The 54,354-nt window shown below is 64.9% G+C and carries 58 protein-coding genes and 4 tRNA genes (1 of these 62 only partly in view); 26 read left to right on the top strand and 36 right to left on the bottom strand.

Going from position 1 to position 54,354, the window contains the following annotated elements; genetic code table 11:
• The 3 genes in view from L7H23_RS00870 to L7H23_RS00860 are tightly spaced (at most 17 nt apart) and all read right to left on the bottom strand, a layout consistent with a single transcriptional unit that may run on beyond the window.
• Positions 1 to 553 carry the 5' portion of an NADH-quinone oxidoreductase subunit C gene (locus tag L7H23_RS00870; RefSeq protein WP_237837480.1) on the bottom strand. The gene continues 368 nt to the left of window position 1, outside the view, so only the first 553 of its 921 coding nucleotides appear in the window; the start codon lies at positions 551 to 553; its stop codon lies off the left edge, out of view.
• On the bottom strand, positions 553 to 1,086 hold the full coding sequence (locus tag L7H23_RS00865; RefSeq protein WP_152998595.1) for an NADH-quinone oxidoreductase subunit B: 534 nt from the start codon (positions 1,084 to 1,086) through the stop codon (positions 553 to 555). The genes L7H23_RS00870 and L7H23_RS00865 overlap by 1 nt, the downstream gene beginning before the upstream one ends.
• 17 nt (positions 1,087 to 1,103) lie before the next feature.
• The gene (locus tag L7H23_RS00860) at positions 1,104 to 1,478 is read right to left on the bottom strand and encodes an NADH-quinone oxidoreductase subunit A (protein WP_058456716.1); all 375 of its coding nucleotides are present in this window, start codon (positions 1,476 to 1,478) and stop codon (positions 1,104 to 1,106) included.
• A 217-nt stretch (positions 1,479 to 1,695) separates the two neighbouring features.
• On the opposite strand from L7H23_RS00860, the gene L7H23_RS00855 reads away from it, so the two are divergent.
• A complete protein-coding gene (locus tag L7H23_RS00855) occupies positions 1,696 to 2,178 on the top strand; it encodes a YbjN domain-containing protein (protein ID WP_237837479.1) in 483 nt (160 codons plus the stop codon).
• Positions 2,179 to 2,245: 67 nt separating this feature from the next.
• Positions 2,246 to 3,235 (top strand): acyl-CoA thioester hydrolase/BAAT C-terminal domain-containing protein, encoded by a 990-nt coding sequence (locus tag L7H23_RS00850; protein ID WP_237837478.1) that lies wholly within the window; start codon positions 2,246 to 2,248, stop codon positions 3,233 to 3,235.
• Positions 3,236 to 3,242: 7 nt separating this feature from the next.
• On the opposite strand, the gene L7H23_RS00845 is transcribed toward L7H23_RS00850, so the two are convergent.
• The 3 genes from L7H23_RS00845 to L7H23_RS00835 form a co-directional block, all read right to left on the bottom strand.
• Entirely contained in the window at positions 3,243 to 4,061 is an 819-nt protein-coding gene (locus L7H23_RS00845) for an inositol monophosphatase family protein (protein WP_237837477.1), read from the bottom strand.
• A gap of 43 nt (positions 4,062 to 4,104) precedes the next feature.
• Entirely contained in the window at positions 4,105 to 4,668 is a 564-nt protein-coding gene (efp, locus tag L7H23_RS00840) for an elongation factor P (protein ID WP_237837476.1), read from the bottom strand.
• A gap of 111 nt (positions 4,669 to 4,779) precedes the next feature.
• Positions 4,780 to 6,732, bottom strand: a complete 1,953-nt coding sequence (locus L7H23_RS00835) for an oligopeptide transporter, OPT family (protein WP_237837475.1) — start codon at positions 6,730 to 6,732, stop codon at positions 4,780 to 4,782.
• A 134-nt stretch (positions 6,733 to 6,866) separates the two neighbouring features.
• Between L7H23_RS00835 and L7H23_RS00830 the strand changes: the two genes are divergently transcribed.
• Positions 6,867 to 7,037 carry a hypothetical protein gene (locus L7H23_RS00830; RefSeq protein WP_237837474.1) on the top strand — a complete coding sequence of 57 codons (171 nt, stop codon included), beginning with the start codon at positions 6,867 to 6,869 and terminating at the stop codon, positions 7,035 to 7,037.
• On the opposite strand, the gene L7H23_RS00825 is transcribed toward L7H23_RS00830, so the two are convergent.
• Together L7H23_RS00825 and thiE are read right to left on the bottom strand one after the other, a co-directional pair.
• Positions 7,034 to 7,546: a M23 family metallopeptidase gene (locus tag L7H23_RS00825; RefSeq protein ID WP_237837473.1), complete on the bottom strand. Its 513-nt coding sequence runs from the start codon at positions 7,544 to 7,546 to the stop codon at positions 7,034 to 7,036. The two genes, L7H23_RS00830 and L7H23_RS00825, sit on opposite strands and share 4 nt — an antisense overlap.
• Positions 7,543 to 8,169: a thiamine phosphate synthase gene (gene thiE, locus L7H23_RS00820; protein WP_237837472.1), complete on the bottom strand. Its 627-nt coding sequence runs from the start codon at positions 8,167 to 8,169 to the stop codon at positions 7,543 to 7,545. Before thiE ends, L7H23_RS00825 begins: the two co-directional genes overlap by 4 nt.
• A gap of 35 nt (positions 8,170 to 8,204) precedes the next feature.
• Here thiE and L7H23_RS00815 point away from each other — a divergent pair, with 35 nt between their 5' ends.
• Together L7H23_RS00815 and L7H23_RS00810 are read left to right on the top strand one after the other, a co-directional pair.
• On the top strand, positions 8,205 to 8,606 hold the full coding sequence (locus L7H23_RS00815; protein WP_237837471.1) for a hypothetical protein: 402 nt from the start codon (positions 8,205 to 8,207) through the stop codon (positions 8,604 to 8,606).
• 42 nt (positions 8,607 to 8,648) lie between these two features.
• Complete coding sequence (locus tag L7H23_RS00810; RefSeq protein WP_237837470.1) at positions 8,649 to 9,053, top strand: hypothetical protein; 405 nt, start codon at positions 8,649 to 8,651, stop codon at positions 9,051 to 9,053.
• Between the two features lie 15 nt (positions 9,054 to 9,068).
• On the opposite strand, the gene L7H23_RS00805 is transcribed toward L7H23_RS00810, so the two are convergent.
• The 5 genes from L7H23_RS00805 to tkt form a co-directional block, all read right to left on the bottom strand.
• A complete protein-coding gene (locus L7H23_RS00805; RefSeq protein WP_237839303.1) occupies positions 9,069 to 9,725 on the bottom strand; it encodes an O-methyltransferase in 657 nt (218 codons plus the stop codon).
• A 4-nt stretch (positions 9,726 to 9,729) separates the two neighbouring features.
• Positions 9,730 to 10,599 carry a fructose bisphosphate aldolase gene (locus tag L7H23_RS00800; RefSeq protein WP_237839302.1) on the bottom strand — a complete coding sequence of 290 codons (870 nt, stop codon included), beginning with the start codon at positions 10,597 to 10,599 and terminating at the stop codon, positions 9,730 to 9,732.
• Between the two features lie 100 nt (positions 10,600 to 10,699).
• Entirely contained in the window at positions 10,700 to 11,896 is a 1,197-nt protein-coding gene (locus L7H23_RS00795; RefSeq protein ID WP_237837469.1) for a phosphoglycerate kinase, read from the bottom strand.
• A 17-nt stretch (positions 11,897 to 11,913) separates the two neighbouring features.
• On the bottom strand, positions 11,914 to 12,921 hold the full coding sequence (gap, locus tag L7H23_RS00790; protein ID WP_237837468.1) for a type I glyceraldehyde-3-phosphate dehydrogenase: 1,008 nt from the start codon (positions 12,919 to 12,921) through the stop codon (positions 11,914 to 11,916).
• A 36-nt stretch (positions 12,922 to 12,957) separates the two neighbouring features.
• Complete coding sequence (gene tkt, locus L7H23_RS00785; protein WP_237837467.1) at positions 12,958 to 14,925, bottom strand: transketolase; 1,968 nt, start codon at positions 14,923 to 14,925, stop codon at positions 12,958 to 12,960.
• 159 nt (positions 14,926 to 15,084) lie between these two features.
• Between tkt and L7H23_RS00780 the strand changes: the two genes are divergently transcribed.
• The 4 genes from L7H23_RS00780 to L7H23_RS00765 all read left to right on the top strand — a co-directional run bounded on the left by L7H23_RS00780 (position 15,085) and on the right by L7H23_RS00765 (position 16,736).
• Positions 15,085 to 15,288 carry a hypothetical protein gene (locus tag L7H23_RS00780; RefSeq protein ID WP_237837466.1) on the top strand — a complete coding sequence of 68 codons (204 nt, stop codon included), beginning with the start codon at positions 15,085 to 15,087 and terminating at the stop codon, positions 15,286 to 15,288.
• Positions 15,281 to 15,706 carry a cell division protein ZapA gene (locus tag L7H23_RS00775; RefSeq protein ID WP_237837465.1) on the top strand — a complete coding sequence of 142 codons (426 nt, stop codon included), beginning with the start codon at positions 15,281 to 15,283 and terminating at the stop codon, positions 15,704 to 15,706. Before L7H23_RS00780 ends, L7H23_RS00775 begins: the two co-directional genes overlap by 8 nt.
• A gap of 224 nt (positions 15,707 to 15,930) precedes the next feature.
• A complete protein-coding gene (locus L7H23_RS00770; RefSeq protein ID WP_237837464.1) occupies positions 15,931 to 16,509 on the top strand; it encodes a 5-formyltetrahydrofolate cyclo-ligase in 579 nt (192 codons plus the stop codon).
• Positions 16,506 to 16,736, top strand: coding sequence for a DUF2842 domain-containing protein (locus tag L7H23_RS00765; protein WP_237837463.1), 231 nt, complete (start codon positions 16,506 to 16,508; stop codon positions 16,734 to 16,736). Before L7H23_RS00770 ends, L7H23_RS00765 begins: the two co-directional genes overlap by 4 nt.
• A gap of 81 nt (positions 16,737 to 16,817) precedes the next feature.
• Here L7H23_RS00765 and L7H23_RS00760 read toward each other — a convergent pair.
• Both L7H23_RS00760 and L7H23_RS00755 read right to left on the bottom strand, forming a co-directional pair.
• A tRNA-Asp gene (locus L7H23_RS00760) sits at positions 16,818 to 16,894 on the bottom strand.
• Positions 16,895 to 16,937: 43 nt separating this feature from the next.
• Complete coding sequence (locus L7H23_RS00755; protein ID WP_237837462.1) at positions 16,938 to 18,137, bottom strand: AI-2E family transporter; 1,200 nt, start codon at positions 18,135 to 18,137, stop codon at positions 16,938 to 16,940.
• 198 nt (positions 18,138 to 18,335) lie between these two features.
• On the opposite strand from L7H23_RS00755, the gene L7H23_RS00750 reads away from it, so the two are divergent.
• The 4 genes from L7H23_RS00750 to L7H23_RS00735 all read left to right on the top strand — a co-directional run bounded on the left by L7H23_RS00750 (position 18,336) and on the right by L7H23_RS00735 (position 26,148).
• The gene (locus L7H23_RS00750) at positions 18,336 to 19,343 is read left to right on the top strand and encodes a hypothetical protein (RefSeq protein ID WP_237837461.1); all 1,008 of its coding nucleotides are present in this window, start codon (positions 18,336 to 18,338) and stop codon (positions 19,341 to 19,343) included.
• On the top strand, positions 19,343 to 19,810 hold the full coding sequence (locus L7H23_RS00745; RefSeq protein ID WP_237837460.1) for a hypothetical protein: 468 nt from the start codon (positions 19,343 to 19,345) through the stop codon (positions 19,808 to 19,810). Before L7H23_RS00750 ends, L7H23_RS00745 begins: the two co-directional genes overlap by 1 nt.
• Before the next feature lie 74 nt (positions 19,811 to 19,884).
• Positions 19,885 to 20,952, top strand: coding sequence for a DUF11 domain-containing protein (locus L7H23_RS00740; RefSeq protein WP_237837459.1), 1,068 nt, complete (start codon positions 19,885 to 19,887; stop codon positions 20,950 to 20,952).
• Between the two features lie 102 nt (positions 20,953 to 21,054).
• Positions 21,055 to 26,148, top strand: a complete 5,094-nt coding sequence (locus L7H23_RS00735) for a hypothetical protein (RefSeq protein WP_237837458.1) — start codon at positions 21,055 to 21,057, stop codon at positions 26,146 to 26,148.
• On the opposite strand, the gene L7H23_RS00730 is transcribed toward L7H23_RS00735, so the two are convergent.
• The 4 genes from L7H23_RS00730 to thyA all read right to left on the bottom strand — a co-directional run bounded on the left by L7H23_RS00730 (position 26,145) and on the right by thyA (position 30,777).
• Positions 26,145 to 27,422, bottom strand: coding sequence for a dihydrolipoamide acetyltransferase family protein (locus L7H23_RS00730; RefSeq protein ID WP_237837457.1), 1,278 nt, complete (start codon positions 27,420 to 27,422; stop codon positions 26,145 to 26,147). The genes L7H23_RS00735 and L7H23_RS00730 overlap by 4 nt on opposite strands.
• A gap of 5 nt (positions 27,423 to 27,427) precedes the next feature.
• Positions 27,428 to 28,432 (bottom strand): alpha-ketoacid dehydrogenase subunit beta, encoded by a 1,005-nt coding sequence (locus L7H23_RS00725; protein ID WP_237839301.1) that lies wholly within the window; start codon positions 28,430 to 28,432, stop codon positions 27,428 to 27,430.
• Positions 28,433 to 28,452: 20 nt separating this feature from the next.
• Positions 28,453 to 29,748 (bottom strand): thiamine pyrophosphate-dependent enzyme, encoded by a 1,296-nt coding sequence (locus L7H23_RS00720; RefSeq protein ID WP_237837456.1) that lies wholly within the window; start codon positions 29,746 to 29,748, stop codon positions 28,453 to 28,455.
• Positions 29,749 to 29,841: 93 nt separating this feature from the next.
• A complete protein-coding gene (gene thyA, locus L7H23_RS00715; protein ID WP_275671216.1) occupies positions 29,842 to 30,777 on the bottom strand; it encodes a thymidylate synthase in 936 nt (311 codons plus the stop codon).
• A 127-nt stretch (positions 30,778 to 30,904) separates the two neighbouring features.
• On the opposite strand from thyA, the gene L7H23_RS00710 reads away from it, so the two are divergent.
• Positions 30,905 to 31,282 carry a JAB domain-containing protein gene (locus L7H23_RS00710; protein ID WP_237837455.1) on the top strand — a complete coding sequence of 126 codons (378 nt, stop codon included), beginning with the start codon at positions 30,905 to 30,907 and terminating at the stop codon, positions 31,280 to 31,282.
• A gap of 155 nt (positions 31,283 to 31,437) precedes the next feature.
• A tRNA-Pro gene (locus tag L7H23_RS00705) sits at positions 31,438 to 31,514 on the top strand.
• A 167-nt stretch (positions 31,515 to 31,681) separates the two neighbouring features.
• Here L7H23_RS00705 and L7H23_RS00700 read toward each other — a convergent pair.
• Complete coding sequence (locus L7H23_RS00700; protein WP_237837454.1) at positions 31,682 to 32,557, bottom strand: N-formylglutamate amidohydrolase; 876 nt, start codon at positions 32,555 to 32,557, stop codon at positions 31,682 to 31,684.
• A gap of 140 nt (positions 32,558 to 32,697) precedes the next feature.
• Here L7H23_RS00700 and L7H23_RS00695 point away from each other — a divergent pair, with 140 nt between their 5' ends.
• Positions 32,698 to 33,075: a response regulator gene (locus L7H23_RS00695; protein WP_237837453.1), complete on the top strand. Its 378-nt coding sequence runs from the start codon at positions 32,698 to 32,700 to the stop codon at positions 33,073 to 33,075.
• Between the two features lie 71 nt (positions 33,076 to 33,146).
• Positions 33,147 to 33,221 (top strand) — tRNA-Val (locus L7H23_RS00690).
• Positions 33,222 to 33,264: 43 nt separating this feature from the next.
• Here the strand turns inward: L7H23_RS00690 and L7H23_RS00685 are convergent.
• Positions 33,265 to 34,056: an SDR family oxidoreductase gene (locus L7H23_RS00685; protein WP_237837452.1), complete on the bottom strand. Its 792-nt coding sequence runs from the start codon at positions 34,054 to 34,056 to the stop codon at positions 33,265 to 33,267.
• A 91-nt stretch (positions 34,057 to 34,147) separates the two neighbouring features.
• Here L7H23_RS00685 and L7H23_RS00680 point away from each other — a divergent pair, with 91 nt between their 5' ends.
• From L7H23_RS00680 to L7H23_RS00665, 4 genes are all read left to right on the top strand, one after another.
• Positions 34,148 to 35,014 (top strand): alpha/beta hydrolase, encoded by an 867-nt coding sequence (locus tag L7H23_RS00680; protein WP_237837451.1) that lies wholly within the window; start codon positions 34,148 to 34,150, stop codon positions 35,012 to 35,014.
• Positions 35,015 to 35,058: 44 nt separating this feature from the next.
• Positions 35,059 to 35,787: an energy transducer TonB gene (locus tag L7H23_RS00675; RefSeq protein WP_237837450.1), complete on the top strand. Its 729-nt coding sequence runs from the start codon at positions 35,059 to 35,061 to the stop codon at positions 35,785 to 35,787.
• A 130-nt stretch (positions 35,788 to 35,917) separates the two neighbouring features.
• On the top strand, positions 35,918 to 38,305 hold the full coding sequence (locus tag L7H23_RS00670) for a TonB-dependent receptor (protein WP_237837449.1): 2,388 nt from the start codon (positions 35,918 to 35,920) through the stop codon (positions 38,303 to 38,305).
• Positions 38,306 to 38,364: 59 nt separating this feature from the next.
• Positions 38,365 to 39,048, top strand: coding sequence for a Fe2+-dependent dioxygenase (locus tag L7H23_RS00665; RefSeq protein ID WP_237837448.1), 684 nt, complete (start codon positions 38,365 to 38,367; stop codon positions 39,046 to 39,048).
• Here the strand turns inward: L7H23_RS00665 and L7H23_RS00660 are convergent.
• From L7H23_RS00660 to L7H23_RS00635, 6 genes are all read right to left on the bottom strand, one after another.
• Positions 39,045 to 39,974, bottom strand: a complete 930-nt coding sequence (locus tag L7H23_RS00660; protein ID WP_237837447.1) for an FAD:protein FMN transferase — start codon at positions 39,972 to 39,974, stop codon at positions 39,045 to 39,047. The two genes, L7H23_RS00665 and L7H23_RS00660, sit on opposite strands and share 4 nt — an antisense overlap.
• Positions 39,975 to 40,000: 26 nt before the next feature.
• Positions 40,001 to 40,783, bottom strand: coding sequence for a DUF4198 domain-containing protein (locus L7H23_RS00655; RefSeq protein ID WP_237839299.1), 783 nt, complete (start codon positions 40,781 to 40,783; stop codon positions 40,001 to 40,003).
• A gap of 68 nt (positions 40,784 to 40,851) precedes the next feature.
• Complete coding sequence (locus tag L7H23_RS00650) at positions 40,852 to 41,379, bottom strand: DUF2271 domain-containing protein (protein WP_237837446.1); 528 nt, start codon at positions 41,377 to 41,379, stop codon at positions 40,852 to 40,854.
• Positions 41,380 to 41,389: 10 nt separating this feature from the next.
• Entirely contained in the window at positions 41,390 to 42,031 is a 642-nt protein-coding gene (locus L7H23_RS00645; RefSeq protein ID WP_237839298.1) for a PepSY-associated TM helix domain-containing protein, read from the bottom strand.
• A 110-nt stretch (positions 42,032 to 42,141) separates the two neighbouring features.
• Entirely contained in the window at positions 42,142 to 43,443 is a 1,302-nt protein-coding gene (locus tag L7H23_RS00640; RefSeq protein ID WP_237839297.1) for an Hsp70 family protein, read from the bottom strand.
• 81 nt (positions 43,444 to 43,524) lie between these two features.
• Positions 43,525 to 43,617: transfer RNA gene (locus tag L7H23_RS00635), tRNA-Ser, on the bottom strand.
• A 240-nt stretch (positions 43,618 to 43,857) separates the two neighbouring features.
• Between L7H23_RS00635 and L7H23_RS00630 the strand changes: the two genes are divergently transcribed.
• A complete protein-coding gene (locus L7H23_RS00630) occupies positions 43,858 to 44,622 on the top strand; it encodes a DUF1134 domain-containing protein (RefSeq protein ID WP_237837445.1) in 765 nt (254 codons plus the stop codon).
• Between the two features lie 65 nt (positions 44,623 to 44,687).
• Here L7H23_RS00630 and L7H23_RS00625 read toward each other — a convergent pair whose 3' ends face one another.
• From L7H23_RS00625 to petA, 5 genes are read right to left on the bottom strand one after another with little or no spacing between them, the layout of a single operon-like run.
• Positions 44,688 to 45,260 (bottom strand): nucleotidyltransferase family protein, encoded by a 573-nt coding sequence (locus L7H23_RS00625; RefSeq protein WP_237837444.1) that lies wholly within the window; start codon positions 45,258 to 45,260, stop codon positions 44,688 to 44,690.
• On the bottom strand, positions 45,250 to 45,804 hold the full coding sequence (locus L7H23_RS00620; RefSeq protein WP_237837443.1) for an adenine phosphoribosyltransferase: 555 nt from the start codon (positions 45,802 to 45,804) through the stop codon (positions 45,250 to 45,252). Before L7H23_RS00620 ends, L7H23_RS00625 begins: the two co-directional genes overlap by 11 nt.
• Before the next feature lie 26 nt (positions 45,805 to 45,830).
• Positions 45,831 to 46,640 (bottom strand): cytochrome c1, encoded by an 810-nt coding sequence (locus L7H23_RS00615; RefSeq protein WP_237837442.1) that lies wholly within the window; start codon positions 46,638 to 46,640, stop codon positions 45,831 to 45,833.
• Between the two features lie 31 nt (positions 46,641 to 46,671).
• On the bottom strand, positions 46,672 to 47,952 hold the full coding sequence (locus L7H23_RS00610) for a cytochrome b/b6 (protein WP_237837441.1): 1,281 nt from the start codon (positions 47,950 to 47,952) through the stop codon (positions 46,672 to 46,674).
• 13 nt (positions 47,953 to 47,965) lie between these two features.
• Positions 47,966 to 48,523, bottom strand: a complete 558-nt coding sequence (gene petA, locus L7H23_RS00605) for a ubiquinol-cytochrome c reductase iron-sulfur subunit (RefSeq protein ID WP_237837440.1) — start codon at positions 48,521 to 48,523, stop codon at positions 47,966 to 47,968.
• Between the two features lie 224 nt (positions 48,524 to 48,747).
• Here petA and L7H23_RS00600 point away from each other — a divergent pair, with 224 nt between their 5' ends.
• Positions 48,748 to 49,206, top strand: coding sequence for a tRNA (cytidine(34)-2'-O)-methyltransferase (locus L7H23_RS00600; RefSeq protein ID WP_237837439.1), 459 nt, complete (start codon positions 48,748 to 48,750; stop codon positions 49,204 to 49,206).
• The gene (hemF, locus tag L7H23_RS00595) at positions 49,203 to 50,063 is read left to right on the top strand and encodes an oxygen-dependent coproporphyrinogen oxidase (RefSeq protein WP_237837438.1); all 861 of its coding nucleotides are present in this window, start codon (positions 49,203 to 49,205) and stop codon (positions 50,061 to 50,063) included. The genes L7H23_RS00600 and hemF overlap by 4 nt, the downstream gene beginning before the upstream one ends.
• A 52-nt stretch (positions 50,064 to 50,115) precedes the next feature.
• Here hemF and L7H23_RS00590 read toward each other — a convergent pair whose 3' ends face one another.
• On the bottom strand, positions 50,116 to 50,991 hold the full coding sequence (locus L7H23_RS00590) for a hypothetical protein (protein WP_237837437.1): 876 nt from the start codon (positions 50,989 to 50,991) through the stop codon (positions 50,116 to 50,118).
• A gap of 67 nt (positions 50,992 to 51,058) precedes the next feature.
• Positions 51,059 to 51,877 (bottom strand): hypothetical protein, encoded by an 819-nt coding sequence (locus tag L7H23_RS00585; RefSeq protein WP_237837436.1) that lies wholly within the window; start codon positions 51,875 to 51,877, stop codon positions 51,059 to 51,061.
• Between the two features lie 133 nt (positions 51,878 to 52,010).
• Here L7H23_RS00585 and lipB point away from each other — a divergent pair, with 133 nt between their 5' ends.
• Together lipB and L7H23_RS00575 are read left to right on the top strand one after the other, a co-directional pair.
• Positions 52,011 to 52,664: a lipoyl(octanoyl) transferase LipB gene (gene lipB, locus L7H23_RS00580; RefSeq protein WP_237837435.1), complete on the top strand. Its 654-nt coding sequence runs from the start codon at positions 52,011 to 52,013 to the stop codon at positions 52,662 to 52,664.
• Positions 52,665 to 52,674: 10 nt separating this feature from the next.
• A complete protein-coding gene (locus L7H23_RS00575) occupies positions 52,675 to 53,010 on the top strand; it encodes a hypothetical protein (protein ID WP_237837434.1) in 336 nt (111 codons plus the stop codon).
• A gap of 3 nt (positions 53,011 to 53,013) precedes the next feature.
• Here the strand turns inward: L7H23_RS00575 and queE are convergent, their stop codons facing one another.
• Together queE and queC are read right to left on the bottom strand one after the other, a co-directional pair.
• Complete coding sequence (queE, locus tag L7H23_RS00570) at positions 53,014 to 53,646, bottom strand: 7-carboxy-7-deazaguanine synthase (RefSeq protein WP_237837433.1); 633 nt, start codon at positions 53,644 to 53,646, stop codon at positions 53,014 to 53,016.
• Positions 53,643 to 54,326, bottom strand: coding sequence for a 7-cyano-7-deazaguanine synthase QueC (gene queC, locus L7H23_RS00565; protein ID WP_237837432.1), 684 nt, complete (start codon positions 54,324 to 54,326; stop codon positions 53,643 to 53,645). Before queC ends, queE begins: the two co-directional genes overlap by 4 nt.
• Positions 54,327 to 54,354 lie beyond the last annotated feature (28 nt).

Below are 54,354 nucleotides of genomic sequence, written 5' to 3'. Positions count from 1 at the left end.
AGTCGAAGTTGCGGAAATCCTGCGCCAGCTTCACCGGTTCATAGACGACGCGCTTGTCCTCTTCGCTGTAACGCAGTTCGATATAACCGGTCAGCGGGAAATCCTTGCGCTGCGGATGGCCCTGGAAGCCATAGTCGGTCAGGATGCGGCGCAGGTCCGGATTGCCCGCGAACAGCACGCCGTACATGTCGAACACTTCGCGCTCGAGCCAGCCGGCAACCGGCCAGACGGGCACGATGCTCGGCACCGGGGTCGCCTCGTCGGTGCAGACGCGGACGCGCAGGCGATGGTTCTTCGTCACGCTGAGCAGGTGATAGACGACCTCGAAACGCTCGGCGCGATCGGGATAGTCGACCCCCGCGATTTCCATCAGCTGCTGATAGCCAAGCTCGTCGCGAAGCATGACCATCACGCCGGCAATCGCCTCGCGCCGCACGGTGATGCTGTCCTCGCCGACGGAGAAGACATGGGCGATCAGGTCGCCGCCGAGCAATTTCTCCAGCGCAGCGCCGATGCCCTCGCGAGGCGCGATCAGGGGAGCGGGACTGGCCATCAGCGTTCGATCGTCCCGGTGCGGCGGATCTTCCGCTGCAGCTGCATCACGCCGTACAGCAAGGCTTCGGCAGTCGGCGGACAGCCGGGAACATAGATATCCACTGGCACGATGCGGTCGCAGCCGCGCACCACCGAATAGCTGTAGTGATAATAGCCGCCGCCGTTGGCGCAGCTGCCCATCGAGATCACATATTTCGGGTTCGACATCTGGTCGTACACGCGGCGGAGCGCGGGGGCCATCTTGTTGCAGAGCGTCCCCGCGACGATCATCACGTCGGACTGGCGCGGAGACGCGCGCGGGGCGGCGCCGAAGCGTTCCATGTCATAGCGCGGCATGTTGACGTGGATCATCTCGACAGCGCAGCACGCGAGGCCGAAGGTCATCCACCACAGCGAGCCCGTGCGCGCCCAGTTGAAAAGATCCTCGGTCGAGGTGACGAGGAAGCCCTTGTCGCCGACTTCGCTGTTGAGGTCGTCGAAAAAGCCCTGATCCGGGTTGGTACCCGGGGCGACCGGCATCTGGCCGGGCATGATGATGCTCGAAGTGCTCATTCCCAATCCAACGCGCCTTTTTTCCACGCATACACAAGGCCGATCGCGAGTTCGGCGAGGAAGATCATCATGGTGGCCCAGCCGGCCCAGCCGATCTCCTTCAGGCTGACCGCCCAGGGAAAGAGAAACGCCGCTTCGAGATCGAAGATGATGAAGAGAATCGCGACGAGATAGAAACGGACGTCGAACTGGCTACGGGCGTCCTCGAACGCGGGGAAGCCGCACTCATATTCGGTCAGCTTGGCCGGATCGGGCTTGTGCGCGCCAGTCAGGCGGGCGACGCCCATCGGCAGGAATACGAAGGCCGAGGAAAGGCCAACGGCAATGACCAGAAAGATCAGAATCGGCAGATATTGCGTCAGATCGACCATGGGAGCTCGCAGTCTGTTTTAAGGCGTTACCACCCCTTTGTTGCGCGCGCTTTAGGCCAGTGTGCCGCACCTCGCAAGCGCTGCAGGCAGGAAATTCGTTACCGCTGTGACCAAAAGCACAAAGGGACTTGGCACAGACAGCTATCCCCATGATAACCGGCGCTCAAGGGTCGGTTTTTCGGGCCATTGCCTGCCCGTTCTGGACTGGGGAATAATCATGGGACCAATTTCGCTTCGGACCGCACTCGCGATGGGCGCCGCACTCGCATTTGCCGCGACTCCGGCGCAGGCCGAACTCGTCAACGCGAAGAGTCCGGCGACGATCAAGGCGATCGTCGAGTCGCAGGGCTGGCCCGCGACGATCGTCAGCAAGCCGGGCGAGGACCCCTATATCGAAAGCAATCGCAACGATCTGAAATTCCTGGTCCTGTTCATGAACTGCACCGACAACAAGAATTGCAAGACGCTGCAATATTATATGGGGTTCACCGACGCGAAGAATGTTTCGCTGGAGCGGCTCAACGAATGGAACAAGACAAAGCGCTTCGCCCGCGCCTATCGCGACAAGGAAGGCGACCCGGTCCTCGAAATGGACGTCGACATCGATTTCGCGGGCATCCCGCGCGAAAATCTGGGCGAGACGTTCAACACCTGGGCCTCGCTGATGGACAGCTATCGCGATTTCATCTTCGCGAAGTGATCGCCATTTCGCTATTGCCTTACTGTATTATATCACTAAATCGGTAAGGCAATAGCGGGAGATTTCGATGTTCGCGTCGCTGATGGCCGGGTCGCTGATGATCCTCGCGCCGCAAGGTGCCGAAGCGCCCATGGCGGCAGCACCTGCGAGCCTTTCGCCCACAATCGAGGAAAGCACGGTCGCCGGTTTCCCGCACGCACGCATCTATCGGCTCGCCGGCGAGCAGCGCCGCCCCGTCCTCATCATTCTTCCCGGCGCCGAAGGCGGCGACGGCGCGGGCAAGCGTTTCGGGCCGATCCTCGCGCGCCTCGGATATGCGGCGGTCAGCCTTCCCTATTACTCGCCGAACTGGGGCAGCTATGGCCCGCCGCCGGAATTCACCGACCTGCCGGGCAGCTTCATCGATATCCGCGTCGACCAGCTCGCGGCACTCAGGGCCGAACTTGCAAAGATGCCGGGAGCCGACACCGACCGGATCGGACTGTTCGCCGGATCGAAGGGTTCGGAATTCGCGCTGATCGCCGCAAGCCATTATCCCTGGATCAGCGCCGTGGTCGCCTACGCCCCGTCGGACCTCGTCTGGGAAGGCTGGGGTCTCGAGACGGTCGAGGCGGAGGGGACGCGCTCCTCCTTCTCGTTCGACGGGAAGCCCCTGCCCTTCATGCCCTATCGCGGCTTCGTCGAGGGGCTGCAACTCGGGGACAAGGCCGACCTCCGCGCAATCCACGAGAATGGCCGCGCCGACCATCCCGACCGCGAAAAGGCCGCGAGAATCCCGGTCGAGCAGTATCGCGGCCGACTGATGCTCGTCGCGGGCGATCGCGACCAGCTCTGGAATTCAGGCCGGATGGCGCGGAACATCGCCGCATCGCGCAAGGCTGCCGGGCTCGAAACCGAAGCCTTGCTCTATCCCGATGCAGGCCACGACCTTGGCGGCGCATCGGCCGAACCGCGCGACGATCCGCGCGGCGGCGGCACGCCCGAAGCCAATGCGACAGCGCGCGCCGATGCATGGCCGAAAGTGGTGGCTTTTCTGCAGAACGCCCTGAAGCCGTAAGACGCCGTCAGGCGTTGCGCAGCGCCCCGGCAACCAGCTTTTGCAGCTTAGAATGGACCGCGCCGCTGCCCGCGATGAATTCGCTGCGTTCGATCGCGCGGTCGCCGCCGCGGAAGTCGCTGACGAAACCGCCGGCTTCGCGCACCAGCAGCATACCGGCGGCGACGTCCCAGATGTTGAGCTGGCTTTCCCAGAAGCCGTCGAAGCGGCCCGCCGCGACCCATGCAAGGTCGAGGCTCGCAGCGCCGAAGCGGCGGATGCCGGCGACTTCGGGCGCCACCGCGCCGAAGATGCGGCTCCACTGCGCCATGTCTCCATGACCCATGAACGGGATCCCCGTCGCGACGAGGCATTCGTTGAGGTGGCGCCGCGATGCGACGCGGAGGCGCCGGTCGTGCAGCCACGCGCCGCGGCCACGCTCGGCCCAATAGCTCTCGTCGGTGACCGGCTGATAGATCAGCCCCGCGGTGACTTCACCCCAGCCGCCCCCAAGCTTCGGCTCCTGCACCGCGATCGAGATCGCGAACTGCGGGATCGCGTGGAGGAAGTTCGACGTGCCGTCGAGCGGATCGATGATGAAGCGCGGCTTGCCCGGATCGCCCTCGATCTCGCCGGCCTCTTCCATCAGGAAGCCCCAGCCGGGACGCGCGTGGGTCAGCTCGTCATAGAGCGTGCGCTCGGCGGCCTGATCGGCTTTCGAGACGAAGTCCGCCGGCCCCTTCTGCGAGACCTGCAGATGCTCGATCTCGCCGAAGTCGCGGCGCAGCTTCGTGCCGGCCTTGCGCGCGGCGCGTTCCATGACGGTGATGATGCCGGAAATGGCCATGTCAAAATCTCCACCCGCCCGGATTGCGGGCGGCGATGCTTACTTAGTCGGCGCGGCGGACATATTCGCGGTCGTACACATGCACGACGATCTTCGTTCCGCTGGTGATGTGCGGCGGCACCATGACGCGCACGCCATTGTCGAGGATCGCGGGCTTGTACGACGACGAGGCCGTCTGGCCCTTCACCACGGCATCGGCCTCGACGATCGTCGCTTCGATCGTTTCGGGCAGTTCGACCGAGATCGGGCGTTCTTCCCAAAGCTCGAGCACGACTTCCATACCGTCCTGCAGGAATTCATGCGCGTCGCCGACCACATCCTTCGAGATGTTGATCTGTTCGAACGTGTCCTTGTCCATGAACACCAGATCGTCGCCCTCGGCGTAGAGGAACTGGAAATCCTTGGTGTCGAGGCGGACCTTCTCCACCGTATCCGCGCTGCGGAAACGGTTGTTGAGCTTGCGCCCGTCGATGAGGTTCTTGGCTTCGACCTGCATATAGGCGCCGCCCTTGCCCGGCTGGGTGTGCTGGATCTTGGTGACCTTCCAGATGCCACCTTCATATTCGATAATATTGCCGGGACGGATTTCAACGCCGGTGATTTTCATCGCGCACACTCGCTGTTCAAGGATGGAAAGAGCCGCCGGTGCATCGCAATGCGCCGGTCACAGGAGCGCGCCCTTAGCCGGACGTGCGGCCAAGGGCAAGCGGCGCGTTCGTCAGGCGGTCGTCACGACGGCCTTGCGGGTCCGCGCATAGCTCATCGCAACGAGCACCGCGAACAGGCCGAGGCCGACGAAGATCGACGGCACATGGAACCCGTCGCCGACCACCGCAAGCGGGGCGTCGCTGTCGGTCGCATAGACGAGGCCCGCATAGAAGACCCCGAACAGGCTTTCGCCGACGATCATGCCGGTCGCCGTCAGCACACCCATGCGATGCGCGAATTCGGCGTTGGCGCGGCGTTCCGCCCAGCGGTCGTAGAACCAGCCGCCGATCGCCCCGATCACGACCGGCAGGATGACCGCCATCGGCAGATATATCCCGATCCCGATCGCGAGCGGCGGCAACCGCAGCTTGCGCGCGCGGCCGAGCAATTCGTCGACGATGATGAAGCCGACACCGGCAAGCGCGCCATAACCGAGCATCGTCCAGTTGAGATCGCCGCCGAGCACGCCCTTGGCGAGCGAGGAGATGAGACCCGCCTGCGGAGCTGCGAGCGCATTCGGCCCCGCCCCCGGCACTCCGACGAAGCCGAGCGTCTCGTTGAGGACGTTCAGCACCGGCGGCACGACGAGCGAGCCGAAGAAGACGCCGATGATCAGCGCGACCTGCTGTTTCCACGGCGTTGCGCCGACAAGCTGGCCCGTCTTCAGATCCTGCAGATTGTCGTTCGAGATCGTCGCGATGCCGAACACGACGCCGGTGACGATCAACGCATAGGCGACCATCGCCGCGCTCGCTTCCTCGCCGCCGCCGCGGCCGAGCAGGCCGACGAGCAGCAGCGACGACGCGATGATCGCAAGGATACCGATCCCCGACACCGGCGAGTTCGACGCGCCGATCAGGCCCGCCATATAGCCGGTCACCGACGCGATCATCAACCCGATCACGACGACGAAAACCAGAGCACCGGCGATCAGGATCATCGCCGACCCGGCCAACGGCCCACCCGCGAGCACCGTCCAGAACAACCAGGCGATCGGCACCAGCGTCAGCAACGAACCGCCGAACACCCAGCCGATCGGAATGTCCCGTTCGCCGATCGCGAGCGCTTCGCCGGCGCTGCGCGCCTTGCTGGCCGCCATCGCCGAGCGGATGCCACCGATCACCGGACCGGCGATCTTGAGCAGCGTCCAGATCGCCGCGACCGCGATCACGCCCGCGCCAAAGAAGCGGACATCGGCGCGGAACACGTCGTTCGCGATCGTCTCGACATCGGGACCGGCCGCCCCCTGCGTCAGGATCGGCAGCAAAATCCACCAGCCGGTGACCATGCCGACGAGCTGTGCAAGCCCGACCGACAGGCCGACGAGATGCCCGACGCCGAACAGCGCGAAGCTGAGCCCGCCGGCCACGCCGGTCGCACCGGCCCCGACCTTGAACCAGTGCGCGACCTCCGCGGCCGCAAGCTTCATCTGGGTCAACAGCGTGAAGCCCGCAGCGACAAGGCTGTTCCAAAGCAGCGCCGATAGCCCGGCCTTGTTCTCGGCCGCGCCTTCGGCGCTCGCGGCGCCGACCTGCAGCACTTCGGCCGCGGCGCGGCCTTCGGGATAGGGCAGATCGGCCTCGACCACGAGCGCGCGGCGAAGCGGGACCGAGAAGAGCACGCCGAGGATACCGCCGAGCATCGTGATCGCCGTCGTCTCCAGCATCGGGAAACCCTGCCAGTAACCGACCATGATCAGCCCCGGCAGCACAAAGATGATCGCCGCCAGCGTGCCCGCAGCGCTCGCGATCGTCTGGACGATATTATTCTCGAGGATCGTCGATCCCGACATGAAACGTAGCAGCGCCATCGAAATCACCGCGGCGGGGATCGAGGTCGCAAAGGTCAGTCCGACCTTCAGCCCCAGATAGACGTTCGCGGCGGTGAACATCAAAGTCAGCAACCCGCCGAGCAGGATCGCCCGCAGCGTCAGTTCGCGCATTGCTGTCTCATCGCGGCTCATATTCGTCATCCCTCTTGTCCGAATGCGACCTGTCGCGGGGCTGGCGCGGCTAGGCAAGCAAAAAGGCGATGAACCGAAGCTGATTTGACGTATCGATCCAATCCCTTCGCCCCCGTGTGATTCATAAGACAGGCATGATGAGTATCGATCTTCCCAATCAGGCGCCGCCCTCTCCCGGCGCGCTCAAGCTGCCCAAACGGCCCGCGCCCTGTGCCGGACTGTTCGGCTGGCGCAAGGATGGCGCGTCGACGCGCGCGGACGGAAAACCGGCGCAGCCGGGCGGCAGGGATTTCCCACTGGCCTAGGGGCGTGCGCGTCGGCCGGTCAGCAGCGGATAGGGATTGACCGGTTCTCCGTCTTGCCAACCGCTGCCGGGCACAGTCTCCATGATCTGGAAATGCAGATGCGGGAAGGCGGGGTCGGCGTTGCCACTCGCGCCCACGGTCGCGATCACCTGCCCCCGCTCGACCGCCTGCCCTTCGGCCAGCCCGCGCCGATAGCCCTGAAGATGCGCATAATAGAGGATCAGCCGCCCATCGGCCGAGCGCTGGTAGATGGTGAGCCCGCCGCGCTTCGATGTGAACAGTTTCTCGATCCGCCCGTCCATCGCCGCGAGCACCGGCGTGCCGAGAGGCGCCTGAATGTCGATCGCGCGGTGCAGCCTGCCTTCGGCGCGTGTCTTGCTCCAGCTGTCGACAAGGTCGGAGGCTTTCAGGCCTTCGACCGGAATGATGATAGCCCCAGATTTAGAAGCCGCGACGGTGGCGGCGAAGATCGTCGCCGCGAGAAACAGGCGGACGCCCGCTCCCCTCACCCCGCCATCAGCTTGTCGAACGCGCGCACGGCCGCGGCGGGCCCGTCGGGATGCTCCCACACGCCGTTCGACACCGCAAGGAAATCGGCGCCGGCATCGATCAGCGTCTTCGCATTGTCGACCGTAATCCCGCCGATCGCCACGCAGGGAAGCTCGAACAGCCCCTGCCACCAGGTCAGGATTTCGGGCTCCGGATGATGTTCGACCGCCTTGGTCGACGTGGGAAAGAAGGCGCCGAACGCGACATAGTCGGCCCCCGCCTCACCTGCTTCCATCGCGAGGTGGCGGCTGTCGTGGCAGGTCACGCCGATCTGCGCATTGGCGCCGAGTTCGCGCCGCGCATCCCGCGGATCGCCATCACCTTGGCCCAGATGCACGCCGTCGGCATTCAGCCGCTTCGCGAGCGCAATGTCGTCGTTGACGATGAACGCGGTCTCGTGCGCGGCGCAGATCGCTTGCAGCGGCTCGGCGAGCCGCGCGGCCTCGTGCTGGCCCAGTCCCTTGACGCGAAACTGGAACGCCGCGACCGGCGCGGCGCTCAGCGCCTCCTCGAGTTTCGCGGGAAAATCACCGCCGACGTCGAGCGGCGAGATCAGATAAAGCTGGCAATCGGGTGTGGTCATGGCGGGTTCATAGCGACGGCGGCAATGTCCCGCAAATGCAGAACACAGCCCGCCTCGCCACTTCGGCCCTCGTCGCCACCTTCGCCCTTTCCGCCTGCGCCGCCACCGGCCAGCAGACTCCGATTCGCGACGGCAGCGACGTCGCGCTCGGCCAGCGCGCGATGGTTGACGGCCCGATCGTCCAGCCGGTCAAGGTTCTCGAAGACAGCCGCTGCCCGATGAACGCGCGCTGCATCTGGGCCGGGCGCGTGCGCCTTCAGATGGTCTGGATTCGCGGCAACGGCGAAAAACAGCCGTTCGAGGTGACGCTCGGCGAATCGACGCCGCTGGCGGACGGGGCGATCCGGCTGGAATCGGTGCGGCCCGGGAAGCGGACCGACGTGACGCTGAAGCCGTCGGACTATCGATTCAGCTTTCGGTTCGACGGGGGACTGTAACAAGCTGCTTGCGTTTGGCTGGGATAGTCGGACATTCAGCTGATGAAACCGATCGGACTGGCGCTCGGCGCTCTCCCCATCTTTTGCGCCCAATCGGCCTTCGCGGCGGAAAAGGCCATGGATGCCGCATTGGCGAGACTGAACCAATCGGTTCAGCTCGGTCCGATCAAGGTGACGCCGCTCGCCGTCTTGAAGGACGAGCGGTGCATCGACGACCCGATATCTGGTTGTCCGATCGTGTCCGATGCAATCGTCCGGCTATTGGTCGAGCGGGACGGAGAAGTTGCTTGGCTCGATGTCCACCTGGGTGGAATGAAGCGTTGGGGCGACGATGCCATTGCCGTGGCGGCCATCAAGCCCAAACGGCAAAATGGCGCCGATATCCCGACCGCGGCTTATCAAATTTCGCTTCGCCGTATTCCCGCGGATGTTCACATATCCGAATAGGCTTTTGAGGCTTCTTCAGCGCACCCGTGCCAGCACGAAGCCGTCCCAACCCTTCGATCCGACCGTCTGAACCGCGGTCGCGTCGATCCGCGGGTCGGCGTTCAGCATGTCGAACAAGGCCCGCGTGCCGAGGATGCGCTCGTCGTCGCTCGTCGCGTCGAGTACCCCGCCCTCACGCACGACATTGTCGACGATGATCGTCGTGCCGCTGCGCCCGAGGCGGATCGCTTCGGAGACGTAGAGCGCATTGTTCTGCTTGTCGGCGTCGATGAAGACGAAGTCGAACGGGTCGCCCGCCGCCATCGCGGCGAGGCTTTCGGCGGCAGGGCCGGTGCGGATATCGACCTTGTCGGACAGCCCGGCGCGCTCCAGATTTTCGCGCGCGACCGCCGCGTGATGGGCTTCGAGTTCGAGCGTAACCAGCGAGCCGTCCTCGGGCAGCGCCCGAGCCAGCCAGATCGTCGAATAGCCGCCGAGCGTGCCGACTTCGAGGATGCGCTTCGCCCCCGCCATCCGCGCGAGGAGGAACAGCATCTTGCCCTGAGCCGCCGACACGTCGATCGGCGGCAGGCCAGCGGCAGTGTTGTTAGCGAGGGTGGCGGCAAGCGCGTCGTCGGCGCCGAGAAGCTTCCCGGCGATATAGTCGTCGACGGCTTGCCACCTCTCTCCCATCACTTCAGGCCACGGAGGCCGCGTGAATTTCGTTGATCGCGCCGCCCAGCGAGGCGTCGAATTCCTCGTCGCTCATCTGGTGGCGGAGGTCCTCCAGCAACGCGCGGCTGAAGCTCGCGATGATACCGGGGTTCTTCGCCAGTTCGACGCACGCCTCGGGCCGCGCGAAACCGCCCGACAGCGCGACGACGCGCAGAACCTTCGGATGGTCGACCAGCGGCTGGAACAGGCCGGCCTCTGTCGGCAGCGACAGCTTCAGCATCACCGGCGCGCCGGTCCAGGCGTCGAGCGCTGCAAGCGTTTCCTTGAGCAGCAGGCGGTCGGCCGCGTCGCGCTCGGGGCTCTTGATGTTCACTTCGGGTTCGATGATCGGGACCAGACCATGCGCTGCGATCCGCGCGGCTTCGGTGAACTGCTGCTCGACGATCGCCTTGATCCCGACCGGGTTGGCGAGATTGACGACGCTGCGCATCTTGGTGCCGAAAACGCCCTTCGCGACCGCGCGCTCGCACAGCGCGTCTAGATCGGGGTTCGGCTTCATCAACTGGACGCCATTTTCTTCGGCTTCGAGACCCTTGTCGACCTTCAGGAACGGCACCACGCCGCGTTCCCAGAGCAGCGCCGGCACCGGCTTGCCGCCCGCCTCACCGTCCATCGTGCGCTCGAAGAGGATCGCGCCGATCACCTTGTCGCCGTTGAAGCTCGGCGCGGTGACGATACGGCTGCGCATATCGTGGATCAGCGCGAACATTTCCTCATCGTTCGAAAAAGCGTCCGCCTCGATGCCATAGCCCTTCAATGCCTTCGGCGTCGATCCGCCGCTCTGGTCGAGCGCGGCGATAAAGCCCTGCCCCGATTTGATCTGCTCCAGCATCTCGGCATTGGCGGTCGTCATAAGATCTCCGGTTATTTGCATACGTATGTGGCGGCGCGCATAGCTTCCCCACGCCGGGGATGCAAATGCGCGAGAAAAACTAGGCTTTCAGGGCGTCGACGCCCGGAAGCGGCTTGCCTTCCATCCATTCGAGGAAAGCGCCGCCCGCCGTCGAGACGAAGGTGAAATCGCCGGCAACCCCGGCGTGATTGAGTGCAGCAACGGTATCGCCGCCACCGGCGACCGAGATCAGCGAGCCTTCGCGGGTCAGCGCCGCGGCGGTCTTCGCAAGAGCAACCGTGGCGGTGTCGAACGGCGGCGTCTCGAACGCGCCGAGCGGGCCGTTCCAGACGAGCGTGCGGCAGTTCTTGAGCACATCGGCCAGCGCCTCGACGGCTGCGGGACCGACGTCGAGGATCATCTCGTCGGCGGCGACCTCATGGACGTTGACGGTGCGCGTCGGCGGGTTCGGGGCAAATTCCTTCGACACCACGACGTCGTAGGGCAAATGGATCGTGCAGCCCGCGGCGTCTGCGCTATCGAAGATCGCATTGGCGGTGTCGACCAGATCATGCTCGCAAAGCGACTTGCCGACATCGACGCCGCGCGCGGCGAGGAAGGTGTTCGCCATCCCGCCGCCGATGATCAGATGGTCGACCTTGCCTACGAGGTTGCGCAGCACGTCGATCTTGCTCGACACCTTCGCGCCGCCGACGACCGCCGCGACCGGATGCGCCGGATTGCCGAGCGCGGCGTCGAGCGCCTTCAGTTCAGCCTCCATCGCCCGGCCGGCATAGGCCGGAAGGCGGCGCGCGATGCCCTCGGTCGAACCGTGGGCACGATGCGCCGCCGAAAAGGCATCGTTGACGTACAGATCGCCGATTTCGGCGAGCGCATCGGCAAAGGCCGGATCGTTCTTCTCTTCGCCGGGATAGAAGCGCGTGTTTTCCAGCACCGCGACATCGCCCGGCGCCAGCACCGCGATCCCCGCTTTCGCGCCCTCGCCGACGCATTCCGGGATGAACATCACCGAATGGCCCAGCACATCCTCGACCCCGCCCATGACGAGGCTCAGCGATTGCGTCGGGTTCTTCGCGCCCTTCGGACGCCCGAAATGCGCAAGCAGCAGGACGATCGCGCCCTTGTCCGAAAGCTCGCGGATGGTCGGCATCGCCGCCTGAATCCGCGTCGCATCGCTGACCGCGCCATCGATCATCGGGACGTTCAGGTCGACGCGCACGAGAACGCGCTTGCCGGTCACGTCGCCGATATCGTCGAGGGTTTTGAACGCGGTCATCGACGCTATCCTTTGGGTCAGAGGAACTTGGCGATCACGCCCGCGGTGTCGATCATGCGGTTCGAGAAGCCCCATTCATTGTCGTACCAGCTAAGCACGCGCACCAGCTTGCCGTCGATCACCGCCGTTTCGAGGCTGTCGATCGTCGAGCTGTGCGCATCGTGGTTGAAATCGATCGAAACCAGCGGCTCGTCGGTGAAGCCGAGGACGCCCTTGAGCTCGCCCTCGGCGGCTTCCTTGAGCAACGCGTTAACCTCTTCCTTCGTCGTGTCGCGGCTGGGCGTGAAGGTCAGGTCGACCACCGAAACGTTCGGGGTCGGAACGCGGATCGACGAACCGTCGAGCTTGCCCTTGAGTTCGGGCAGGACGAGGCCGACGGCGACGGCGGCACCGGTGCTGGTCGGAATCATCGACATCGCGGCGGCGCGGGCGCGGCGCGGATCCGAGTGGATCTGGTCGAGGATCTTCTGGTCGTTGGTGTAAGCGTGGATCGTGGTCATCAGGCCGCGCTCGATGCCGATCTTCTCGTGCAGCACCTTGGCCAGCGGCGCGAGGCAGTTGGTGGTGCACGACGCGTTCGAGACGATCACATGCTCGGGGCCGATCTTGTCATGGTTCACGCCATAGACGACGGTCAGGTCGACTTCCTTGGCCGGCGCCGAGATCAGGACGCGCTTGGCGCCGGCGTCGAGATGCGCCTGACCGCCCTTGCGGTCGGTGAAAAAGCCCGTGCATTCCAGTGCGATGTCGACGCCGTTTGCGGCATGCGGCAGCTTGGCGGGATCGCGCTCGGCGGTCACCTGGATGCGCTTGCCGTTTACGATCAGGTCGTTGCCGTCGACTTCGACGGTGCCGTTGAACGGGCCATGGACCGAATCGCGCTGGAACAGGCGGGCGTTCGCCTTGGCGTCGGCCAGATCGTTGATCGACACGAGTTCCAGATCATGGTCGGTCCGCTCCAGAATGGCGCGCGCCACGTTGCGGCCGATGCGTCCGAAACCGTTGATTGCAACCTTCACTGCCATGTCGAAACGTCCTTTCTGCGTGGAAAAAGCCGGTCCTTAGTTGCCGAGCTTTGCCAGGATCTGGGGGGTGATTGCGTCGGCGGTAAGGCCGAAATGCCTGAATAGGTCTTCAATCGGTGCCGAAGCGCCAAAGCTGTCGATGCCGAAGCGCAGGCCGTGGCGGCCGGTGTAGCGCTCCCAGCCGAAGGTCGTGCCCGCTTCGATCGAGACGATCAGCGCATCGTCGGGCAGGATGTCGGCCTGATAGGCTGCAGTCTGTTCGTCGAACAATTCGGTCGAGACCATCGAAACGACGTCGGCGCCCTGCCCCGCAGCTTCGAGCTGGTCGGCAACTTCCATCGCCAGCGAGACTTCGGAGCCGGTAGCGACGAGCACCACTTTCTTGGCTGCCGACGCAGCGCGCAGGCGGTAACCGCCTTTCAGGCAAAGATTTTCCGTGACGTCATGACGCAGCGGCGGGAGGTTCTGACGCGTGAGCGCGAGCAGCGACGGCCGGTCTTCCTGTGCGAGCGCCAACGCCCAGCATTCGGCGGTCTCGACCGCGTCGGCGGGGCGCAGAACCAGCAGATTGGGCATCGCGCGCAGCGACTGGAGATGCTCGATCGGCTGGTGCGTCGGGCCGTCTTCGCCAAGCCCGATGCTGTCGTGCGTCATCACATAGACGACGCGCTGCTTCTGCAGCGCCGACAGGCGGATCGCCGCGCGGCAATAGTCGGCGAACACGAGGAAGGTGCCGCCATAGGGGACGACGCCACCGTGCAGCGCCATGCCGTTCATCGCCGCCGACATGCCGAACTCGCGAATGCCGTAATAGACATAGCGACCCGAATAATCATTCTTCGTCAGTGGTTTGGTCGACGATGTTTTGGTGTTGTTCGAACCCGTCAGGTCGGCGCTGCCGCCGACGAGCGACGCGATGTCCGCCGTCAAAGCGGTCAGCGTATTCTCCGAAGCCTTGCGCGTCGCGACCTTCGGCGGCTCGGCGACAAGCCCGTCGAGATAGGCCTTGAACGCATCGCCCGGAACGACCTTGCCGCTCAAGCGGGTCTCAAAATCGCTTTTCTTTTCGTTATTTGCGAGACGATCATTCCATTCGGAATGAAGTTTTTTGCCCTTCTCGCCGAAGGCGGCCCAGGCAGAAGCGACATCGCCCGGAATGACGAACGGCTCGGAGGTCCAGCCGAGCGCCTCGCGCGCCGCCGCCACCTCATCGGCGCCCAGCGGCGAACCGTGCGTCGCCGAAGTGCCCTGCTTGTTGGGAGCCCCGAAGCCGATCAGCGTCCGGCACGCGATCAGCGACGGCCGGTTATCCGCAAGCGCACCATCGATCGCGCGGCGGATATCGGCTCCGTCATGGCCGTCGCAGCTGTCGACGTGCCAGCCGGTCGCGGCATAACGCGCCTTCACATCCTCGCTCGTCGACAGGTCGGTCGACCCGTCGATCGTGATCTTGTTATCGTCCCACAGCACGATCAGGCGGCCGAGGCCGAGATGGCCGGCGAGGCCGATCGCTTCGTGGTTGATGCCTTCCATCAGGCAACCGTCGCCGGCAATCACCCAGGTGCGGTGATCGACAAGATCGTCGCCATAGATTGCGTTCAGATGCCGCTCGGCGAGCGCCATGCCGACCGCGGTCGCCAGCCCCTGCCCCAGCGGCCCCGTCGTGGTCTCTACGCCGGCAAGCTCGAAATTCTCGGGATGCCCGGCGCACGGGCTGTTGAGCTGACGGAAATTGCGGATTTCCTCCATCGTCGGGTGCGCGTAGCCCGCGAGATGCAGCGTCGCATAGGCGAGCATCGAGCCGTGCCCCGCCGACAGCACGAATCGGTCGCGATCGGCCCATTTCGGCGCCGTCGGATCGAATTTCAGATAGTCCGAATAAAGGACGGTGGCGACGTCGGCCATGCCCATGGGCATCCCGGGATGACCGCTGTTCGCGGCCTGTACGGCATCCATCGCAAGCGCGCGGATCGCGTTGGCAAGCTGACGTTCGGGCAGTGTCATGAGTCCCCCGGAAAAGGATGTGAAGATGACCGGATTCGGTGGGGACAGCCCTTTGCGGGGGCGGGGTCAGGAGTCAACCGTTCGCGGCAGAAAATAGCACGCATTTCGGGATCGAGAGGCGATTGCACGCCCGTCCCGCCGCTGCTACCCCTTTCGGTCATGGAACTCGATCTCGACGAATCCAGCCTGGCCATCGGCCGCATCGAACGCGCGATCAGCCGGATCGAAAAGGCGCTGACCGACCGGGACAGCCGCCCTGCACCCGCCGAAACCGCAGCAAACGACCAGTCGGCGCTGAAAGCCGAGGTCGTCGCGGTTATCGGCGAGCTCGACCGGCTGATCACGGAGGCGAAGCGTGGCTGACGTCAAGCTCAACATCGCCGGGCGCGTCTATGACGTGCATTGCGCCGACGGACAGGAGCCGCAGCTGATCCAGCTTGCGACCCTGGTTGACGAGAAGGTGCGCTCGATGCCCGGCGGCACCGAAATCCGCCAGATGCTCTTCGCGGCGCTGATGCTCGCCGACGAGGCGCAGGAAGCGAAGGGCAAGGCCGACAAGGCCGAGCCGCAGTCCGATTCGCTCCGCGCCGCGGTCGCGCTCGCCGAAAGTCGCGAGGCGCAGGCGCGCGACGAGCTGAAAGCCGCGCTCGCGGAACTGGCCGAGTTGAAAAAGGCGCCACCGACCGAGGCAGTCCAGCCGCGTCCGTCGCACGACCGCGCGCTCTTGCAGATTGCCGACCGTATCGAGGCGCTTGCAACCAAGGTCGAGCAAATCCCTTGAGACTGTCCGTCCGCGCCCCTACATAGGGGGCGGCGGGTACTGCCCGGCACGAGCTGTTGCGAAAATCCCTGAGGCGATACATCATCCAAGGGGGCTGTCCCTGCCCGGACCCTGGTCCGACGTATATGGTCCCCACCTGACGTTACTGGCGTCAGAGGATCTTCCAGCAAACGACCCATGGTGGTCCCGCCACCCGCCCCTTGCGGCCCGAGGAGCCGGAAAACATGCTTTCCGACGACCTTGCGCAGCAAAAACAGCATCTACGCGAGAGACTGCGCTTCCGCCGCAAGCATTTCGTGGCCAATCTCGACGCTCTGGCGCGGCTCGCGGCCTTTCGCGCCCTTCCCGCGCCGCTCGCGGCACCGGTTGCCGGTCACGCGCCGGTGGCGGCCTATATCCCATGGGGCGACGAGCCCGACATACTGCCGATGCTCGCCGATTGTCCGGAACTTGCGTTGCCGCACCACGCAGCCCGCGTCGAGGCCATGGATTTTCGCCGCTGGGCACCCGGCGATCCGCTGGTCAAGGGGCCGTGGAGTACGCGGCAGCCCGCCGACATCGCCGAAATGGTCCGGCCTGCGCTCATTTTCTGCCCGCTCGTCGGCTTTGACCGGAACGGCGGACGGTTGGGCCAGGGGGGCGGCCATTACGACCGCTATTTCGCACGCTTTCCCGATGTTCCGCGGATCGGCGTGGGCTGGTCCGTACAGGAAATCGACGCAGTACCCGCCGAACCCACCGACATCATTCTCGACGCCATTCTGACCGAGCAGGAATATATCGTTACCGGAGACCGTTTGTGAGCCAGCTTCCCGCCGACCCGCAGCCGAGCTGGCGCAAGCCCGCCGGAATTTTCATCATCCTTGCCCTGATCGCGATCTGGGCGGCCGGCATCGTCGCGCTGTCACCATGGGTCGGCACCTGGCCGATCCTGGTTCAGGCGATCTTCTACCTCGTTGCAGGAATCATCTGGGTGCTCCCGCTGAAGCCGTTGCTACGCTGGATGGAGCTCGGGCGGTGGCGCGGCTGAGAAGCCGCGCCAACCCGTGATATTTCCGGTCAGGAAATGGTCCCAAGCTGCGGTGGCCATTTCGCCCGAAAGGGCAGAAAATGGCGCGAGTGACGGGGCTCGAACCCGCGACCTCCGGCGTGACAGGCCGGCACTCTAACCAACTGAGCTACACCCGCGTGTGCTTGGGAGCAGCGCCAATATGCGCCGCGCCCTACCCTGTCAACCGTCGCTTTCGTCCTTTGTGCGATTTAATCTGTCACGCACCTCTTCGGCGGTCGTCAGCGTGCCGTGCTCGAACAGGAAACCCGCCAGATCCGGCGTTCCGGTCGACGCGAGGATCGTCTGCAGGATCAGCAGCAGGGGCACCGCGAGCAGCGCTCCCGGCGTTCCCCAAACCCATCCCCAGAAGCTGAGCGAAACGAGAATCAGCAGCGGATTGATCGTCAGCCGCTTGCCGAGGACCAGCGGCGTAACGAGATTCGCCTCGACCAGATGCACGCCGATGAAGATCAGCGCCGGCAATAGCGCGAATCCGACGGCGTCGAAGGTCATCAGCCCGCCGAGCGCCAGCAGTGTCGCGGCGACGATCGGCCCCAGATAGGGCACGAAATTGCAGATGCTGACGATCCCGCCCCACATGAAGGGCGACGGCATCCCGAGCGCCCACAGCAACAGCGACACCGTAAGCCCGAGGATCGCGTTGATCATGGTGATTGTGGCGAGATAGTCGGCGGTCGCATCGACGACATTCTGGATGACCCGCGCGGTCTGCATCGCCCCGTCGAAACTTCCGCGACGACGGATCGTACCCCGCCGCAGCCGCGTCCAGCCGGCAAGGAAGAAGAAGATCACGAGCACAGCGAAGAAAAGCTGGATCGCTGCCGCGGGCGCCGCCGAGATGAAATAGTCCACCACCGACGCCGGCGCCTGCGCTGCGACCGCCTGCGCCGTAGCTTCGGTGCCGGTCGCGACCGAGGTCAGGGTGCGATCGACGAATTTCTGAAGGCTCGAATAGAAATCGATGAGCGGCGCGAGGTTGCTCTGGATTCGCGGAATCGATTCGGGAATCCTTGCAAACCAGCCGGTTGCGGGCAGCACGATGATCGCGAGCGCGGCATTGATGATCGCGACGAAGCCCGCGAGCGACAGGAATGCGGCCAGCGACGACGGCACGCCGTGCCGCTCGAGCCATTCGAGCAGGGGCACAAGCGCGATCGAGATGACGATCGCAGCGGTCAGCGGCAGGAAGAATTCGGCGCCGGCCTTCAACGCGAAGGGCAGCCCCAGGCAAAAGGCCGCGCCGAGGATCAGCGCCAGCGCCGCCAGCAGGCGATCGCGGCGAAAATCGTCGATTTCGAGCTGGCGCAGGGGGTCTGCGGGCGCGCCGCGTGCGTCCTTCCTGCCCCTGTCTTCAGCCACGCGGCGGTCCTTCCCCGGTTAACCCGTTCGTCTTACGCGACCTTTACCTGTCGCGCCAGCCCGCCCGATTTGCGACGAACCGCGCGCCCCGCCTGTCCCCAAATGGGTCAAAACACCGTTTTCTATCGGTATTTTAACCAGAAATTACCCTTTTTCTCCGATGACGGGCTCCACGGACCAGCATTTGGAGTCAAAATCATGGTGAAAGCGCCTGTGGGGGGCGCGAAGCATCATAAGCTTCTTCTTCCCTCTTCTACCGCCCTTGCGCTCGTCATTGCGCTCACGCTGCCGTCGCAGGCTCATGCCGCGGGCACGCGCGCCGGCACCACGATCAGCAACACCGCAACTGCCAGCTTCGACAACGGCTCGGGAACGACGACGGTCGATTCGAACCGCGTCGACCTGCGCGTAGACGAACTGCTCGACGTGACCGTGGCGTCGGGCAACCCGTCGGATGTGCCGACGACCCCGGGCGCCACGAACCAGGTGCTGACCTATTCGGTGACCAACACCGGCAACGGCCAGGAAGCGTTCCGCCTCAGCACGATCGCCAATGTCGGCGGCGACAATTACGACCCCGTCGTTACCCAGATCTATATCGACAACGGCGACGGCGTCTTCGATGCCAGCACCGACACGCTCTATACGGCGGGGACCAACGATCCGGTTCTCAATCCCGATCAGAGCGTTCGCGTTTTCGTCATTGCGACCACGCCGGGCACCGTCACCGACGGCAATCGCGGCATTGTGACGCTCGTCGCAGCTGCGAAAACCGGCACCGGCACCCCCGGAACCGTGTTTGCGGGCCAAGGCGAAGGCGGCGGCGACGCGATCGTCGGTTCGACCGGCGCCGACGGCCAGGACAATGGCGCATTCCGCGTCTCGGCAGCGACCGTCACCCTCGTCAAATCGGCATCGATCGTCGATCCCTTCGGCGGCAGCGAGCCCGTTCCGGGCGCCACCATCACCTATACGATCACCGCGACCGTCGCGGGTTCGGGATCGGTGAGCGGACTTGCCATCACCGACAATATTCCGGCCGACACCGCCTATGTCGCAGGTTCGATCACGCTCGGCGGCAGCGGCCTGACCGACGCGGTCGACGCCGACGCCGGTGATTACAACGGCACGCGCATTCGCGTCGGCCTTGGCACCGTAGCCGGTGGCCAGACGCGCACCGTCACCTTCCGCACGAGGATCAACTGATGAAGATCAAGGCCTTCTTCCTGTTTCTGGCGGCTCTTGCGCCGGCGCAGGCTTTCGCTGCGAACAATGTCGCGCTCGACAACAGCGTATTCGTCGAACGGGTCACGACCGACGCCGCCGGCAAGGAACGTGTCCTGCTCGAGGAGCCAAAGGTCGTCGTTCCCGGCGACAAGCTCGTCTTCGTCCTGAACTATCGCAATGCGGGAAATCAGCCCGCCGACAAGTTCGTGGTCACCAATCCGATGCCGTCCGCCGTGCGCTTCGCTGGTGCCGGCAATGCCGGAACGCTCGTCTCGGTCGACGGCGGCAAGGCCTGGGGTGCGCTCGAGACCCTCACCGTCATTCAGCCCGACGGCACCCGCCGTGCGGCGCAGCCCGCCGATGTGACCCACATCCGGTGGGCGTTTCAGAAACCCATTCCCGCTGGGGGCACCGGGAAGCTCATGTTCCGGGGAGTAGTAAAATAATCCTTTGAAAAAAGCCGCTTAACGGTTGCCAGCGGTGGGGAATTCGGCAGCCAACCAAGCCTAGGAGCTCAGCTATGACCAGCAAGCTGACTTACTGGGGTGTCATCGGTCTGGCAGCGACGTCCGTCGTTGCTGCCAGCCCGGCTTATGCAGCCGGGACCGCCGCAGGCGCCTCGATTACGAATACCGCCACCGTCGACTATCAGGTCGGGGGCGTCTCTCAGGGCCAGCAGACGGCGTCGAACACTTTCGTCGTCGACCGCGTGGTCAACCTGACCGTCATCGACCTCGACGGGGCCACGACGACCGTGGTTCCGGGACAGGCCAATGCCGTCACGACCTTTCGCCTGACGAACAACTCGAACGAAACGCTCGACTTCGCACTCGCGGCCACCCAGGCAGCGGGCGGAGCAGGCGCGCACGCGGGTCCGGCGGACAATTTCGACCTTCCCGCGCTTTCGATCTATCGCGATACCAATGGCAACAACACCTATGATGCCGGTACCGATACGCTCGTGACCTTTGCCGACGAACTGCCGGCGGACTCGAGCGTCGTGCTGTTCGTGGTTGGCAATATTCCGGCCACCCGCGTGAACAACGACCGTGCGGTCGTCCAGCTGCGTGCCACGGCACGCGAGGGCGGCACGGCCGGTTCGATGGGCGCCGCTATCACCCAGACGACGGGTGCCAACACTGCGGCCAAGGACACCGTCTTTGCCGACACCGCCGGTGTGAACGATGCGGCACGCGACGGCGCGCACAGCGCCGCCGACGACTATACGGTGCAGACGGCCACGCTGGCTGTGTCGAAAAGCAGCCGCGTCATCTCGGATCCGATCAACGGTACGACGAATCCGAAACTGATTCCGGGCGCTGTGGTCGAATATTGCATCGCGGTCGGCAACTCCGGCGGCGCTCCCGCGACGTCGGTGCTCGTCAATGACCCGGTTCCGGCGCAGCTGACCTTCAACGCAGGTTCGATCCTGCTTGGCGGCACCTACACCGGCACCGTGCCCAGCGGCACCTGCGACTTCAACGGGACCGCAGGTGGCAGCTACACGGGCACGACCGTGAGCGGCACGATCGCATCGATCGCGGCGGGTGCTTCGAGCACCCTCGTGTTCCGCGCGACGGTCAACTGACCTGACGGAATGACGGGGCAGCGGGGATAAGCGTCACAGACGCGCCCCCCGCTGCCCTCTTCGGGACCAGCGATGAACTTCCGCCAGACATACAAGTCTTTCGTGACCGCCCTGGTCGCGGCAGCCATGCTGCCCGCGGCGAACCCGGCGCTCGCGCAGGTGATTTCCAATACCGCTTCGGCGAACTGGACCGACAACGGCCAGAATGGCGCGACGCTGTCGAACCGCGTCGATGTGACGGTGACGTCGCGTCCGCCCGAACAGCCCGTCATCAAGACCTATCGCATCGTCGACGATGGCGGCAACAAGACGGCACCGCTCGTCCCGACGCGCTGCGCGGGTTCGGGTGGCGGCATCGCCGCGCTTTCGACCGCATCGAATGGCGGTCAGCTCATCCAGCTCGCCGGCGTCTATGCCGGCATGCCGACCAGCCCGGCTTCCCTCCAGAGCAGCGATGCGTTTCGCGCCGGAGAAGTGCTGGTGGTCGGCGTCACGCTCGCCTCGGCGAACGTCAACCCGAACGCGATCGATACGCTTCCGGTCGTCCTCGACCTCGCCAATGGCGACAGCGAGCGCATCACGCTGACCGAAACCGCCGCGAACAGCGGTGAATTCGTCGGCTTTATCAATACGATCGGCGTTCCGCCCGCGGTCGTCGCGGGCGACTGCCGCCTGTCGGTCAATCCGGGAACCCCGATCCAGCTGCGCGTGACCGATGCCGCCAACGCCAGCCTCGTCGCGATCGCGACGATCGACTTCCTCGTCGATCCCTTCGGCATCGTTTTCGACAGCGGCGACGGTTCGGCCGTTCCGGGCAGCCGCGTCACGCTGATCAACACCGCGACCGGCCAGCCCGCGCAGGTGTTCGGCGATGACGGCGTGAGCGCCTATCCCGCAACGGTCATTACCGGGCAGAATGTCACCGACGGCAGCGGCAAGGTCTATACCTTCCCTCCCGGCGACTACCGCTTCCCGTTCGTGGCGCCCGGCTCCTACCGTCTGGTGGTCGAGCCCCCCGCGCCCTATACCGCACCCTCGAAGACGAGCGCCGCGGATCTCTCGGGCCTCCGTCGTCCCGACGACGGCCTGCCCTTCACCATCACCGACGCAAGCTACAGCCGCGACTTCACGCTCGACAGCCCTGCGCCCGTGCGCGTCGACATTCCGGTCGACCAGCCCGGCCTGCCGCTGATCCTGCGCAAGACGACGTCCACGCAAACCGCGGTTCCCGGCGATGTCGTGCAGTACCGGATCGAGGTCGCAAATCGCGACGCGCGGCGCTCGACGGGCTCGGTAACGGTGAGCGACGAACTTCCCGTCGGGATGCGCCTGCGCGCCGACACGGTCCGGGTGAACGGCATCCGCGTTGACGCGGTCGTAAACGCCAACGGCCGCAACTTCTCCGTCACCCTGCCCCCGGTCGCGCCTTCGGGTACCGTACTGCTGACCTATGTCGCCGAAGTCATCGTCTCGGCACAGCCCGGCAGCGCGCTCAACCGTGCGTCGGCCGCCGACAATCGCGGGACCGAGAGCAATGTCGCCGAAGCGACGATCGCGATCAAACGCGACCAGCTTGGCGACCGCATGACGATCATCGGCCGTATTACCGACGGCGGCTGCAGCGTGAACCCCGGCAAGGCACCGGGTGTCGCCGGCATCCGCGTCATGTTGCAGGACGGCAGCTACACCGTCACCGACGAGGACGGCCGCTATCATTTCGAGGGCGTCCGTCCCGGCCTGCATGTCGTCCAGATCGACCCCTCGACGCTGCCGCTCGATCGCGAGGCGATCGACTGCGCCCGCTCGACCGCAAGCGCCGGCAGCGCGATCTCGCGCTTCGTCGAAGGCCGCGGCGGCTCGCTGAAACGCGCCGATTTCCGCGCTGTCGCCGCCGCGCCGCGCACCGCGCCGAACAAGGCGCAGTTCGAGGCTCCCACGCCCCTCAGCGACCCGGAAGCCGCCGGAGCGAACCGCGACTGGCTTGCCGGACAGGCTCCGGGCATCGGCTGGCTGTTCCCCGAACCCGATCATAATCCGCGCACCAAGGCCATCCGCGCGGCGATCAAGCACGCGCCGGGACAGAAAGTCTCGCTGACGATCAACGGCAAGCCTGTCGACGACCTGACCTTCGAGGGGACGAGCAAGTCGGCCGACGGCCTCGTTGCGGCGAGCGTGTGGCGCGGCATCGAGATCCGCGAGGGCGAGAACAAGCTCGTCGCACAGGTGAAGGACGAGAGCGGCAGTGTGATCGAGACGATCGAGCGCAACGTCCATTATTCGATCACCCCAATGCGCGCGACGCTGATTCGCGAAAAGTCGGTGCTGATCGCCGATGGCGTGACGCGCCCGGTGATTGCCGTGCGCCTGACCGACCGCGACGGCAAGCCGATCCGCGCCGGCCTGACGGGCGACTTCAGCGTCCCCGCGCCCTATTACCCCGCAGTCGAAGCCGACGCCCAGCAGGCGCGCCAGCTCGCCGGCCTCGAACGCGCGCAGCCCGTGTGGCGCGTCGATGGCGACGATGGCATCGCCTATATCGAGCTCGAGCCGACGACCGCGTCGGGAACGCTGACGATGGATTTTGCCTTCCGCGACGACAAGGTCGAGCGCCGGCAGACGATCGAAACCTGGCTCGATCCGGGCGACCGCCCGTGGACCGTCGTCGGCTTCGCCGCAGGCACGATCGGCTACAACACGCTCGACGACCGCATGGAACCCGTCGCCGAGACGCTCGACGACCTCAACGCCGATGCGCGCCTTGCGCTTTATGCAAAGGGCCGTGTGCAGGGCAAATGGCTGATGACGCTGTCGTATGACAGCGACAAGGACAAGGACGACGCACGCTTCGGCGGCGCGATCGATCCGCGCGCCTATTATACGATCTACGCCGACCGGAACGAGACGCGTTATGATGCCGCCTCGGTCCGCAAGCTCTATCTGCGCCTCGAACGCCCACAATTCTATGCGATGTTCGGCGATATCGAGACCGGCATCTCGGAGCCGCAGCTCGCCCGCTACCAGCGCGCGCTGAACGGCGGCAAGGCCGAATATCGTGGGCGCAACGTCGCCGCGACGGCTTTCGTCGCCGACACGCCGTACCGCTTCCGCCGCGACGAGATCCAGGGCAACGGCCTGACCGGTCCGTACCAGCTCGGCGCGCGCGACATCCTGCCGAACAGCGAACGCATCGTCATCGAGACGCGCGACCGCATCCACAGCGAACGCATCGTCGAAAGCGTCAGCCTGACGCGTAACATCGACTATGACATCGACTATCTGGCGGGCACGATCCGTTTCCGTTCACCGGTGCTCAGCCGTTCGTCGAGCCTCGATCCGCAGTTCATTGTCGCCGAATATGAAGTCGACGGCATCGGCGAACGCGTGCTCAACGCGGGCGGCCGCGTCAGCTACCAGTCGAATGACGAGAAGCTGCGGGTCGGCGCGACCTTCATCCACGATGAAGATAACAGCACCAAGACGAATCTCGGCGGCGTCGATGCGCGCTATCGCCCGAACGTCGATACCGAAGTGCGCGCCGAATATGCGGTGAGCGACGCGAAGGCGAAGAATGGCAGCAGCGCCGCCGCCGCCGGAACCGCGAAGGCATGGCTGATCGAGGCCGAGCATCACAGCCGGAGCGCCGACTTCCTCGCCTATGTCCGCGAGCGCGAAGCGGGCTTCGGCACCGGCCAGCTCAACAGCGGCGAGGACGGCACACGCAAGTTCGGCTTCGACGCCCGCCTGAAGGCGACGCGCAGCCTGTCGGTGACCGGCAGCGCCTGGCAGGAAGATTATCTCGACGTCGACGCGCGCCGCCGCGCTGCGAAGGCACTCGTCGAATATGACACCGGAACGACGGTTCTTCGCGCTGGGCTGACCCACGCCGACGACCGCCTGTCGGACGGTTCGCGCAACACCTCGAACATCGTCCAGCTCGGCGCGACACAGCGGCTGTTCGACAAGAAGCTCGAACTCGACGCGCAGACCGAATTCGCGCTGGGCGGCAAGGACGGCAGCGTCGACTTCCCGACCCGTCACCGCATCGGTGCGCGCTATGCGGTGACGCGCGACGTGAACCTCGTCGGCAGCTACGAAATCGCCGATGGCGACACGATCCGCGCCCGCACCGCCCGCATCGGTTTCGATCTGGCACCGTGGGCCGGCGCTCGCCTGCTCGCGACCGCGAACCAGCAGGAAATCAGCGAATATGGCCCGCGCAGCTTCGCCGCCTATGGTCTGTCGCAGTCGCTGAAACTCGACGAGCATTGGTCGGTCGACCTCTCGCTCGACGGCAACCGCACGATCGGCGGCATCCGTGCCAGCGACGTGCTCAACGTCAACCAGCCGGTCGCATCGGGCGGCTTCCTGGGCGACAACGGCACGCTGACCGAGGATTTCACCGCGATCAGCGCGGGCGCCACCTATCGCGCCGACCGCTGGACGATCACCGGACGCGCCGAGTATCGCGACGGCGAACTCGCCAACCGCTACGGCCTGACGCTCGGCGGTCTCCGCCAGCTCGGCGAGGGTCAGGCGCTCGGCGCACTCTTCACCTATGCCAAGGCCAGCGGCGCGGGCACGACCCCGACGACCGAAGTCATCACCTTCGAGGCAAGCTGGGCGCATCGTCCCGCCGACTCGCAAATCTCGTGGCTCAACAAGAGCGAGTTCCGGTCGGACAAGGTTCGGGATGCGGTGGCCGGTCAGGCTGGCCCGGTCGGCGGCGCCGTGCTGACGATCGATGGTGACGCGACGAGCCGCCGCCTGCTCAACAGCCTGTCGATCAACTGGACGCCGCTCGGCGACCGCGGGATCGGCAGCGGCGACGGCTGGTACGAACGCGCAGAAATCGGCCTGTTCTGGGGCACGCGCTATAATTTCGACCGCTTCGGCGCGGACGATGTGAAAGGCTGGTCGAACCTGCTCGGCGCCGACTTCCGCTTCAACCTGACCGAAAATATCGATGTCGGCGCCTCGGGCACCGCGCGGATCGGCACCGGCGGCGATACCGTCGCGTGGGCGGGCGGTCCGACCGTAACGCTGGCTCCGATGAAGAACGCCAACATCACCTTCGGCTACAACTTCTCGGGCTTCCACGACCGCGACTTCGAAGACGCGCGCTTCTCGCGGTCGGGCGCCTATGTGACCTTCAAGCTGAAGTTCGACCAGACGAGCTTTGCGGGGCTCGGCCTTTAATCGGCGAACAGCAGAACCGGCGTCTCGATCAGCTTCTTGAGCGCCTGCACATAGCTCGCGGCGTCCCAGCCATCGACGACGCGGTGGTCGCAGCTGATCGAGAGGTTCATCAGTTTCGCGCGGCGGATGTCGTCGCCGTCGAAGACCGGGCGCTCGACGATCTTGTTCGGGCCGATTATCGCGACTTCGGGGCGGTTGATCACCGGCGTCGTCGCGATGCCGCCGAGCGGGCCGAGCGAGGTCACGGTCAGCGTGCCGCCGGTCAGTTCCTCGACCTTCGCCTTGCCGGTCCGCGCGGCCTCAGCCAAGCGACTGATTTCACTCGCGAGTTGCCATACATTCTTGTCCTGCGCATCGCGGATAACCGGAACCATCAGCCCTGCGTCGGTCTGCGTCGCCATGCCCAGATGCACCGCGCCATAGCGCGTCACCACGCCGCCTTCGTCGTCGTAGCGCGCGTTGATCATCGGAAATTGCGGGATCGTGCGGCAGATCGCGACGATCAGGAAGGGCAGCATCGTCAGCTTCGGACGCCCGCCGCGATTGGCGTTCAAATCGGCGCGCATCTCTTCGAGCGCGGTGACGTCCATTTCCTCGACATAGGTGAAATGCGGGATCGCGCGCTTCGACGCCGCCATATTCTCGGCGATCTTGCGGCGCATGCCGATGACCTTGACGGGCTCGTCGGCGCGGGCGCGGCTGACGCCCGGCGCGTGATAGCCCTGCCCGCCGCTGTAGCGCAGGAAAGCGTCGAGGTCGGAATGGCGGATGCGGTCGCCCTCGGCATGAACCTGCCCCAGATCGACGCCCAGATCTTTGGCGCGCGCACGCACGGCGGGCGAAGCGAGGACAGCGCGGCTATGCGCGGCGGGCGCAGCGACGGGAGCCGGTTCGGGTGCTGGAACGGGCGCAGGCGCGGGTGTCGGAGCAGGCGCGACTTCGGCAACCGAAATTTCTTCGGCCCCCGGCGTTTCAGCCACGATTTCTTCCTTGACCGGCGTATCGGCGGGCGGCGCGTCGACGGCGCCCTCGCCTTCGGTCTCGATCACCGCGAGCGTCGAACCGATCGACACCATGTCGCCGACCTCGCCCGCCAGTTCGACCACGATCCCCGTCACCGGCGATTCCATTTCGACGGTCGCCTTGTCGGTCATCATGTCGGCAAGCTGCGCATCTTCCTCGATGCGATCGCCGACCTTGACGTGCCAGGCGACGATCTCGGCCTCGGCAATGCCTTCGCCGATGTCGGGCAGACGGAACGAATAACGAGCCATGGCGGTCAGTCCTTCAGAATCTTGGTCAGCGCGGTCGCGATACGGACCGGACCGGGGAAATAGGCCCATTCGAGGCTGTGCGGATACGGCGTGTCGAAGCCGGTAACGCGTTCGACCGGCGCCTCGAGGTGATAGAAGCAGCGTTCCTGAACGAGCGCAGCGAGTTCGGCGCCGAAGCCCGAGGTACGCGTCGCTTCGTGGATGATCAGGCAGCGCCCGGTCTTCTTCACCGACGTCTCGATCGCGTCGATGTCGAGCGGCAGCAGCGTGCGCAGGTCTATGATCTCGGCGTCGATGCCCATTTCCTCGACGATCGTCCTGGTGACATGGACCATCGTGCCATAGGCGAGGATGGTGAGCGCCTCGCCCTCACGGACCGTCGCGGCCTTGCCGAGATCGATGCGGTAATAACCCTCCGGCACCGCGCTCGCGTCATGCTTCGACCAGGGCTCGACCGGGCGGTCGTAATAGCCGCTGAACGGGCCGTTGTAGATGCGCTTGGGTTCGAGGAAGACGACGGGGTCGTTGTCCTCGATCGCCGCGATCAGCAGGCCTTTTGCGTCGTAGGGGTTCGACGGAATGACGGTTTTCACGCCGCAGATATGCGTCATGATGCTTTCGGGCGACTGGCTGTGCGTCTGGCCGCCGAAAATGCCCCCGCCGAACGGCGTCCGCACGGTCATGGGGCAGATATAGTCGTTTGCCGAGCGATAGCGCAGCCGCGCCGCCTCGCTGACGAGCTGATCGAGCCCCGGGTATATGTAGTCGGCGAACTGGATCTCGGGAACCGGACGCAGGCCATAGGCCCCCATGCCGACCGCGACGCCGATGATGCCGCATTCGTTGATCGGCGTGTCGAACACGCGCGTCTTGCCGTGCTTTTTCTGCAGGCCCGCGGTCGCGCGGAACACGCCGCCGAAGAAGCCGACGTCCTCGCCCATCACGACGGTGTTGGGGTCGCGTTCGAGCATGATGTCCATGGCGCTGTTGATCGCCTCGATCATGTTCATGGTCTTGATGTCCGCGCTCATTATTCGGGCTTCCAGTTCGGGCCGAACTTGGCCTCTTGCTCGGCGAGCATCTGATCGCATTGTTCCTTGAGGTGCCAGGGCATCTCCTCGAACACGTCCTGGAACATCGTCTCGAACGGCTGATGCATACCATGCCCGAGAATTCCGAGCTTTTCTGACTGCTTCTGGGTCGTCTTTACCAGCTCTTCGAGTTCTTTGGCCTGCGCGGCGTGGCGCTCGTCGTCCCATTCGCCGAGCACTTCGAGATGCTGTTTCAGCCGTGCGATCGGATCGCCGAGCGGCCAGGCGGTCGCTTCGTCGGCGGCGCGATAGGCGCTCGGATCGTCCGAGGTGCTATGCCCCTCGCTACGATAGGTGAAATGCTCGATCAGCGTCGGACCGTTGTTCGTGCGCGCGCGATCGGCCGCCCACTGTGTCGCAGCGTAAACCGCGAGCGGATCGTTGCCGTCGACACGCAGGCCCGCGATGCCATAGCCCACGGCGCGCGCGGCAAAGGTCGTGCGTTCGCCGCCCGCAAAGCCCGAAAAGCTCGAGATCGCCCACTGGTTGTTGACGACGTTGAAGATGACCGGTGCGTTATAGACGGTCGCAAACGTCAGCGCCGAGTGGAAGTCGCCTTCGGCCGACGAGCCCTCACCGCACCACACGGTCGCGATCCGCGTATCGCCCTTCGAAGCCGAAGCCATCGCCCAGCCCACCGCCTGCGGATATTGCGTCGCGAGATTGCCCGACACGCTGAAGAAACCATGCTCGGGCGCCGAATACATGATCGGTAGCTGACGGCCGAGCAGATGGTCGCCGCGGTTCGAATAGATCTGGTTCATCATCCGGATCAGCGGATAGTCGCGCGTGATCAGGATGCCCTGCTGGCGATAGCTGGGGAAGCACATGTCGCCGCGGTCGATCGCCATGGTCGAGGCGACCGACGTCGCCTCCTCGCCGGTGCACTTCATATAGAAGCTGGTCTTGCCCTGCCGCTGTGCACGGAACATGCGATCGTCGAACGCGCGGGTCAGCATCATGTAACGCAGCATCGCGCGCAGCCGTTCGGCGCCCAGCTTCGGGTCCCATTGCCCCTTTGCGACACCGTCGAAATCGAGCACGCGGACAAGGCCGTAGCAAAGGTCGCGCATCGCGTCGGGCTTGGTCGCTTCGCCCGGACGGGGGGTCGCGTCGACTGCGGGAACGACGATGTCGCCGAAGTCGGGGGTGTCGCCGGGGCGGTAGCGGGGCTCGGGAATATGGAGCGAAAGCGGCGGCAGATTGCTCGCCGGCCGCCGATGCGACTCAGGCATATCTTCTTCCCTTCGGGCGCGAATCGCGCGCCTAGTTATATTTCAACGTGGCGACATATTATTACGGTCGCCATACGAATGCAACGGCAGCGATCAGACCGCGACAGGCGCGGAAATATGCGCTTGCGGCGCATAGGCCTCGACCGCGAAATCCTCGAACTTGTAATCGAAAATGCTCGAAGGCCGGCGAATGATGCGCAGCTTGGGCGCGCCTTCCGGAATCCGCTGCAACTGCTGTTCGACCAGTTCGGCATGGTTGAGGTACAGATGCACGTCACCGCCGGTCCAGACGACCTCGTGCGCGCGCAGATCGCACTGCTGCGCGATCATCCGCGTCAGCAACGCCGCCTCGAAAATGTTGAAGGCGAAGCCAAGTCCCAGATCGCACGAGCGCTGGAACAGCAGGCACGACAACCCACCGTCGCTGCGGACGTGGAACTGATAGGTCATATGGCACGGCGGCAGCGCCATCCGGTCCAGATCGGCGACGTTCCACCCGGTGAAGATGTGCCGGCGCGATCCCGGATTGTTGCGGAGCGAGTCGATCAGTGCCGCGATCTGGTTGTGTCCCTGCGCGGCACGGCGGAACAGCCCCTCGCCCGCGGGTTCATAGCGCGGCCAATTGACCCATTGGTGGCCATAGACCGGGCCAAGATCGCCCCATTGCCGGGCAAACGTCTCGTCGGCGACGATCCGGGCCTCGAAATCCTCTGCGCTGATATTTTCACCGCTGGCCTTGCGATATTTTTCGAGCGGCCAGTCGGTCCAGATCTTCACACCCTGCGCCACCAGCGAACGGATATTGGTGTCGCCGGTGAGGAACCACAGCATCTCGCGCAGCGCCGTCTTCCAATAGACGCGCTTGGTCGTCAGCAGCGGAATCGCGTCATCCTTCAGCGAGAATCGCATCGTCTCGCCGAACAGCGATCGCGTGCCGACGCCGGTGCGATCGACGCGTTCGTCGCCTTCCACCCAGATGCGGCGCATCAGGTCGAGATATTGCAGTTCATAGTGGATGGAATCGGGCAAGACTCGCTCCTGGCTGGGACACTCTTTGCTAGGCCGCACGGCGCGGCGCGACAAGGGGCGCGGGAGAAGGTCCGATACGGCCCAGTCCGCACTTTCGCGGCGGCCGCCGCCGGCGCATATCGCCGATGTGACCCTGTTCGAACCCGTCGGCCTTCCGCCCCCGACCGCAATCGCAGCCGGTTTCGTACCGCGCGAGGCCGAAGACGAGCTCGCGCGCCAGCTTCTTCGTCCCATGTTTGCCGCCACCGGAGAATCCATGCTGCTTGCGGGCTTCGACGCCTATGCACGGCTCGTCGGGTTCGAGGATATTGCCGGCGATCCGACGGGACGCTGCGTGATCGTGCCGCAATCGTGGCGTCGCCTGCTGGGCCGCCCGGTGGCGGCCGTCGTCATGGCGCACAACCACCCCTCCGGAATTGCGCGCCCGAGCGAAGCCGATATCGCCTGCACGCGCGAGCCGGACAGTTTCTGCGGCTCGCGGGCATCGATCTTTCGGATCATCTGATTTTCGTCGAAACGGGTCATTTCAGCTTTCGCCATGCCCGGCTGATCTAGTCCGAACAATCGTCGCGGCTATGCCGATTGGCGCTTGATGTTCGCAAAATGCGCGTCTAGAGGACCGCCCTGCCTTCGCGCCGGTCCGCCGGCGCAAAGATCGGTCGGGGAGTAGCTCAGCCTGGTAGAGCACTGTCTTCGGGAGGCAGGGGCCGGAGGTTCGAATCCTCTCTCCCCGACCAGTTTCTTTTGAAATCAACAACCCTTGTATCCTGCGGCGACAATCCCTAGATTGTTGCTACGCCGTCGTGGTTTTCCCCCTTTCCATCACGGCGAGTGCCCTGTCGCATGACATGGGTGCGTCCTCCCTGGACCCTGGCCACCTCGTACTTCGGTACGGGGTGGTTTTTTATTCGGCGGCGAGTGGAAGCATGTCCTCACCTGGACGGCGTTCCGCGGCCCGCCGCACCAATGCGAAAAACCAACGCTTCAACCGCATCACGCGCGCCTCATCGGGCGTTTTTTCTGCGGTCAGGTAAAGGCTTCGATCAATCTCAATCTGGACGGCGTGAATTGCCTCGCGCGGGCGCCCATGCGTTCGCACGATATGGCCGCCGGCATAGGGCTGGTTGCGCGAGACCGGCTCGCCAAGAGCCCTGCTCTCTTCCATCACCAGATCGACCAGCCAGTCGTCCGACGTACCGCCGAAGCGATCGCCGACGACGATGCCCGCCCCATGTCCCGGCTGGCCAACAGGGATGGACGGCATGCTGTGCAGGTCGATCAGGATTGCGTGGCCGAACCGGTCGCGCGCCGCAGCCAGCTCTTCGGCCAATGCAGCGTGATAGGGCCGATGCAGCGATTCGAGCCGCCAGTGAAGTCCGGCGCGGTCGATCGGGCGCTTCCACAGCGGGCCGCAATCGGTGAGCCGTGTCGGTATCACCCCAAGCCCTGCTCGCTCCTTGCGCCCCGGAACCGAAAATTGCGTCCTTAGCGCCGGCGCCACTTCGCCCGGCGCCATCTGGCCTTCGCCGCGATTGCAGTCCGCGACGGCTCTGGCCCAGAGCGCTGCGACGACGGTCGCTCCTGCATCGGCCGCATCGGCGGTGATCAGGTCGCACCAACCGTCCTCGAGCCGCTCGAGGTCGGCGCGCTGCACACGGGCCGCCGCCAGTATTTCGGGCGGGTAGATGCGCCCGGCATGCGGAACCGACACGACCACGGGGCTGCGCGCCGCGGGCCGGTTGACAGCGATGGCGGTGGACGGAATGCTAGGGCGCGACATCGGCCGAGCGTGGCAAATAATCGGGCACGAATCCAGCCGCGCGGGAATTTGTTAAATCTCTGACGCTATATAATGGCTTTACCATGTTATAAGGCGCTGCCGGAACCGGCGCCTTGAGGGACCAGGGGGCGTATTTCGACATGATTCGCATTTTGCTCGCGGAAGATGATGACGTGATGCGCGAGTATCTGGCGCGGGCGCTGACCGGTGCCGGCTATCATGTCACCGCGGTCGACCGCGGCACCGCGGCGGTGCCCTATATCGATTCGGGAACCTTCGACCTTCTGCTTTCCGACATCGTCATGCCCGAAATGGACGGGATCGAACTCGCGCAGCATACGGCCAAGGTCGCGCCGCAGACGCAGGTCATGTTCATTACCGGTTTCGCCGCGGTGTCGCTTCGCGCCGAAGAAAATGTGCCGCAGGCAAAACTGCTGTCCAAGCCTTTTCACCTCAAGGATCTGGTGCGCGAGGTCGACAATATGTTCGGGCGCGCCGACCGGTCGAGCCAACAATAAAGACGCATCTTCGCGCGAAGGGCTTGCCAAGCCGCGCGGAGGCCTTTAGGGGGCGCGTCACCCCAAGGGATGGGCGTGTAGCTCAGTGGTAGAGCACTGTGTTGACATCGCAGGGGTCGCAAGTTCAATCCTTGCCACGCCCACCATTAAAAACGCCGCCGCCCCAACGGGTTGGCGGCGTTTTTGCGTTCAGGCCATCCCCCGCGCGAGATCGCCGCGCGAGGCATCGCCGATCTGGCTGCCGCCATCGCAATCGAGGATCGTCCCGGTGATATAGCCGGCGGCCGGCGAGCAAAGGAACACCGCCGATTCGGCAACCTCCGAGACCTCGCCCCAGCGCTTCATCGCAATACGGTCGAAGTGCGACTGACGCGTCGCGGCGTCGGGCGCGAGGCGCGCCATGCCCTCGGTCCCGGCGATCGGTCCGGGTGAAATGCCGTTCACGCGGACTTCGGGACCCCATTCGAGCGCGAGCACGCGGATGAGCTGGTTGATACCGGCCTTCGCCGCGCAGGCATGCGCCTGCAGTGCCGAGGCGTTGATCGCCTGCCCCGCCGTGATCGCGATCAGCGACGCACCGGGGCGGTTGAGCAGGTCGTGGCAACCGCGAAAGACGTTGAAGGTGCCGTTGAGATCGATGTCGACCACCGTACGAAAGGCGTTCGCCGACATGCCGAGCACTGGCGCGAGGAAATTGCCCGCGGCGCCCGAAATGACGATGTCCATCGGCCCCAGCTTGTCGGCGACCGTCTCCATAACCCCGCGAATCGCCGCATAGTCGCGGACGTCGCCCGACAGACCGATTGCGCCCGAACCGATCTCGGCCGCCGCACGCGCCGCCTTGTCGGGATCGCGTCCCGCGACCGCAACCTTGGCACCCAGTTCGGCAAAGCGTTTCGCGATACCGAGATTGATGCCGCTGGTGCCGCCCGCGACGAACGCCGTCTTGCCGGCCAGCAGATTGTCCCGAAACGTCGTCATGCGCTTTTCCTTTCCCGATGATCCGCGACCGCTCTTGACGGATGCCATTCAGTCGCCTTTTGAAACCCGATCAGACAGCAAGGAAACGACAATGGCAAGCGGCCCCACCTCGCACAGCTTCATCTCGCAACGGCTGAAACTCCACTATGCCGATTGGGGTAACGAAGGCGCACCGCCGCTTTTGCTAGTCCACGGCGGGCGCGACCATTGTCGAAGCTGGGACTGGGTCGCCGAAAAGCTGGCCGATCGTTATCACGTCATCGCCCCAGACCTGCGCGGCCATGGCGACAGCGCATGGGCGCCCGACGGCAATTACGAGATGGGCGCCTTCGTCTATGACCTCGCCCAGCTGATCCACCAGCTCGATCTCGCGCCGGTAACGATCGTCGCACATTCGATGGGCGGGAATATCTCGCTGCGCTATACCGGCCTCTATCCCGCGAATGTGAAGAAGCTCGTCGCCATCGAGGGACTCGGCCCTTCACCCAAGGTCCTTGCCAAACGCGCCGAGACGCCTTTCGCCGAGCGCTTCCGCAAATGGATCGACGACAAGCGCCAGGCGGCGGGACGGCAACCGCGGCGCTACGCGACTCTCGAGGATGCGCTCGCCCGCATGGCGGCGGAAAATTCCTATCTCACCCCCGAACAGGCACGCCACCTGACCATCCATGGAATCAATCGCAACGAGGATGGCAGCTGGAGCTGGAAGTTCGACAATTACCTCAATGTCTGGCCGACCGTGGACCTCCCGCAGGCCGATATCGAAGCGCTGTGGAGCGCGATCACTTGCCCCACCCTGCTTCTTTATGGTGCCGACAGCTGGGCTTCGAACCCCGAGGGAGACGGCCGGCTCGACCATTTCAGCACCGCGAAGGTCATCGAATTCGAAAACGCCGGCCACTGGCTGCACCACGACCAGTTCGACCGGTTCATGTCCACGCTAGAAGACTTCCTCTAGATACATCCCGAGGCGCGCCGAAGGGGTGCGTTCGGGACGCAGCGATGACCTATACAGGGCAGCTTCCGGGGCAACAGCGCATCATGGCGGCCGGCGGTGCCTTGCTCGCGGCCCTTGCGATCGGGCTCGGGCTCGCAGCCGGTCTCGATCTGCACGTCATCCGCACCGCGAGCGAGGCGATCAGCGCCATCGCCCTGCCCGCGCCGCCCCCGCCGTCCGAAACGCGTGCGGCGACCAACGCACCGAGCGAGAAAGAAAGCGGCAAGGCCTCGGCTGCGAACCGATATGCCAGGGCCACGCAAGTTGCGGCGCCGAAGCCGGTCATTGTTCCGCCGAAGCCACCGCCGGTAACGGCAGCGCCGCAGCCGGGAGCAGGCACCGATCCGTCTGCCGGCGCGACACCGTTCCCGGGGCCAGGCTCCGGCGCGGGCGGGCGCGGCAACGGAACGGGCGCAGGCGGATCCGGAAACGGCATGGGCGGCGGCACAAGGGCGGTCTGGCGCAGCGGCGCGATCCGCGATCGCGACTATCCCAAGGATGCGAGCCGCGCAAAGATCGGCGGCGAGGTCGAGGTCCGCTTCACGATCGAGGCGAGCGGTCGCGTTACCGGATGCCGCGTCACCCGGTCGAGCGGCGACGCGTCGCTCGATGCGACCACCTGCCGCCTGATCGAGGAACGCTTCCGTTTCAGGCCCGCGACCAACGGCGCGGGTCAGCCGGTCGCGAGCCAATATGGCTGGCGCCAAAGCTGGTGGCTCGAAAGCCGCCGCTGATCGCAGCCCGCCGCATTCTGCAAAAATTGCCACACTCTGCGACATTATCGCGAACGACTCTCAATATCTGTTGACAGTGAGAACGACTCTCAATAGCGGCGCGGGCAACCAAACCAAAAGGGGGTTATCCGTGAAAACTTCATCCGCCTCGTTCCTCGCACTCTCCTGCGTTGGCACCCTGATCAGCGCACCGGCGCTCGCCGCCGACGCCGATGCCGCGCAGGACGCGCCCGGCAGCCGCAGCGACATCGTCGTTTCCGGCACATTGGCGACCGAGGTGGAATCGCCCAAATCGACCGCGCCGATCGTCGACACGCCCCAGACCGTCACGGTCGTGTCGCAGGAACAGCTTCGCCAGCAGAATCTGCTGACGCTGCGCGACGCGCTTTCGACGATCCCCGGCATCACCTTCGGCGCCGGCGAAGGCGGCGGCGGTTATGGCGACTCGATCAACCTGCGCGGCTATTCGGCGAACAACGACCTGACCGTCGACGGCGTGCGCGACAGCGCGCAGTACAGCCGCACCGACCCCTTCAACCTGCAGCAGATCGAAGTCTACAACGGCGCCAACTCGGTCTTCAACGGTTCGGGCAGCGTCGGCGGGACGATCAATCTCGTCAGCAAGATCCCCTTCGCTCGCGACGCGACGACGGTGCAGGCGGCGGTCGGCACCGACAACTACTATCGCGGCTCGGTCGACAGCAACTGGCGCCTCAACGACCTGATCGCGGTCCGCATCAACGCAATGTATCATGAAAACGACGTCCCCGGACGCGACGTCGAATCCTATCAGCGCTGGGGCGTCGCGCCGTCGATCACGATCGGCGTCGACAGCGATACCAGCCTGACGCTCGCCTATATCCATCAGGACGACGACAACACGCCGATCTATGGCGTTCCCTATTTCCTCAGCGGCGTGAACGACGGGCCGCTGCCGGGCGTCAACGACAGCGACTATTTCGGCATCGTCAATCTGGACAAGCAGAAAACGAAGGTCGACCGTCTGACCGCCACCTTCCGCCACGCATTCAGCGATAATGTGTCGGTTCGCAACCTGACCCGCTGGCAGCGCGTCGGCCAGTACAGCCAGACGAGCGCGCCGCAGGGCACTTTCTGCCTGGCGAATAACCTGCAGCCGGTCGGCTCCGGCCCGAACTCGACCGTGGGCATCGCCTGCCCGACAGGACTTGCCCCCGGTCGCTACCTGCCGTCGGGACCGCGCGGGCTGGTCCGCGACCAGGTCAACGACCTGCTCCACAACCAGACCGACCTGACGATCACCGCCGGCGAAGCCGGCGGGACGCGCAACACCCTCGTGATCGGGGCGTCGATCAGCCGCGAGGATTACGAGATCACCACGGCATCGCTGGCCCGCAATCCCAACGGCTCGGCCGTCACGCTGCCGCAGATCGATCTGTTCAATCCCGACACCGTCTATACGGGCCCGATCAACTTCACCGTGACCGCGCGCTCGAAGGGCTATAGCAGCAACAAGGCAATCTATGCGTTCGACACGCTCGAACTGGGCAGCATGTTCGAATTGAACGCCGGACTGCGCTATGAAAACAACCACGCCCGCTTCCGCAACATTCCCCTGCTCGTGGTCCCGCCGGGCACCACGCCGCTGACGCCCGCACAGCAGGCCGCGCAGGTCAGCGACGAGAATCTGTTCTCCTATCGTGTCGGCGCGGTCTTCCACCCGATCGAGAACGTCAGCCTCTATGGCGCCTACGGCAATGCCAAGACCCCGTCGTCGGCGACGGTCCGCCTCGGCTGCGGCGTGATCCCCGCAACCGGCGCAGCCGACCCGTGCGCCGTCGCGCCGGAAAAGGCCCGCACGTACGAAATCGGGGCCAAGGCGGAACTCGCCAACAAGAAGCTCCTTCTGACTGCGGCGCTGTTCCGCAACGAACGCAGCAACTTCCGCACGCCCTCGAACGATCCGGCCCAGCCCAACTCGCTTCAGGTGCTCGATGGCGAGTCGCGCGTCGACGGCATCGCGCTGGGCGTCACCGGCAACGTCACCCCCGAATGGGCCATTTTCGCGAACTACACCTATCTCGACAGCGAAGTGCGCCAGAGCGTCTCGGACTTCTGCCTCGCCACGCCCGGAGCGACGGGCTGCGCGAACAGTGCTGCAATTCCCGATCCGCAGCGCGGCGACCGACTGGTCCAGACCCCGAAGCATTCGGGCAGCCTGTTCACCACCTACGTCTTCCCGTTCGGTCTGCAGGTGGGCTACGGCATCACCTATCAGGGCAAGTTCGCGACCAACCAGCGCAATCTGCTGCAGCGTACGCAGTTCATGGTGGACGACTATCTGATCCACCGGGCGTTCGTGTCGTACGATTTCAAGAACGGCCTCGTGGCGCAGCTCAACGTCACGAACCTCACGAACGAGGATTATTACACCGGCGTCCGCAACAATGTGAATGCGACGACGGGCGCCGTTTCGGGCGGCTGGGCAACCCCCGGCGACGCACGTTCGGCGGTGTTCAGCCTCTTCTACAACTTCTGATCCGGACGGGCGGGCGCGGCGATTGCCGTTCCCGCCCTTTTCGGCCTAGAAGCGGCGTCATGATCCGCATCATTCCCGACGTGCTCGACGCGGCAGGCGTCGCCAAACTCCGCAGCATTCTCGACGCCGCCGACTGGATCGACGGCAACGAGACGTCGGGGCCCCAGGCCGCGCTTGCGAAACGCAACCAGCAACTCCCCGAATTCGGCGAAGCCGCAGCCGAGGCTGGGCGTTTCGTTCTCGATGCACTCGGCCGGACGCCGCTCTTCATCGCGGCGGCGCTGCCGCTCAAAATCTACCCGCCCTATTTCAATCGCTACGCTGGCGGCGAGGCCTTTGGCGACCATATCGACAATGCGATCCGCATGCGCCGCGGCAGTGATTTCCGTATGCGTGCGGACCTCTCGGCGACGCTCTTTCTCGCCGACCCCGACAGCTATGAAGGCGGCGGCCTTGTCGTCGAGGGCTTCGCCGAGGCCCCGGGGCTCAAGCTGCCCGCAGGTCATATGGTCCTCTACCCCTCGACCACGGTCCATCGCGTCGAGCCCGTCACGTCGGGTGCACGCGTCGCGAGCTTTATGTGGATCCAGTCGATGGTGCGCGATCAGGGACAGCGCAATCTGCTCTTCGACCTCGATATGGGTGTGCAGGGCGCAGCGCAGGCGCTGGGTCAGGGCGATGCGACCGTCGTCCGCCTGACCGGCGTCTATCACAATCTCCTGCGAAGCTGGGCCGACGCCTAACCCAGCATTGCGCGCCATTCGCGCGAGCAATATTCGCGGTCGCCAGCCACCATCGAAGCAGCGAGCCCCTGCGCATCGGCGAGCGCCATTGCGTCTTTCGGCCCCAGCACGGTCAGCGCGGTTGCCCAGCCGTCGGCCATCATGCAACTGCGGTCCAGCACGGTCACCGACGAGACGCCATTGACGATCGGTCGGCCGGTCTGTGGATCGAAGCTGTGCGAGTAATATCGTCCGCCTGTGGCAAAGCCCCGGCGATAGTTGCCCGACGTCGCGACCGACAAATCGTGAAGCGCGATCCGCCAGGGCGGGATCGACGACGTTGGCGGCATCTCGACATCGACCCACCAAGGCTGGCCGTCGGGGCGCAGTCCCTCGCCGCGCAGTTCGCCGCCTACCTCGATCAGGAAGTGCCGCACGCCTTGCCCGAGCAACCATTCGGCGGCGAGATCGACGCCATAGCCCTTGGCGATGCCCGACAGATCAAGCTGCGCGCCTTCGCCGCGACGGATGCGGAGCCCTTCGCTGTCTATCTCGACCGCGCACCTCGCAAAGCTGCTTTCATCGGGTGGCGCGTCGACCGGTCCCGCGCTGCCGAACCCCCAGCGTTCGGTCAGTTCACCGAGCGAGGGATCGAACGCCCCGCCGCTCGCCTCGGCGATCTCCAGCGCAGCGGCAACGACGCGTCCGAATTCGGACGGCACCACGCGCCATTCACCCGCCGGGGCGCGATTGAATCGAGAGATATCCGATTCCGGCTCCCACTGGCTCATCTGCGCGACGACCAGGTCGAGCGCCGCCTGAACGCCAACGCCCGCGTCCGACGGTGCGGATACGGCTTGCAGCGACCAGCTCGTCCCCATCGTCTCGCCGGCAAAGCTCCGGACGTCCGCATCCGCAACGCGCGCCGCAAAGGCGGCGGGCGTCAATGCACGCGGAATCAATATGCGGTCGCTCAGGGCGCGAGGACCTCGAGCGTCGTGACATAGCTTGCGCGGCGCGCGATCGGCGGCGGAACGCCCTCGGCCGCTTCACCCGCTTGCGGCGTCGTCACGTTGAGCCAGTACATTCCGGCTTCGGGCCAGGTCACCTCGACCTTGCCGTCGGCGCCGGTCTTGAGATGCATCTCGCCCAGCTGGTCGCGATAACGGATCCCGCCCGGGATCACCGTGACGGGCAGATCGGCGGCAGGCTTGCCGTCGAGCAGGAACTGGAAGGTCGCCGCTTCACCCGCGATCAGGTCGTTCGGATGCGTCACCGGGACCAGTTCGATCCCCTTGCCCGTCGGCTTGAACAGCGTCGTCGTCGGCTCGCCCACCGTCACGAAAATCTCGTTGCGGTTGTTCGCCTCGGCGGTCTTCACATTGGTTGCGCCGGCGGGAATGCGTTCGGCCAGGTTCGCCGCCGTCGTGCCGCGCGGAAGGCGCTCGGTCTTGCCGTTCAGATCATAGCTGCCCATCAGCATGTCGGCGACCGACGCGATGCGCCAGGTGCCCTTCTGCGTCAGATGGACGTCGAAAGTGCTGCGATAGCGGCCCGTCGACTTGTTCTCGAGCTGGACTTCGGTCCCGTCGGGCGCCCAGGCCTTCATCGTGTCGAGGCGCAGCGGCTGATGCTCGAAATAGAAGAGATCGTTCGACACCGCGGCATCGACGGTCACCCAGACGTCGTCGCCCGACAGAACGGTCGCGGACGGCATCATCCACTGGCGGTGCGCGCTCGCCGGAACGACCGCCATCGCCGCGAGCGCAACCGTCGCGGCCAATCCGAGAATCTGCTTCTTCATGTCCCTGCCCTTTCGAATGATCAACGGAAGGCGACGGTAACGGCGCCGAGTTCGGTCTTACCCGCAGCGCGGCCGCCCGCTCCGGCCTTCGCCGGCCAGGTGAACGGAATGCGCAGCAGTTCGCGGCCGCCGACTTCGCGCGCGGCTTCGATCACGAGCGTATATTCGCCCGCGGCGGTCGCGCCGAGCTGCGCGCGGCTGAACGAGATTTTCTGGGCGCCCGGCGCGCGCGTCGCGCCGGTGATGCCATTCGCGGGGAAAGTCATCGTGCGGCCCGCGGCGCGCCACCATTGGCGGACATCGCGGAGCCACTTGGTGCCCTCGTTGTTCTTCATGTCATAGTCGTACCAAACCGCGACCGTCTTTGCGGGCGCACCGGCCTTTTCGACCCAGATCGCCACATAGGGCCGGTGATATTCGGCAACCTTCAGCTGCGGGATCGTGATCGTCACGTCCATCGTCGCCGGCGCCGCGGCCGCCATGACCGGCGCGGTCAGCGCGGCGCTCAGCGTTCCGCCGATCAGGATCGTTCGCGAAGTGGACGGCATGAAAGTCTCCCTAGTGGATGAAGATGATCGCGACGGCCGCGGGAAGCACGAGCCCGGCGCCGACGAGCGGCCAGGTGCTCTTGCGCTTCGCCGAATGCAGCCACAGCAGGAACAGCCCGGTGATCGCGAAGACCAGGCAGGCGAAGGCGAAGATGTCGATGAACAGGCTCCACTCGCCGCCCGAATTGCGGCCCTTGTGAAGGTCGTTGAGATAGGAAATCCAGCCGCGATCGGTGATCTCGCTCGTCACGTCGCCGGTCGCGCGGTCGATCGCGACCCACGCATCGCCGCCCGGGCGCGGCGCGGGCAGATAGACCTCGTCAGCCGACCATTCGGCCTCGCCGTTCGTCTTGACGGGAAAATGGTCCTCGACCCAGGTCGCGACGGGCTGCGGCAGCCTGCCCTTCCCGCCCGCCGGATCGGCTCCGAGCTTTCCCAGGATCGCGGGCGGCATCTGCGCCGCCTTCTGGGTAATGACCGGCGAGCCCTCGATGTCGGCCGCATGGTTGAGGGTGAAGCCGGTAATAGCGAACAGCACCAGCCCGATCAGGCTGATTGCCGAGCTCATCCAGTGCCACATATGCAGCTGCTTCAGCCAGAAGGCCTTGCGGCTCTTCCTCGGTGCCGGTCGCTGAGTCTGGGGTGCATGCATCTGGAACGGGTCTGCCCTGAAAAGATGCCCGCCATTATCGAGAACGATTCGCAATTACAATAAATTTCGCAGTGTTTTGGGGGATTTTTCTTTCCCCTTACCCAACCGACTCAGCTTGCCCATTCGGCGGGATTTTCTTCGCCGCCGATCAGCGCAAGGCCGTGCGCGATCGAGGTCAGCTCGCCACCCGTGGCGATCCGCCCGGAGCCGAAGCGACGATCGAAAATCGCGCGGATCGCGGGAATCAGCGAGGAGCCGCCGGTCAGGAAGACGCGGTCGACTTCACCGGTCGGGATTCCCGCCCTTGCGAGCGCATTGTCCATCGCGCTCTCGATGCGGCCGAGGTCGTCTGCGATCCAGCCCTCGAAATCGGCGCGCCTCACCTCGGCCCGGATTTCGACACCGCCGCCCTCAAACGCAAATTCCGCTGCCTCGCCATCCGAAAGCGCGCGCTTGAGCCGGCCCACGGCATCATAGAGCGGAAAACCCTGTTCATGCTCGATCAGCCCGATCATCCGCTCGATCCGTTCAGGGTGCAGCGCATCGCGCTGCAATCGCCGCAGCTCGTCGAGCGTGCGGCGGTTGCGCATCAGTGCGAGGCGCGACCAGTTGCCGAATTCGGAAAAATAGCCGCCGGGGATTTCGAGTATCTTCTCGAACGAGCGATATTGGCTTCCCTTGCCGAGCAGCGGCAGCACCAGCCGGTCGACGATGCGATAGTCGAACTGGTCGCCCGCTATCGCGATGCCCGACGAGGCCAGCGGCACACAGCGGCGAGCCGCACCGGGCTCGGCGATCCGCACGACCGAGAAGTCGGTTGTCCCGCCGCCGAAGTCGGCAACCAGGATCGTCGCCGGCGCCGACAGGCGCGATGCATAGCTGTGCGCAGCACCGAGCGGCTCGAACACATAATAGAGCTCTGTACCGAATGCCTCGAACATCAGGTCGTAGCGCTGGCGCGCAAGCGCGGGATCGGCGCGCGCGCCCGCATATTCGACCGGCCTCCCGACGACGATCCGTCGCGGAAGGCGGTCCAGCATCCCTCCGGCATGCCCGACCAGCTTTTGCAGGAAAAGACGGCCGAGATCCTCGAAACGATAGGGCCTGTTGAAGATCAGCGCCCGCTCGAACAGAGGGCTCGCGGCGACGCTCTTGAAGGACTGGACGAAACGGCTGTCGAGCGGCGACTGGAGATACTCATCGATCGCCCACGGGCCGGCCTCGTGCGCAATGCCCTGCCATGCGCGCTCTTCCTCCCAGAAGCACAGCGCCGAGCGGAACACGGCGCCAGCGGCCCCGCCCACGCCGAATTCGACGAGTTCGGTTTCCCCCGCGCGATCGGCGAGCGCCACGACGGTGTTCGTCGTCCCGAAATCGAGCCCGAGAGCGGTTGTTTCCGAATCGCGTTCCATCATTGATCCTTCGTCGGCCGGGCGCGTGGCGCGGGCGCGCCGCAACCCGTCGCGGGAAAAGGGTGCGAGAGGGAAAGAAGGTGGCGGAGACGGAGGGATTCGAACCCTCGGTACCGGATTTACCAGTACGACGGTTTAGCAAACCGTTGGTTTCAGCCACTCACCCACGTCTCCGCATGGTCCATCGCGCTAACGACGGGCTGGCCTTAGGCGGGTCGCTATAGCCATGCGTTTCGCGCCCCGCAACGCCAAACATTGCCCCCGTTTGACCTTCTTTTGCGTCATTCGCGGCGAAAATGATTCGGTCTGGCGCAAAATCGACTCAGGTCATCGCCCGTTCATTGCCCGCGATTCATGGAAGGAGTCATGGTTAACCCGCGTGGCGCGCGTTGCGCCGACCAATTTGGGGGAAATATGCGCAAGACGCTCACCACCTTCGCCGTAACGGCCTTTGCGTCGTTCGGCCTGATCTTCTCGCCCGTCGCCGCGAGCGCGCAAATGACCTCGGTCGATCCGAACACCGCGATCGACTCCGATCTCGACAATCCGGCGCCCGTGCCGCCCCCGCCCCCCGCAAGCAGCGATTCGACGCTCGACAGCGACCTTGCCACCGGCGACCAGCAATATTCGACGACCCCCGATACCGGTGCGACTGCGACGTCGACCGACACGGTCGCCAATACCGCCCCGCCGGGTACCACATACAAGAAGGACGACCTGATCGGCGCTGCCGAGGGTGTGTTCGGCAAGGGTGCGCAAGGTCTCGCCGGACTGATCGAAGACATCCTCAAGAAGCAGGGCGAGCCCAATGCCTATATCGTCGGCCGCGAAGCCGGCGGGGCGCTCGTCCTCGGCGTGCGCTACGGCTCGGGAACATTGTTCCACAAGGTCGAAGGCGAGATGCCCGCATACTGGACCGGCCCCTCGGTCGGCTTCGACGCAGGCGCCAATGCCGGCAACACCTTCGTCCTCGTCTACAACCTGTTCGACACCAACGACCTCTACAAGCGCTACCCTGCTGGCGAAGGCGCGGCCTATCTGATCGGCGGCTTCAATGCCTCCTATCTCCGCCGCGGCGACGTCGTGCTGATCCCGATCCGCGTCGGCGTAGGCGCGCGGCTCGGCGCGAACGTCGGTTATATGAAGTTCCGCAAGAAGCAGAACTGGGTCCCGTTCTAGGAAGACCCGGCGCATAAAGGGGCGATCGGCCCGCGCCTTCGGGCGCGGGCTTTTCTTTGTTCCGGTCAGGGCCGGACGATCGTCAGCATCGGGTAGCGTTCGACCCAGCGCTTCGATGCGAGCCTTTGCCGGAAGATCGCATGCTTTCTTCCCGTGAAGGAAATCGTTGGCCGCAATCGCATGGCGAACAGGTCGTCGAGGCCCAGCGGCGCGCTGATCTCGACACCCCCCGCAACGAGCCTTGCCGCAACCGCCGTCGCCGTTTCGGGCCAGCGCGTCATGGCGTCGGCCACCGAGACATAGGGCGCATCGCCGTTGCGCACATGCATCCGCGCCTGATTCTTCACCGACCAGCCGAAGCACGGCAGCGCCGCCCTCAGCTTCTCCTCCAGAGCCCGATCGACGGCTTCGTCCACCGCCTCCGCATCGAACCACAACACGTCTGTGTCGCCGGCTGGGGGAGCGCCCGAACGGCCGTGCAGGTGATCCCACACGGCGTCGCGCACGAAGCCTGCGCCGATCCATCCGTCGGGAAGCGCCAGGTCGGCGACGGCCGACAGCGCCGCCATGCGAAGTTCGTCGGCCTCGATGAGCGCGCGCACCGTGGCGCGCGCACCGTCGCCACCATCAATCGCCATCGAACGCGATCAGCGTCTCGCATGTAATCCCCGCGGCCTCGAGCCGCTGTGAGCCGCCCAGATCGGGCAGGTCGATGACGAACATCGCTGCCGCGACTTCGGCCCCGGCGCTGCGCATCAGCGCTGCCGCCGCGAGGATCGTGCCGCCGGTCGCCAGCAGATCGTCGACCAGGACGACACGGTGCCCCGGCAGGACCGCACCCTCGTGAAGTTCGAGCCGGTCGACGCCATATTCGAGTTCATAGTCCACGCCGATGGTGACGCCCGGCAGCTTCCCCGCCTTGCGCACGGGGACGACTCCCAGTCCCATGGCCGTCGCCATCGCGGCGCCGAACAGGAAGCCGCGGGCTTCGACTGCAACGATATGGTCGGGGCGATGGGCCGCGGCACGCGCGCTCAGGCGGCGAACGCTCTCGGCAAAACCGGCGGCGTCGCCGATCAGCGTGGTGATGTCGCGGAACTGGATGCCCGGCTTGGGAAAATCCGGGATGGTACGGACAAGCGACGCCAGGTCGAGGTCCGGTCGAGGCGGGAGGGCGATCATCTGCGTGGTCGCCCTCCCTCAATTCCTCAATGCTTCTTGTCGGCCCAGATGTTCCGGTACGACATATAGGTCAGGCCGGTGAAGATGAGCAGGAAGATGAACGCTGCCCAGCCCACCTGTACGCGCTTCACCAGCTTCGGCTCGGCGGTCCAGACCAGGAAGGCGCTGACGTCGGCGGCCATCGCTTCGACCGTATTCGGCGAACCGTCGGCGAAGGTCACCTGACCCTTGGTCAGCGGCGGAGCCATCGCGAGGTTGAGGTTCGCGAAATAGGGGTTGAAGTGCAGCCCCGTGCCCGGACGAAGTTCCTTCGGCAGGTTTGCCGGCGGGTTCTGGAAACCGGTCAGCAGCGAATAGACATAGTCCTTGCCGCCTTCGCGCGCCTTGGTGATCAGCGACAGGTCGGGCGGAAGCGCATTGTTGTTGGCAGCGCGCGCCGCGACTTCGTTCGCATAGGGGCCCGGGAAATAGTCCGACGGCAGGCCGTCGCGCGTCGCCGGCTCACCCGTGTCGGGGTTGATCGACGGCACCTGGAAGCCCTTGGCGAAGGTCTTCACCTGGCCCTCGGTATAACCGAGATCCTGAATGTCGCGGAACGCGACGAGGTGCAGACTGTGGCAGGCCGAGCAGACCTCCTTGTACACCTGAAGCCCGCGCTGCAGCTGGGCCTTGTCCCAGTGCGGCATCATGCCGTCGCTGGTCAGCTTCAGATGCCGGGGATGCTTGTGGAACTCGTGCGAGGCGTTGGGCTCATTGGTGAGCGGCGTCGTGAGGATCGCGAACACCAGCGCGGCAATGAAACCCAGGCCGACGAGGAAACCGAGCGGACGAACCATGGCTGTATCAGCTCCTATTAAAGTCCGGCGCTCAGGCCGTGGCCGCCGACGTGTCGTCGGCATGCTTTGCGAGGACCGCTTCCGTGATCGAATTCGGCATCGGCAGCGGACGCTCGATCCGCGAGATGATCGGCAGAATGATCAGGAAGTGAGCGAAGTAATAGATCGCACCGAGCTGGCTGAGCAGCACATAGGGCTGTTCCGCCGGGCTCTTGCCGCAATAGCCGAGGATCAGCACGTCGACGACGAGGACCCAGAAGAAGATGCGGTTGAGCGGACGATAGTTCGACGACTTCACCGGCGAGCTGTCCAGCCAGGGCAGGAAGAACAGCAGCGCGATCGCCGCGAACATCGCGATGACGCCCCAAAGCTTCGCGTCGATCCACAGGAAGTTGAACGTGAAGGCGCGCAGGATCGCGTAGAAGGGCCAGAAATACCATTCGGGCACGATATGCGCGGGGGTCGAAAGCGGGTTCGCCGCGATATAGTTGTCGGCATGGCCGAGCAGGTTCGGGCTGAAGAAGGTCAGTGCGACGAAAACCAGCAGGAACACGCCGACGCCGAAGCCATCCTTCGCGGTGTAATAGGGATGGAACGGGACCGTGTCCTGCTCGTCCTTCACCTCGATGCCGGTCGGGTTCGACGAACCCGGAATGTGCAGCGCCCAGATGTGCAGGATGATGACACCCGCGATCACGAACGGCAGCAGATAGTGCAGCGAGAAGAAGCGGTTGAGCGCGGCGTTGTCCGGCGCGAAGCCGCCGAGCAGCCACACGCGGATCGGGTCGCCGACGACCGGAATCGCCGAGAAGAAGCCGGTAATGACCTGCGCGCCCCAGAAGCTCATCTGGCCCCACGGAAGGACGTAGCCCATGAAGGCGGTCGCCATCATCAGCAGGAAGATCACGACGCCGAGCAGCCACACCATTTCGCGCGGCGCCTTGTACGAACCGTAATAGAGGCCGCGGAAAATGTGCAGATAGACGACGATGAAGAACATGCTTGCACCGTTCATATGCGCGTAGCGGATGAACCAGCCGGCATTCACGTCGCGCATGATATGCTCGACCGAATTGAAGGCGACCCCCGCATTGGCGGCATAGTGCATCGCCAGAACGATGCCGGTGATGATCTGGATGACCAGCGCGGCGCCCGCAAGGACGCCGAAGTTCCAGAAATAGTTGAGGTTGCGCGGAACCGGATAGCCCGGGCCGGTCGCATTATAGACCAGCCGCGGAATCGGCAGCTTCTCGTCCATCCACTTCATCAGCGGATGCTGGGGTTCATAGGGTTTGGCCCAGGGAAAGCTCATCTTATCTCGCTCCTCAGCCGATCGTCACGACGGTGTCGCTGTTGAATTCATAAGGCGGCACGACCAGATTCTTGGGCGCCGGGCCTTTGCGGATACGCGCCGCGGTGTCGTAGTGCGAACCGTGGCACGGGCAGAAATAGCCACCGAAGTCGCCGCGATTCTCGCCCTCGGCAGCGCCGAGCGGCACGCAGCCGAGGTGGGTGCAGACGCCGAGCGTGATCAGCCAGTTTTCCTTGCCGGGCTTGGTGCGCTCGTCGATCGTCTGGGGATCGCGCAGATCGCTGAGCGGGACCTTCTTCGCCGCCGCGATTTCGGCGGGAACCAGGTTGCGGACGAAGACGGGCTGCTTGCGCCAGCTGGTCTTGATCGCCTGCCCGGGCTGGATCGCGGAAATGTCGATCTCGGTGGTCGACTGCGCGAGAACGTCGGCCGAAGGGTTCATCTGGTTGACCAGGGGAAGCACCACCGCGGCTGCACCGACACCGGCAAAACTCACTGCTGCGATGTTGATGAAGTCCCGGCGCCGCACGCCATCTTCGATGCCGGCGGTAGTATCGGTTTCACTGGCCATTCGACTGCCCTTGCATGGGTGAACTGACAATAGTTCTCGAAGGAGTGACCCGCCCCGATTGCGCGCACAAATAGTGGCACAGCCCGGCGGCCCCTCCGGGAATTGCGGGCCTGATAGCCGCACTGTCCGGGCTTGCCAACAGGCAATTTCCGCTTCGGGCGCGCAACGATCGGACGATGGCCAAGCCTCTCGATTCCCGGCGGCTTCGCCTTTATGGCGGCAGCATGGAAATCGCCCTCTTCCAGCCCGACATCGCCGGCAATGTCGGCACCATATTGCGCACTGCCGCCTGCTTCGGCGCGCCGGCGCATATCATCGAACCGTGCGGTTTTCCTTTCGGCGACGCAGCACTGAAGCGCGCAGGCATGGACTATGCCGTGCGCGCCAATGTCCGCCGCCATCCGGCGTGGGAGGCGTTTCGCCAATGGTCGCAGACCGCCGGGCAGCGCATCATATTGCTCACCACCGCCGGGGCCACCCCCCTCCCCGACTTTGACTTCGATCAAGGCGACGTGCTGCTCTTCGGATCAGAGAGCGCGGGCGTTCCGCACCACGTCCATGAGGCCGTCACCGCGCGGGTCGCGATTCCGATGCAGCCGGGCTTTCGATCCTTGAATGTCGCGGTCGCGGCTGGCATCGCGCTCGCCGAGGCGCTTCGCCAAACGAAAGGCTTTCCCGCATGATACCGCTCGACCACCAGCAACAGTCCGCGCGCAACTGGTTCGAGTCGCTTCGCGACCGGATCTGCGCCGAGTTCGAGAAGATCGAGCGCGAGGCGGGCAGCGATGCCGCCTTTGCCTACACGCCGTGGGACCGTGAAGCCGCGGGAATGGAGCCCGGCGAAGGCGGCGGCGGGGTTCGCGGCGTCATGACCGGCCAGGTCTTCGAAAAGGTCGGGGTCAACGTCTCGACCGTCGGCGGGGAGTTCGCGCCCGAATTTGCAAAGTCGATCCACGGGGCCGGTGAAGACCCGAACTTTTTCGCGACCGGCATCAGCCTTGTCGCGCATATGGCGAACCCGCACGTCCCCGCAGTGCATATGAACACGCGCTTCCTGGCGACGACGAAGCGCTGGTTCGGCGGCGGCGCCGATCTCAATCCCCCGATCCCCTGTCAGGAAGACACCGACGCCTTCCACGCCCGCTTCCGCGCCGCCTGCGCGCCCTATGGTCCCGATGTGTACGAACGCTACGCGAAGTGGGCAGACGAATATTTCTATATCCCGCATCGCGGCGTCCATCGCGGTGTGGGCGGCATCTTCTACGACCATCTCGAATGCGGCGACGATGCCGAGTTCGATCGCAACTTTGCCTTCACGCAGGCCGTCGGCGAGGCGTTCCTCGACATATTTCCGCAGATCGTGCGTCGCCGCATGGGCCTGCCCTTCACCGGGGCCGACCGCGAGGAACAGCTGATCTGGCGCGGGCACTATGCCGAATTCAACTTGGTGTACGACCGCGGGACGCTGTTCGGGCTCAAGACCGGCGGCAATATCGACGCGATCCTGATGAGCCTGCCGCCGCTGGCCAAATGGAGCTGATACAAAAAGGGCGCCCCGTTTCCGGAGCGCCCTGTTTTGGCATTTCTCCCGATCAGGAGAAAACATCGGCCTTTCCGGCCGCGCCGATGCAGCGATAGACCGCTGCCGGCATCGACACCGACACAAGGATCGTCGGAACATAGACGATCAGCGCCAGCAACAGCGCTCCGATCATCGCTCCGGCGCCGGCGTCGGGCGTCATCATCGCGCTTGCGACGCTGCCGAACACCAGCGAGACGATGAAGAAGAAAACCGCGAACGCGATGCCCATCAGGACGTTGAAACCGACGATCGTCCACTGCGAGGCGCCGGTAAGCCGCCACGATTCGGCAAAGGCCGAAAAGGGGTTCGACGAGCGGTTCACCGACATCAGCGGACCGGCGACCGAAAGACGGCCGAAGAACCACAGAAAGAAGATGATGATCGCGGCATAGATGATGATCCCGAAGAGGATGATCCCCGCCGACGCGCCGCCGGTCGCAAAGCTCTCGATCGACATCCCGCTGGCACCGAACACCGCAAAGGCCAGCAGGCCGACGATGAACAGGAAGATGTACATCAGGATGATTGTCGCGATGTACACCACAAACAGCCCGAACATATAGGCTGCGCCTGCGCCCAGCCCCCAGCCGATATCGCTTGCAGGCTCGCCGCCGACCAGCCCGGTCCGCCAGATCAGCAGGCTCGCTGCACTGACGACCGTGCCCGCGACGAGTGCAAAGAGCACGAACGATCCGAGCGCGCCGAATGCGGCCGAGGGATCTCCCTGCGCCATCACCATCGTTGTCATTGCATTGCGCAGGAACAGCCACCCGAGCAGGCAGGCGATCACAACCGCACCGCCCAGCCACATCAGCATCTGCATCCAGTTGGTCCTCAGAAACGCAAAGGTTTCCGAAAAGGCCGCTCCAATACTCATCTTGACCATGTCACTTCCCCCTGTTGTCCGTTTTCACTCCGTTGCAGCCGACCCTTTGCCTCTTGTTATCCTTGGATTAACTGAATGTATCTCCAACGCCGCGCACGGCAAGCTGGCGATAGACGGCGGCCGAAAGCGCGAGCATCACGAGCCCGCTCACCACAGCCACCCCGGCCTCGATCAGCCCCGACACGATCCGCCCGATCCCCTCGCCGTTCCCGACCGCAGCGTAGGCGATCAGGGCGAGTACCATCGAAAAGATCATGATCACGATGAACACCAGAAAGCTGAACAGGAAAATGCGCCAGCCGTTGTCCCGGGTCAGCCTCCAGCTCTCCTGCAACGCGGCGAGCGGATTATAGAGCGTCTGGTCGGCGACCGCCGGAGACGTCACGGAAACGCGTCCCCACAGATAGGCGCAAAGCCCCAGGAAAAGCAGCAGGCCGATCCCGACAAGCAATACCCCGATCGCCGATGCACCGGCGGCAATCCCCGGCATCAGCAAGGCAACACCGACAAGGCCGATCGCCACGCCCATGATGATCTGGATTGCGATCATGGTGGGAACCATCTTCAGGGCAAAGACGATGGCGTCGCCAACGCTCGTTCCCGTGCGCGCAAGCCAGAGCCGCAATATTCCGACGCCGCCGACGGCGCTGACGAGCGCTATGAGCAGCTGATAGGGCACCGCCTGCTCGGCATTCGCCCTGAAAGCGGCCATGATCTGATCGAAGGTGGCCCCTTCGGCGGGCTCGATCGGCATCGGCCCGAACCAGCTGACAGCGAGGGTGGGCAGGAACAGGAAGACCGCGGCGATCGCTCCGGTCAGTGCGCTGTGGGAGCGCAGCAGCACCATCGTGTCGTCCCACGCCGCACCCATATCGAATTTTGGCATTGATACCCCGTTGTTTTTCGGTTCCCCGGTTACAGCTGAAACTGACCTTGTTCCGCCGCAATGTCCAGCCTTGTTGAGGAATCGTCCCGGTCCCCTTGCGCTGCGCCGCGGCAGGGGACAGATAGCGCTCGCCATGCCCGCACTTCTTCTTCCCGAATGGGTCGTCTCGACCGGTCTGACAGATTACGCGGCTGCGCTTGCCGATATGGAGGCGCGCGCCGCCGCGATCCATCAGGGAAGCGCCGGCGAGCGCATCTGGCTGCTCGAGCATCCCCCGCTCTATACCGCCGGGACGAGTGCCGACCCCGCCGAACTGCTCGATCCGCGCTTTCCCGTCTTCGATGCCGGGCGCGGCGGGCGCTACACCTATCATGGGCCCGGCCAGCGCGTCGGCTATGTCCAGCTCAACCTCGCCGGACGCGGCCGCGATGTGCGCGCCTATGTGTCGGCGCTCGAAGGCTGGGTGATCGACGCGCTCGCGCTGCTCGGCGTCGAAGCCCGCCGCGCCGAGGGGCGGATCGGTATCTGGACCGACGATCCGCAGGGCCGCGAGGCAAAGATCGGCGCGATCGGCGTCCGCGTCCGGCGCTGGGTGACGCTGCATGGCTTCTCGCTCAATGTGGACCCCGACCTTGCCCATTTCACGGGCATCGTGCCGTGCGGGATTGCGGAATTTCCGGTTACGAGCCTTGCCGCGCTCGGCAATCCCGCAAGCTTTGCCGATGTCGACCATGCGCTTGCGGAGACGCGCGCTGCGTTTCTCGACAAGCTTTCGCCGAGTGGGTAGGAACGAGCCCATGACCCGGACCATCCTCATCGCCCTGCCCCTCCTGGCGCTCGCCGCCTGCAACAGCGAACCCGCGGGCAAATCGACCGCAAAACTGGACGCCGTCGAGGTGCAGCCCGGAACGATCAGCGATTCGATGATCATCCTCGACGACAATGCGGGCGATGGCACTGCGGTCGACAACAGCGTGCCGGACGATGGCACAAAGAAGGAAGCGGCGAAGCCTGCCGAGGGAACCGAGAGCAAGGACGACGGAGCCGTAACCAGCGGCCCGGAAGACGTCGTAATCGCCCCGGACTCGTCAAAGAAAGCTTCCGATTTCGCGAATAAGAAAAGCGGCGAGTAGGCCCTAGCGCAGTCCCAGGCTCTTGTGCGCCTGCAGCGACAGGCGCCAGCGCGGGTCGGCCATCACCAGATCGATGCACGCCTGAACGTTCGCGGCGGCGTTCGGATCGTCGAGCGGCTGGATCAGCAGATGTCTGAAGTCCAGCGCGGCGAGCGCAGCGACATCGCTCCCCGCCTGCGGCCAGACGAGCTTCAGCTCGTCCCCGCTCGTCTGGACGAGTTCGCTACCCGCCTTCGGGCTGATGCAGATCCAGTCGATACTGCGCGGCACCTCGTGCGTCCCGTTGCTCTCGATCGCGATCGTGAAGCCTTCGGCGTGGAGCGCGTCGATCAATGCCGGATCGACCTGCAGCATGGGCTCACCGCCCGTAAGAACGACGTAGCGATCTTTGGCGCCCTCGCCCCAACTTGCCGCAATGACTTTCGCGAGCGCTTCGGCATCGCTGTATTTTCCGCCAAGCGTTCCGTCGGTGCCGACGAAATCGGTGTCGCAGAATTTGCAGATCGCCTTGGCGCGATCCTGCTCGCGGCCCGTCCAGAGGTTGCAGCCGGCAAAGCGACAGAAGACCGCGCGGCGCCCGGCCTGTGCGCCCTCGCCCTGCAGCGTCAGGAAAATCTCTTTGACCGCGTAGGTCATGCGTAGCGCGTCGGGTCGGGCAACCCGGCGTCGGCGAAACCCTTCGACCGCAACCGGCAGCTGTCGCACGAGCCGCAATGCAACCCCTCGGGAGTCGGATCATAGCATGACCAGCTCATTCCCGCGTCCATGCCGAGCCGCGCGGCTTCGGCCGCGATATCGGCCTTGGTCATGTGCTGGAGCGGCGCGAGAATATGGAAATCGACGCCCTTGTCGCCATCGCGCGTCGCAAGCGCCGCGAGCTTCTCGAACCCCTGAATGAATTCGGGGCGACAGTCGGGATAGCCCGAATAGTCGAGCGCGTTCACGCCGATGACGATGTCCTGCGCCTGCCGCGCTTCGGCAAGACCGAGCGTCAGCGACAGGAAGATCAGGTTGCGCGCGGGCACATAGGTCACCGGAACGTCGGGTCCGACGCCGTCCTTCGGCACGTCGATGTCGTCGGTCAGCGCCGACCCGCCGAACCGGCGCAGATCTAGCGGCAGCACGATATGCTCGGCCGCCCCGACATAGGTCGCGATACGCGCCGCCGACTCCAGCTCGACCCGGTGGCGCTGGTTATAGTCGATCGTCAGCGCGACGATCCGCGCACCCGCTTCACGCGCGAGGCCCGCGCAGACCATCGAGTCGAGCCCGCCCGACAGAAGGACGATCACGGTTTTTCCGGAAACTTGCTGCATCCGCGCCAGATAGGCCTGCGTCCCCGCG

This window comes from Sphingopyxis sp. BSN-002, from assembly GCF_022024275.1.
Lineage (GTDB): Bacteria > Pseudomonadota > Alphaproteobacteria > Sphingomonadales > Sphingomonadaceae > Sphingopyxis.
This window is presented reverse-complemented; position numbering and strand designations above follow the sequence as displayed.

What these genes read in the sequence shown, in the direction of transcription:
- L7H23_RS00865 (WP_152998595.1), bottom strand. Translation starts at nt 1,086, where the DNA reads ATGCCCGGCCAGATGCCGGTCGCCCCGGGTACCAACCCGGATCAGGGC.
- L7H23_RS00860 (WP_058456716.1), bottom strand. Translation starts at nt 1,478, where the DNA reads ATGGTCGATCTGACGCAATATCTGCCGATTCTGATCTTTCTGGTCATT.
- L7H23_RS00855 (WP_237837479.1), top strand. Translation starts at nt 1,696, where the DNA reads ATGGGACCAATTTCGCTTCGGACCGCACTCGCGATGGGCGCCGCACTC.
- L7H23_RS00850 (WP_237837478.1), top strand. Translation starts at nt 2,246, where the DNA reads ATGTTCGCGTCGCTGATGGCCGGGTCGCTGATGATCCTCGCGCCGCAA.
- L7H23_RS00845 (WP_237837477.1), bottom strand. Translation starts at nt 4,061, where the DNA reads ATGGCCATTTCCGGCATCATCACCGTCATGGAACGCGCCGCGCGCAAG.
- efp (WP_237837476.1), bottom strand. Translation starts at nt 4,668, where the DNA reads ATGAAAATCACCGGCGTTGAAATCCGTCCCGGCAATATTATCGAATAT.
- L7H23_RS00835 (WP_237837475.1), bottom strand. Translation starts at nt 6,732, where the DNA reads ATGAGCCGCGATGAGACAGCAATGCGCGAACTGACGCTGCGGGCGATC.
- L7H23_RS00830 (WP_237837474.1), top strand. Translation starts at nt 6,867, where the DNA reads ATGATGAGTATCGATCTTCCCAATCAGGCGCCGCCCTCTCCCGGCGCG.
- thiE (WP_237837472.1), bottom strand. Translation starts at nt 8,169, where the DNA reads ATGACCACACCCGATTGCCAGCTTTATCTGATCTCGCCGCTCGACGTC.
- L7H23_RS00815 (WP_237837471.1), top strand. Translation starts at nt 8,205, where the DNA reads ATGCAGAACACAGCCCGCCTCGCCACTTCGGCCCTCGTCGCCACCTTC.
- L7H23_RS00810 (WP_237837470.1), top strand. Translation starts at nt 8,649, where the DNA reads ATGAAACCGATCGGACTGGCGCTCGGCGCTCTCCCCATCTTTTGCGCC.
- L7H23_RS00805 (WP_237839303.1), bottom strand. Translation starts at nt 9,725, where the DNA reads ATGGGAGAGAGGTGGCAAGCCGTCGACGACTATATCGCCGGGAAGCTT.
- L7H23_RS00800 (WP_237839302.1), bottom strand. Translation starts at nt 10,599, where the DNA reads ATGCTGGAGCAGATCAAATCGGGGCAGGGCTTTATCGCCGCGCTCGAC.
- L7H23_RS00795 (WP_237837469.1), bottom strand. Translation starts at nt 11,896, where the DNA reads ATGACCGCGTTCAAAACCCTCGACGATATCGGCGACGTGACCGGCAAG.
- gap (WP_237837468.1), bottom strand. Translation starts at nt 12,921, where the DNA reads ATGGCAGTGAAGGTTGCAATCAACGGTTTCGGACGCATCGGCCGCAAC.
- tkt (WP_237837467.1), bottom strand. Translation starts at nt 14,925, where the DNA reads ATGACACTGCCCGAACGTCAGCTTGCCAACGCGATCCGCGCGCTTGCG.
- L7H23_RS00780 (WP_237837466.1), top strand. Translation starts at nt 15,085, where the DNA reads ATGGAACTCGATCTCGACGAATCCAGCCTGGCCATCGGCCGCATCGAA.
- L7H23_RS00770 (WP_237837464.1), top strand. Translation starts at nt 15,931, where the DNA reads ATGCTTTCCGACGACCTTGCGCAGCAAAAACAGCATCTACGCGAGAGA.
- L7H23_RS00750 (WP_237837461.1), top strand. Translation starts at nt 18,336, where the DNA reads ATGGTGAAAGCGCCTGTGGGGGGCGCGAAGCATCATAAGCTTCTTCTT.
- L7H23_RS00745 (WP_237837460.1), top strand. Translation starts at nt 19,343, where the DNA reads ATGAAGATCAAGGCCTTCTTCCTGTTTCTGGCGGCTCTTGCGCCGGCG.
- L7H23_RS00740 (WP_237837459.1), top strand. Translation starts at nt 19,885, where the DNA reads ATGACCAGCAAGCTGACTTACTGGGGTGTCATCGGTCTGGCAGCGACG.
- L7H23_RS00730 (WP_237837457.1), bottom strand. Translation starts at nt 27,422, where the DNA reads ATGGCTCGTTATTCGTTCCGTCTGCCCGACATCGGCGAAGGCATTGCC.
- L7H23_RS00725 (WP_237839301.1), bottom strand. Translation starts at nt 28,432, where the DNA reads ATGAACATGATCGAGGCGATCAACAGCGCCATGGACATCATGCTCGAA.
- L7H23_RS00720 (WP_237837456.1), bottom strand. Translation starts at nt 29,748, where the DNA reads ATGCCTGAGTCGCATCGGCGGCCGGCGAGCAATCTGCCGCCGCTTTCG.
- L7H23_RS00700 (WP_237837454.1), bottom strand. Translation starts at nt 32,557, where the DNA reads ATGTCGCGCCCTAGCATTCCGTCCACCGCCATCGCTGTCAACCGGCCC.
- L7H23_RS00695 (WP_237837453.1), top strand. Translation starts at nt 32,698, where the DNA reads ATGATTCGCATTTTGCTCGCGGAAGATGATGACGTGATGCGCGAGTAT.
- L7H23_RS00685 (WP_237837452.1), bottom strand. Translation starts at nt 34,056, where the DNA reads ATGACGACGTTTCGGGACAATCTGCTGGCCGGCAAGACGGCGTTCGTC.
- L7H23_RS00680 (WP_237837451.1), top strand. Translation starts at nt 34,148, where the DNA reads ATGGCAAGCGGCCCCACCTCGCACAGCTTCATCTCGCAACGGCTGAAA.
- L7H23_RS00675 (WP_237837450.1), top strand. Translation starts at nt 35,059, where the DNA reads ATGACCTATACAGGGCAGCTTCCGGGGCAACAGCGCATCATGGCGGCC.
- L7H23_RS00665 (WP_237837448.1), top strand. Translation starts at nt 38,365, where the DNA reads ATGATCCGCATCATTCCCGACGTGCTCGACGCGGCAGGCGTCGCCAAA.
- L7H23_RS00655 (WP_237839299.1), bottom strand. Translation starts at nt 40,783, where the DNA reads ATGGCGGTCGTTCCGGCGAGCGCGCACCGCCAGTGGATGATGCCGTCC.
- L7H23_RS00650 (WP_237837446.1), bottom strand. Translation starts at nt 41,379, where the DNA reads ATGCCGTCCACTTCGCGAACGATCCTGATCGGCGGAACGCTGAGCGCC.
- L7H23_RS00645 (WP_237839298.1), bottom strand. Translation starts at nt 42,031, where the DNA reads ATGCATGCACCCCAGACTCAGCGACCGGCACCGAGGAAGAGCCGCAAG.
- L7H23_RS00640 (WP_237839297.1), bottom strand. Translation starts at nt 43,443, where the DNA reads ATGGAACGCGATTCGGAAACAACCGCTCTCGGGCTCGATTTCGGGACG.
- L7H23_RS00630 (WP_237837445.1), top strand. Translation starts at nt 43,858, where the DNA reads ATGCGCAAGACGCTCACCACCTTCGCCGTAACGGCCTTTGCGTCGTTC.
- L7H23_RS00625 (WP_237837444.1), bottom strand. Translation starts at nt 45,260, where the DNA reads ATGGCGATTGATGGTGGCGACGGTGCGCGCGCCACGGTGCGCGCGCTC.
- L7H23_RS00620 (WP_237837443.1), bottom strand. Translation starts at nt 45,804, where the DNA reads ATGATCGCCCTCCCGCCTCGACCGGACCTCGACCTGGCGTCGCTTGTC.
- L7H23_RS00615 (WP_237837442.1), bottom strand. Translation starts at nt 46,640, where the DNA reads ATGGTTCGTCCGCTCGGTTTCCTCGTCGGCCTGGGTTTCATTGCCGCG.
- L7H23_RS00610 (WP_237837441.1), bottom strand. Translation starts at nt 47,952, where the DNA reads ATGAGCTTTCCCTGGGCCAAACCCTATGAACCCCAGCATCCGCTGATG.
- petA (WP_237837440.1), bottom strand. Translation starts at nt 48,523, where the DNA reads ATGGCCAGTGAAACCGATACTACCGCCGGCATCGAAGATGGCGTGCGG.
- L7H23_RS00600 (WP_237837439.1), top strand. Translation starts at nt 48,748, where the DNA reads ATGGAAATCGCCCTCTTCCAGCCCGACATCGCCGGCAATGTCGGCACC.
- hemF (WP_237837438.1), top strand. Translation starts at nt 49,203, where the DNA reads ATGATACCGCTCGACCACCAGCAACAGTCCGCGCGCAACTGGTTCGAG.
- L7H23_RS00590 (WP_237837437.1), bottom strand. Translation starts at nt 50,991, where the DNA reads ATGGTCAAGATGAGTATTGGAGCGGCCTTTTCGGAAACCTTTGCGTTT.
- L7H23_RS00585 (WP_237837436.1), bottom strand. Translation starts at nt 51,877, where the DNA reads ATGCCAAAATTCGATATGGGTGCGGCGTGGGACGACACGATGGTGCTG.
- lipB (WP_237837435.1), top strand. Translation starts at nt 52,011, where the DNA reads ATGCCCGCACTTCTTCTTCCCGAATGGGTCGTCTCGACCGGTCTGACA.
- L7H23_RS00575 (WP_237837434.1), top strand. Translation starts at nt 52,675, where the DNA reads ATGACCCGGACCATCCTCATCGCCCTGCCCCTCCTGGCGCTCGCCGCC.
- queE (WP_237837433.1), bottom strand. Translation starts at nt 53,646, where the DNA reads ATGACCTACGCGGTCAAAGAGATTTTCCTGACGCTGCAGGGCGAGGGC.
- queC (WP_237837432.1), bottom strand. Translation starts at nt 54,326, where the DNA reads ATGCAGCAAGTTTCCGGAAAAACCGTGATCGTCCTTCTGTCGGGCGGG.